Genomic DNA, 56612 nt, shown 5'->3' with positions numbered 1-56612 from the left:
CATTCGCCCAGGTGACAAAGGCACTCCACCACAACGCGAGTACATCGCCCGCGCCAAAGCGCCACCGTTGGACCTGCGTTCACCGGGCCTGCACATGGTGCTGTTTACCGATAACCTCGGCTCCCTGGATGTCGGCAGCCCGGTTCTCTACAAACAGGTCAAGGTCGGCTCGGTGCAGAGCTACCAATTCTCGCGCAAGAACAAACAGTTGGTGATCGGCGTTCACATCGAGAAGGAATACGAAAATCTGGTCAACGGCTCGACGCGCTTCTGGAACGCCAGCGGTGTCACCCTGACCGGTGGGCTCACCGGTGGCATTCAGGTGAAAAGTGAATCCCTGGCCAGCTTGATGGCCGGCGGTATCGCGTTTGAAACCCCGCAACCGAACGTACCGCTGAAAAAACGCATTCCGCGTTTCCGTCTGTTTGCCGACCGAGACGCCGCCAACCAACATGGCACTCTGGTCACTATCAAAGTCGACCGCGCCGATGGCATGCGCCCTGGCACCCCGGTGCGCTTCAAGGGCCTGGACGTGGGCAAGATCGAAAGTGTCGACCTCAGTGCGGATATGCAGTCGGTAGTGCTCAGTGCACGTATCACCCAGGTAGCGGACCGCATTGCGCGCGTCGGCAGCCAGTTCTGGGTAGTCAAGCCTGAGCTGGGCCTGATGAAAACCTCCAACCTCGAAACCCTGGTTACCGGGCAATACATCGAAGTGCAGCCGGCTGCGAAAAACGCTGGCCCGCAAAAGAGCTTTGTCGCGCTGGACCAGCCTCCTGAAGCCGCCCACCAGGAAGCTGGCTTGAGCCTGACACTCAGCGCCGCACGCCGCGGTTCGCTCAAGGAAGGCGTACCGGTCACCTATCGCGAAGTTACCGTCGGCAAAGTAACAGGTTACGAGTTGGGCCAAACGGCGGACCGTGTACTCATCCATGTCCTGATCGAGCCCAAGTACGCACCCTTGGTACGCAGTGGCAGCCGCTTCTGGAACACCAGCGGTTTTGGCCTCGACTTCGGCCTGTTCAAAGGCGCCACCGTACGCACCGAATCGCTGGAAACCCTGGTTGCCGGCGGCATCGCCTTCGCCACCCCAGACGGCGAGCGCATGGGCAACGCCGCTCGGCCGCAGCAAACCTTCCCGCTGTTCGACAAGTTCGAAGATGAATGGCTCACTTGGGCGCCTAAGATTCCACTCGGTAAATAGACCGAGTCGCGGCCATCGCGGGCAAGCCCGGCTCCCACATTTGACTGCGTTCCTACAGGATAAACGCAGTTAGCTGTGGGAACGGCTTGCCCGCGAAGGCGCCGGCACAAACAACACAAAAAAAGGCCCTTGGATTCTCATCCAGGGGCCTTTTGCATTTCAGCGCAAAAACTCAGACCTCATCCAACTCCGGCTCATCCGCCTGCACATTCACCGTCGCCTTCACCGCATCATGACGACGGATATACTTCCAATCCGCCTCATCGATATAAATCCCGTTTGGCCCGCTACCGCCTTCCAGGTCGATCGCCACCTGGGCGGACACCTGCGGCTTCACACTGGCGAGGATCGGCACAAAGCCCAGCTGCAAGCTGGTTTCCAGCAACGCCGCCTGGTTCTTCTCATCGATATCCGCCGCCTCGTCGAGGTAGTACGGCAAGCGCACACGCCCGGCCTGGTCGCGGTCCATCAAGTGCAGCAACAAGTACATGTTGGTCAGCGCCTTGATGGTCATGGTGGTGCCGTTGGACGCCGCGCCATCAATGTCGGTATGGATCACGGGTTGGCCATGCACCTTGGTGATCTCGAAGGCCAGCTCGAACAGGTCCTTGAGGCCCAGCTGGTTATGGTTGGCAGCCACCAGGCGCGCGAGGTATTCCTTGGCTTCTTCGTTCTTGTTGTCCTGCTCGGCGCTCTGGCTGAGGTCGAACACCGACAGGGTCTCGCCCTCTTCGTATTGACCGGCACTGTGGATAATCTGGTCGATATGCTTGAGCGCTTCCTTGTTCGGTGCCAACACGATCCGGAAGCTCTGCAGGTTGGAGACCTGACGCTTGTTGATCTCGCGGTTGAACAACGCCAACTGGTGCTCAAGGCTGTCGTAGTCGCTGCGGATATTGCGCAGGGTACGCGCAATGTCAGTGACCGCCGCGCGACGTGCCTTGCCCAACGTCAACGCTTCATCGGTGCGATGCGCATACGCATTGATCAGCAGTTGCAGGCGACGCTCGACATCATCTTCACTGTCGAACTTGGCCACGCCCTTGAGGCGCACCTGCGCATACAACGCCTCGATCTGGCCATCGGCGCGCAGCAACCCTTGCCAGCTGTCCTGATAGTCGTTGAGCAGCGGCAGCAGGTTGTCCATGGAGTCGTCGACCGGGTCCATGAACGGTGTGCCGAACGGCAAGTCCGCCGGCAACAGCTGGCGACGGCGCAACGCGTCATCCAGCGTACGCTGTTTGGCTTCCATATCGCCGATCTGGCGGCCTACCAGTTGCAGCTTGGCCGACAGTTGCTGGACGCGCTCGGTGAACGCATCGCTGGAGCGTTTCAACTCATCTTGCGCCGCTTCCATCTGCGCCAGGTTTTCCAGCTTCTCGCCTTCTTCCGCGCTTAGGGTTTGTGCGCGGCGGAAGTCTTCGAGAGCCTTCTGTGCGTCAAGTACCTGCTGGTAGAGCGCTTCGGTCTGGGTCTTGCTCGCGGCGCGGTCAGACGCGACAGCCTGCTGGGTTTTCAGCTGCTTGAGTTCTTTCTCCAGTCGCTCTTTCTGGTCGCGCAACGCAGCGCGATCCGCCAAAGCCTGTAAGGCCGGTGGTTCGATGTGCGAGATGTCGATGGACAGCCCCGGCACTTCAAAACGCTCGCCCTTGAAGCCATCCAGGATCTGCTCCAGGGATTTGACCCACTGGCCGTCCTCATCCAGCGTGATGCCATGCTCGCCCAACGGCAGGCTGAACAACGAGCTGTTGAACAGGCGCATCAGACGCTCGACATCCTGCTGTGAGAATTCTTCCCGCAGTTTGGCGTAGCTGTTGTTGTCGGCGTGGTCGAGCTGCTGCTTGACCGACTTCAAGCGCTTTTCCAGGTCGCGCAGACGCTCGTCTAAATCCTCGGCGCTGAACTGCCGCGACTGCGCGAGGGCGCCCGCCAATTCATCGTGAGCATCTTTGGCCGCCAGCAGCTGTTGCTCCAGCACTTTCACGTCATCCACGAGCGCAAAGCGATGCTTGAGCACCGACAGCTCGCCCAACCAACGCTGGATCCCGCTGATTTCCCGCTCCAGGCGCATCAGCTCCTGGGTGCCGCCACGTTGGTCGTTCTGCAGCGCATCCTGCTCATTGCGGTAGTGCTCGGCCTGGATCGTCAGCTCTTCTTTGCGCGCACTGGCGTAGTCCGACCAGGTGCCCAGCAACGAATCCAGCAGTGGCGACAGGCGATGCAATTTGCCGCGCAACACGTCGCGCTGGCGAACGCCATTGGACAGCGCTTCAACCAGCGGGCCGGCCGCTACCAGCGAGTTGTAATCCTGCTCCATGCGTCGCACATCGCGGAAGGCTTCTTCGCACGCCGCGATGTAATCCACGCTGCCAGAACGCAGGCTGTGTTCAAACGCATCCAGAAACAGTTGCTTGAGCTTGGCCGCCGTGATTTCGCGCATGTGCAGCAGGTTGATAAACAGCGCGCGGAAGGTCTTCAGGCTCTGCTCGCTGGTGGATCGCAGCGGGATCAGCGTCAGGTCCAGCGGGATCGACGTATGACCACCCACCAACAACCGGCGCAGTTCATCCGGCTTGAGTTCGTAGGCTTTCAGGCCTTCGCGTTCCAGGTTGGTGAACAGCTCTTTCTGACGCAGGCAGGTGTCGTTCTTCTGGTAGTGAGCCAGGTCCAGCTTACCGGCGTAGGCAAAGAACTGGTGCCCGAAACCGCCGCCAGGGCCGCGCCCGACCACGCCGATCACGTGCGGGCCGTGGGGCAGGGAGACTTCCACGAGGATGTAGCTGGTGTCGGTCGCGAAGTAGAAGCGCCGCGATTGCTCCAGGGTGTACTTGCCGAAACTCATGTCCGACATGCGCGCCAGGATCGGGAACTGCAAGGCGTTGATCGACGCGGATTTACCCAGGTTGTTCGCGCCATACACCGACAGCGGTTCTTCCAGCGGGAACAAGCCCAGGCTGTAGCCGGCGGTGTTCAATAGGGCGAAGCGGCGGATGCCGTAGCGTTCCTTGCTCATGCGTCGGTCTCCTGTTCTTCGGCAATGGCACGTGCCAGGGCGTCTTCTTCGCTTTCATCCGCGAAGTCGCTCAAGTCGAGTGGGTCATCGGTTTTCAGCAATTTCTCATCGCTGTCTTCGTCGATGATCACCGGTGCCGGCAGCGGCAACACGCTGTGCACGCTGGCTGCGAGGTCGCGGTCTTGTTGCACCGACAGGCACACATCGAGGAAGCGGTGCATGGGCGGCAGGAAGCGATAAATGCCGTTGTCTTCGCTGGCAAAACCCAGCTGGGTCATACGGCGCATGATTTTCTCTTCGAGTTCTTCCTGGGTCTGCACCTCGGCCTGGATAAACAGGTCGCGGTACTTCTCCAGCAGCGACGGCAACTCATCACGGCCCAGGCTGCCACCATCCAGCACGGCAATCGGGTCGCGGCCCTGGTCGGCCAGATGCTCGACGATGATGAAGGTGAACAACGCCAGGCGCTGGGCGGTCTTGTTCACCTGCGCACTGGCGATGGCCGAGTCCGGCACGAAGTAGTAGAAACCACGGGTATCGCACACCAGCTCAAAGCCCAGGGCCTTGAACAGCGTGCGGTACTGGTCCTGGAAGTTCGACAGTTGTGCGTACAGCTCCGGGTCGCGGCGGCTGACGTGGTAACCCTTGAACAGCTCGCGAAAGATCGGTGCCAGCTGGGACAGTTCGGATAGATCAAGATGCATAAGGCGTGCTCGCAGAATTCTCGGCGGAGTCGGTGCTGGCCGGGAGCAGGGCGAATGAGCGCAGGCTGACCTGGTGCTCGTGTGTGTGGTAATCGCGGCGTTCCAGGCGTTCGCGCTTGAAGCGTTTTTCACGCGAGAGGCGCGAGAACCAGTACAGCAATTCGTCGGTGGCGCCGTCCGGTTCCTGCTCCAGCAGCCAGGTCATCAGGTCCGGCATCGGCAGTGCGTCTTCGCAGCGCTCGAGCATTTCCTTGACCGTGCGCGGAGCACGCTGGGCGTCGCCCTTGTGGGATTTGTGCGCCTTGGGGAAACGCGCCGGCTTCGGCTCGAAGTTCGCGAGGGCATACACATAGGCCTCGACCTGGCTGGCACTGCCGAGGAAGGTGCTTTGCGGCCGGGTAAACATCGGCATCGCCGCCTGCGGCACCGCGTCCAGGCCTTTACGTCGGATGGCCGACAAGGCCAACGCCGCGCCACGGGTCACAGCATTATGCCGGCGCGCTTCTTCGCGCAGCGGCAGTAGCAGCTCGCGGGCATGACGCAGGGTCAGCTGGGCGCTGGTCTGCATCTCGAGGATGCGCGCGTGGGTGCGCAGCAGCATGTCGTCGTCCACCAGGTGGCCGAGGCGCTGCTGCTCGGTGAGCATGCGCAGCAGCACGTTCTCCACCTTGCGCACGCCTTGCTCGAAGGCGCCGTCGGCGTTCACCAGTTGGATCATCGGTTCGACGTATTCGTCCCAGGTCGCCAGGACTTCGGCGTAACGCTGGCGCAACGGAATCTGCCGGTCGCTGGTCTTGGCGCGGTCGGCCACGGCGGCGAGGGCCTGTTCGTCGTTGGCGAGTTTTTTCAACACGTCGCGCACGCGCATGTCGAGCAGGCGCAGCTGGCGGGCCAGGTCGTGGCCATCACGGATGTCGAAGGCGTCCTGGATATAACCGGCCAGGCGCTCGAGGTGGCGCAGGTAGGCTTCGATTTCCAGGCACAGGCCAAGCCGGTGCTCCTTGCGAAGATACGCCAGGAAGTCGTGGATCTGCGCGTTGAGCTCGAAACGGTTCGGGCTCTTGGCGACAGGCACCAGGATATCCAGGCGAATCCACACGTCCAGCAGGCTGGTGATGTCCTGGGGCGTGCTGTCCAGTTGTTGGGCCGCCAATTGCGCGCGCAGTTCGCTCAGGCTCAGGGTGCCTTGGTCGAAGTGTTCGCACAGTGGCTCAAGCAGGGCCCAGTGTTCGGCGAGGGCGCGCAAGACGCGCTTGGGTTCGATCATCGGAATGGCCGGCTGGTTGGCGATTAAAAGTCGCGATTGTACTGCATCGGGCGCGGGATTTATCCACAGCCGGTCAGTGTGCAGTGGGCGATTGTTGCCGAACAGCGGTAGAATCCCCGCTCTTTAGTTATCCACAAGTGGCCGAGCTGTGCTTATCGAGTCCCGACGTCGCGCTTACTTGACCGCCATGCAGGTGGTCAACTGGCTGCCCCGCACCGAACTGCCGTTTGCCGCGCCGTCGCGGCCCGAGCTGTTGCAGGCGCCTGAGCCCTATGAGGCGTTCGAGTCGTCGGGGGAGGAGGCGGCTGCACCGGTGGCGGTGGTCAAACCCACTCCGGAATCGCGCCCGGCCGTCGAACGGGCGAAGATCGAAGTGCCGCGCCCTTCGCCGGTGGTCAAGGCGGCCAAGGTGGTCGAGGAGGCCGCCCCGGTGGTCAAGGCCCCGGTGGTGCCGCCGCCGCGTTTCGCCCTGCAATTGCTGCGGGCCGGGCGCTGCCTGCTGCTGGTGGAGTTGCCGACCGGCGAACGCTTCCAGACCCGCGACCCCGCCTACATGCTGCTTAAGGACATGCTGCGCGCCGCCGGCCTGCCCGACAGCCCGCAAATCGTCGGCGACCCCGTACGTTGGCCGCTGCTGGTGCGTGGCACCATGGACCAGGGCCCGGAAGCCGCGCGGGACTTTGTGCAAGGCTTCGTCTCGGCACGCCTGGAAGACGAACCCTGTGTGTGCCTGTGGCTGATCGGCCTGCCCGCCGTGCGCTTTGCCGGTGAAGCCAATGCCGAAGCCTGGTACCGCGAGCTGCAGGTCGACAGCCTGGGCACCGTGTGGGCCCTGCCGGGCCTGGAATTATTAATGGAAGAGCCACAGCGTAAGGCTGATGTCTGGCAAGCCATGCGCCGGCTGATGGCGCGCTGGAAAACAACCGATGAGTGAGGCTTTATCCTTCCGCCCGATGACCGAGGCTGACCTCGACGCCGTGCTGAAAATCGAATACGCGGCGTTCAGCCACCCCTGGACCCGTGGGATCTTTCTCGACGGGCTGGGCAAGTACCAGATCTGGCTGATGTTCGAAGGTGAGCAGCAGGTGGGCCACGGCGTGGTGCAGATCATCCTGGATGAAGCGCATTTGCTGAACATCACCGTGAAGCCGGAAAACCAAGGCCGTGGCCTCGGCCTAGCGCTGTTGGAGCACCTGATGTCCCGCGCGTATGCCGCCAATGCGCGGGAATGCTTCCTGGAAGTGCGCGACAGCAATACCGGCGCGTTTCGCCTGTATGAGCGCTATGGCTTCAATGAAATCGGCCGTCGGCGCGACTACTACCCCGCCGTGGGTGGCCGCGAAGATGCGGTCGTGATGGCCTGCACCTTGGTCGACTAAGTCACCAAAACCACTGTGGGAGCGGGCTTGCTCCCGATGGCAGGCTGTCAGTCAATGCAGGTGTCGACTGATCCACCGCTATCGGGAGCAAGCCCCTCCCACATTTGGATCTACGGTATGTCAGCGGTTGCCGTCGACGGGGTCGATATCCGCCAGCTCCGCCTCATCCAGCCCATTCCCGCCGCCAATCTCATCCTCATCCACGATGCTCAAATCCCAGTCGGCCGGTTCACTTTCGCCGGCTTCCTGGGCATCCCGCGCACCGTCTTCATGGATCAGCGTTTCGGGGCTCATGTCATCGTCGGTCGATTCATGATCATCCGTCGAAGCGCCGGTCATCCCGGCCTCTCGCACCCGTTCGTCGGGCATCAAGTGCTCGCGCTCGCGGCGCGGGATCTCATCGCCGATCTCTGCGGTCGGTTGCTTATCGTCAAAATCCAGCTCGCGCATCGAACCCATGCGATCTTCGTTGTCATCAATGGGTTCGGGCTGGGTAGCGCCGTAGGGACGTCGTGATTCAGTCATGGCCAATCCTCATACTGTGGGGCTTATAGTGTGTGGACAGGCTCGGCTCCCCAAAGATTCAAGCTAATTTGCGTGCGGCGTGACCTGGACGAGGGGTTGTCAGTCACAAAACTGCGCATCATTCCTGAGGCTTTCCCTGATGAACGAACTACAAGACCTGCTTGATAACAACGAACGCTGGGCGGATGCGATCAAACAGGAAGATCCCGAATTCTTCGCCAAGCTCGCCCGCCAGCAAACCCCGGAATACCTGTGGATCGGCTGTTCCGATGCCCGCGTACCAGCCAACGAAATCGTCGGCATGCTGCCGGGTGATCTGTTCGTGCACCGTAACGTTGCGAACGTGGTGCTGCACACCGACCTCAACTGCCTGTCGGTGATCCAGTACGCGGTGGACGTGCTCAAGGTCAAACACATCCTCGTCACCGGCCACTACGGCTGCGGCGGCGTACGCGCCTCGATGCAAGACCGCCAGTTTGGCCTGATCGACGGCTGGCTGCGCACCATTCGTGACCTTTACTACGAAAACCGCGACGTGTTGGCCCAATTGCCTACCGAAGAAGAGCGCGTAGACCGCATGTGCGAGCTGAATGTGATCCAGCAAGTGGCTAACGTCGGCCACACCAGCATTGTGCAAAACGCCTGGCATCGCGGGCAGAGCCTGTCGATTCATGGCTGCATCTACGGCATCAAGGATGGCCGTTGGAAGAGCTTGAACACCACCATCAGTGGTTTCGAGCAGTTGCCGCCGCAGTATCGCCTGCGTCCGCTGGGCGAAGCCTAAGGGCGTTTGCGCTCGCGCCACCGGGTCATGAACGCTTGTCCCTCGGCGTTCAATGGCTCATCGCGACCGGTGACCCAGCCTCGGCAGTTCAGCTCGCGGCATTGGCAAGCGAACTGCCGGAACAGCACGTCTTCGGTGCTGGCGTAATCCATGGTCAGGAGGTCGCCGGCGAGGATCTCATGCAGGGTCCAGACCTCCAGGTAATGCAGGTCGAGAAACACGTTCGGTTCGCAGGAATGAGAGAGCAGGCCAGTGAACCAACAGTCATAGAGGTGCAGGCGGGATGACAACTGCAAAGTATGCAGGCGTCGTTCACTGAGGGCATAGCCGGAGATCTTGGCGATGCAGACGCGACTATCGAAGGCGACTTGCGCTTTGATACCGGCGCCCATGCCATCGACTGCGTGCACCACTTCGAAGTGTTTCGTCGAAGGGTAGCCCTTTCCCAGTGTGGAGTTGAAGGGGTAAAGGCACTCGCTTGCAGTGGTTTTAGCCTTTTCCATGGCTTGAGTTTTCATAACTCTCCTGGTTCAGGCTGCATCGACCTGCGGGTGGTGGCTGACTACCAGTCTTGCAGCGGATGGGTGCGGCTCAAGACTCGCTCAACATGGATCCGATTTCTACTGTCAATGTTGACAGTAGAAATCGGTTATTTGTGTACCGGCTACAGTGCCGGGGCTGCGATGGCTGGAGCAGGGGCGGCGCTTTTCAGCTGCTTCAACTGGGCTTTTATGGCCGGGGTGGCACATTTCGCGTTGGCTTCTTCCGGGGACAGGTTGCGCACCGAGGTATAAAACAACTCACAGGTTTGCTCCTTGCGCGTGACTTGCCAGGTATTTATGCACGCCTTGAGCAGCACGTTCGCATCACTCGCCGGTTTTTGGCCCATCCCGGCCTGCCAGCACGCGGCGCTCAGATCCTGGCCCATCACCTTCAAACCGGCTTCGTCGGCCTTCTGCTCGTTGCCGTCGTAGGTGTCGGGGCTGGCGGCATACCAGATGTAACTCGGGTGGTTGGCGCCCAACACCGAGACGGTTTTGCCGGCGGCCGGGCTGATCTGCGCCAGGCCCAGCACTGCCACGCTCTGCCCGTATTGTTGTTTGATCCAGCTGCGCACCGGCGCGCCGAACGCCACCATCGGCAAAGCGCCTTTGGCGGGCAGGCTCAGTTCTTGAACCATGCGCGTCTGGTAATCGGTGAAGTAGCTGTAGACGTTTTCCAAGTCCTTGCCCGCATTGGAAGGCGCGGCGATGGGCGCGATATCGATGATGGTCTGGTACGCCGGGGTTTCGGTCGCCGGGATGCCATTATCCGTGAGCAGGGTGGCCCAGCGGTCGGTGGTGGCCGATTCGAGGTAATCCTGGGCTTGAGTCAGCGAGTAGTCCGGCGGGAAATGCAGCAGCTCGATGCTTTTACGGTTTTCCAAGGCCATGCCCAGTGGCAGGAACAAGTACCAGTTGTAGGCCCACTTGCCGTCGCTGTTGAGGTTGCTGGCACCTTGATAGGCCAGGTCTGCGGTATTGAGCAACGTGGTCAGGGGCTGGCCATAACTGTCAGGCACACCGCTGAAGGTCGCCGATACCTGCCCGTCATGGGTCTTGACGCTGACTTTCGCCCGGCTGTAGCCATCCCGTTGCAGGCTCTGGTTCAGATAGTGCTCGGCAGTCTGCTCCAGCGTCCATGGCCGAAAGCAGATCACATTGCAGTTGTTGGGGAAGGCAAACAGTTGGGTTACGCGCTGAGTGCTGCCCAGCGGTACCTCGATATCGGCCTGTACGACCGCACTCGCCATCAGTGCGGCCAGGGTGAAGGACAACCTGGTCGGTTTAAACATTGTTGTTTCCTTGTCAGCGAAAGCCCGTCTGCGCGGGGTGAAAGCCCACCTCCACACAGTAGCGGCTGACCAGGGAAACCGCGTGCTAAATCAGCCGCTGTGTCGCTATTGGATAAGAAAACCTACAGGTTGAACTGTAAGGCGTTGCTTAAGTCCCCCATCGGTTTCTGGCCGCGGGCGATCATTGCGTCATCACGTTGCTTAAGGCCGTCCAGGGTCTCCAGCTGAAACACCCGGGTGATCAGCCGCAGAATCGACGCCGTGTCGTACACCGTATGGTCCACCGTGCCTTTGCGCGCGAACGGTGACACCACGATCGCTGGCACCCGCGTACCCGGCCCCCAGCGGTCGCCCTTGGGCGGCGCGACGTGGTCCCACCAGCCACCGTTTTCATCGACGGTCACCACCACCACCATGTTTTTCCACTGCGGGCTCTCTTGCAGCACTTTCAAGGCGCGCGCGATATGACGGTCGCCCGAGGCTACGTCGGCATAGCCCGCGTGCATGTTCAAGTTGCCCTGGGGTTTGTAGAAGGTCACGGCGGGCAGTTTGCCGGCCTCGGCATCGGCAAAGAACCGGTTGGTGTTCGATTCATCCCCCAAACCGCCATCGCGCAGGCGTTTGTCACGCTCGGCGCGGTTTTCCGGGCCCTGCTGCTTGAAGTAGTTGAACGGCTGATGGTGGTACTGGAAGTTCGGAATCTTCGGGATGCCGCCCGAATCCTTGAATTGGTCCAGGGTCGCTTGCCACGCACCGGCGTACCAGGCCCAATCGACATTCTTTTTCGACAGCTTGTCACCGATGTGTTCGTGGGTTTGCGGCACCAGCACGTTAGGCAGATCGGCCTTTGCGTAATCCGGGTTTTCCGGGTCGCGGATCCAGGTCGGCCAATAGGGCGGGGCCAGGGTATTCACACCGTAACCATCCGGGGTCAGGGCGCTCGGACCGAACTGCGGCGGACCGGTCATAGCGCTGGCCGGGGATTTGTCCAGCGGCTTGAGACGCGGGTCGGTGGGGTCATCGCTCTGCAGCGTGGCGATCTGCGCCTTGGCTACCGATTGCGCGGCATTCGGGTAAAACGGCGCGGTGGCGCTGATCAGGTATTGATGGTTGAGGAACGAGCCACCAAACGCGCCCTGGAAGAAGTTATCGCAGAGTACAAACTCCTTGGCCACGTCCCACAGGCGCAGGGAATAACGGCTCTGGGCGTAATGGCCCATCACCAGGCCGCCTGAGTCTGCCCAGGCGACAAAACCGTCGTTCTTGCCGCCGTTGATCTGCATCTGGTTCTGATAGAACACGTGCCACAGGTCACGCGTGACCAGGCTCAAAGGCAGGTCTTCGGCATTCGGGCCCTTGAGGGCAAATGGCGCGTTGGGCAGGTTTTCCTGGAATTGCACTTCGCTGGGGTAGGTCACCCCGTCCACCGTTTGCGGGCCGACCTGCAACACGCCGCCCCAGGCCGGAGGCAGGGTGGTCAGCACACTGCCGTCGCGGTCGCGTTGCTGTGTATCGGCAGCGGAAAGCGCCGACAGTGGTTTCTCCACACCAGGGAAATCTGCAAACAGGTTGTTGAAACTGCGGTTCTCGGCATAGATCACCACCACGGTTTTCACCTGGTCGTGCAACGCCTTGTCCAGCTCTTGTGGCGTGAGCGGTCGCGCCACCGGTTTACCCGGTGCCTCGCTGGTATTGCCGCAGGCACTCAAGGTCGCGCCGACCCCCAACACCGCCGCGCTCCCGAGGAAACGCCGACGGCTGGTGTCCACCGACGGTTGCGTTACGGAATCGGGGGAAAGGCGGTCTTCGTGATCGTCACTCATTGCGCGGGAGTCCTGGCGAGATGTTGCAAGATATTTCGCAGGACGGTAGCAACGCAATGTGACGGAACGAAGACAGTGATTTGAACCAGAGGGTCACAGCAGGCGCAGTGCCAGCTGGCTGCCCGCCCGCAAGTACTCCACCTGGGCCGTCACCGCATCTTTGACAATGGCCTCACCCGTATCGGTCAGCCTGGCCTTTTTTGCATCGATCACACTGGTCTGCAACAGCTGCATGGCCACGTCGATGGATTTCTGGAAGGCGGTCACGTTGTTATGCAGGCCGAACTCTTCGATAACCGAGGCCATGCGGCGATCGGCGTCGTCTCGCAGGGTCCTGTATTCAGTGAATGAAACGTTGTCGTCCTGATAAATATCAGTGATCAACGTTTCCAGTGATTTGGAAAGGGGCGTCATCGGATCTCCTGGGTGTTAAGTGAGTAGGTGTCCGAGTCAGGTTAATCAAAGGTTTGGGTGGAGGGAGTCAGGGGTTGTCGTCGTCTGGAGTAGGACAACCCCACGCATTACATCAGAAGGAGCTTTTAGGGCATCACAGGCGGCAAATACTTCAACGTCGTCCCCAACGCCCACAGCAGGAACAACACCAGCGGCGTGTGCACCAGCAACTGCACGAAGGAAAACCCGATCAAATCCCGCGCCTTCAACCCCAGCACCCCCAGCAACGGCAGCATATAGAACGGGTTGATCAGGTTCGGCAGCGCCTCGGCGGCGTTGTAGATCTGCACTGCCCAGCCCAGGTGGTATTGCAGGTCATTGGCCACTTGCATCACGTAAGGCGCTTCGATAATCCACTTGCCGCCGCCCGACGGGATAAAGAAGCCCAGTACCGCCGAGTACACGCCCATCAGCAGTGCATAAGTGTCGTGGGAGGCGATGGAGGTGAAAAAGGTCGAGATATGGTGCGCCAGGGTCTGGCCGTCGCCACCCTTGACCACGGTCATCAGCGCCGCGATGGAGCCGTACAGCGGAAACTGGATCAGCACGCCGGTGGTGGTCGGCACCGCGCGTGCCACCGCGTCGAGGAAACTGCGCGGACGCCAGTGCAGCAGGGCGCCGGTCATGATGAACAGGAAGTTATAGGTGTTCAGCCCCGAGATCGCACTGATCGCTGGCTTGGTCGAGAACTCCTGGAACAGCCAGCCCGCCGCCAGCACCGCCAGCAGGATGGTCAGCAGCGGGCTGTGTTCCAGCCATTCACCTGGACGTGTGGGGGCTTGCAGCTTGGGCAGGTTGAACGCCGGGTCGACGCCGCAGGCCTTGGCATCGCGGGCGCTGTTCGGGCCGGGTGCGGTGGCGTAGGCGATGATCAGCGACACCACGATCAACGCCAGCAACAGCACGCCGGATTGCCACAGGAAGATAGTGTCCGTGAACGGGATCACCCCGGTGATCGACAGAATCGATGGCGGCAGGCTGGCCGGGTTGGCCTGCAACTGTGCGGCCGACGACGACAGCCCCAACGCCCACACCGCGCCAAGCCCCAGGTAAGCCGCAGCCCCGGCCGCGCGATAATCCATGCGCAAATCCGTACGACGCGCCAGCGCCCGCACCAACAAACCGCCAAACACCAGGGACAGGCCCCAGTTGAGCAAGGACGCGACCATCGAGATCAACGCCACCCAGGCCACGGCGGAGCGGCCGTTCTTCGGGATACGCGCCAGGCGGTCTATCAGTTTTACCGCCGGCGGCGAACTGGCCACGACATAACCACCAATCACCACAAAGGCCATCTGCATGGTAAACGGGATAAGGCTCCAGAACCCATCGCCAAAAGCCTTGGCGGCTTCGGTCGGTGCGGCGCCCATGCCCAGGGTCGCCACGGCGACGATGATCACGGCGAGCGCGGCAAATACCCAGGAGTCGGGAAACCAGCGTTCGGCGAAGTTGGAACAGCGCAGGGCAAATCGGGCATAGCGGCTTTCTTCGATAGCATCGGCCACGAGTCTTTCCTCTTGTCTTTATTATGGTGTTGGCAGTTTTACGGCATGTTCCGCTACGGCCATTGATATGGGAATGCAGTTATCTTCATCGATCCATGAGGAAAACAAATATATCTGCCGTGATTGCCATCATCCTGCTCACCTCATAACCTGCACGCCATTTTGTTTGTCTGCCGAGCCTTCATATGACTGCCACCTTTCCCCTACAGGCGCAGCGTTTTTCCCGCTCCGACTACAAAACCCTGGGCCTGGCCGCCCTGGGCGGTGCCCTGGAAATCTACGATTTCATCATCTTCGTGTTTTTCGCGCTGACCTTGAGCCAACTGTTCTTCCCGCCGGAAATGCCCGAGTGGCTGCGCCTGCTGCAAAGTTTTGGCATCTTCGTCACCGGCTACCTGGCCCGCCCGCTGGGCGGCATCCTGATGGCGCACTTTGCCGATCACCTGGGGCGCAAGCGCGTGTTCAGCCTGAGCATCCTGATGATGGCCTTGCCCTGCCTGCTGATCGGGATCATGCCCACCTATGCACACATCGGTTATTTCGCACCGCTGATCCTGCTGGCGCTGCGCGTGCTGCAAGGCGCAGCAGTGGGGGGTGAAGTGCCCAGCGCCTGGACCTTCGTTGCCGAACACGCTCCCGCCCCTCATCGCGGCTACGCCCTGGGCTTCCTGCAAGCCGGCCTGACCTTCGGCTACCTGCTCGGCGCGCTCACCGCGACCTTGCTGGCGCAAGTCTTCACCCCGGCCGAAATCCTCGACTACGCCTGGCGCTTCCCCTTCCTGCTCGGCGGGGTATTCGGCGTGATCGGCGTGTGGCTGCGCCGCTGGCTCAATGAGACCCCGGTGTTCCTCGAAATGCAGGCCCGCCGCCAGGCGGCCGCAGAGCTGCCTTTGCGCACCGTGCTTCGCGACCACCGCGCCGTCCTGCTACCCGCGATGATCCTCACCTGCGTGCTCACCTCGGCGGTGGTCGTCCTCGTGGTCATCACCCCCACCATGATGCAAAAAACCTTCGGCATGAGCCCCAGCCACACCTTCGCCTTGAGCGCCTTGGGCATCGTGTTCCTGAATATCGGCTGCGTACTGGCCGGCCTGCTGGTAGACCGCATCGGCGCCTGGCGCGCGGTGCTGGTCTACAGCCTGCTATTGCCGTTAGGGATTGGCATTCTGTACGCCAGCTTGATCAACGGCGGCGTCTGGCTGGGCGCGGCGTATGCCGTCGCAGGCTTGAGTTGCGGCGTGGTGGGCGCGGTGCCGTCGGTGATGGTCGGCCTGTTTCCGGCGCAGGTGCGGGTGTCGGGAATTTCCTTTACCTACAACATTGCCTACGCGCTGTGGGCAAGTACGACGCCGTTGATGTTGATTGCACTGATGCCGACCAGCCCCTGGATTTGCGTGATTTACTGCGTGGTGATGGGGGCGGTGGGCGTGGTGAGTGTGGGGCTGTTTGGTAAGCGCCACACCTTGGCAGCCTAGTTTTAAGTCAAGAAGTGCCACATCAGCAACGTACCGATCAAGCCCACGACGGACACAATCGTCTGCAATACCGACCACACCCAGATCGTCTGCTTCAACTGCAAGCCAAAGTACTCACGCACCATCCAGAACCCGGCATCGTTGACGTGGCAGAAGAACACCGAGCCGGCGCCAATCGCCAGGGCCACCAACGAGCTTTGCGTCGCCGCTAACCCCGCCATCATCGGCGCGAGGATGCCTGCGGTCGTGGTGGTGGCGACGGTGGCCGAGCCGGTGGCCTGGCGCAGCGCTACGGCGATCAACCAGGCCAGCAGCAGATATGGCATGTGCGCGCCTTCGGCGACCTTGCTGATGGTCTGGCTGACGCCGGCGTCCAGCAGGGTTTGCTTGAGGCCGCCGCCGGCGCCGATGGTCAACAGCAACACGGCGATGGGGGCGAGGGCTTTGCGCAGGGTGTTGCCGACCTCGGCACGCGGCATGCCGGCGGCCCAGCCCAGGCAGATCACGGCGGCGATCACGGCCAGGCCGAGGGCGATCAGCGGTTCGCCGAGGAACTTCAAGGTCAGGCCGACCGTGCTTTCGGCCGGCAGCGCGACCTTGGCCAAGGTGCTGCCCAGCATCAGAATCACCGGCAACAGAATGATCAGCAACGACACACCAAAGCTCGGCTGGCGCGGCGCTTTGGGCGGTGCGCTGAACAGCGCGCCGATGTCGGCCGGCTCATCCACATGCAGGCGCTTGGACAGCCAGTTGCCGTAGAGCGGGCCAGCGAGGATCACCGCCGGCACCGCCAGGCAGAAGCCCAGCAACATGGTCAGGCCCAGGTCGGCGTGCAACGCGCCAACCGCAATCAGCGGCCCCGGATGCGGTGGCATCAGGGCGTGCAGGGTGGTCATGCCGGCCAGCGCCGGAATGGCGATTTTCAGCAGCGGCTGGTTCGAACGTTTGGCCATCACAAAGATGATTGGCACCATCATCACCAGGCCCACTTCAAAAAACAGCGGCAAGCCGATCACCATGGCCACCAGCGCCATCACCCACGGCAGTGACTTACCCTTGCCCAGTCCTAGCAGGGTGGTGGCTATGCGGTCGGCCGCGCCGGATTCCGCCATCAACGCGCCGAGCATGGAACCCAGGGCAATGATGATCCCCGCTTCACCGAGGATCGCCCCGGCGCCTTTGCTGAACGCCTTGGCCACTTCTTCCGGCGGCAAGCCGGCGCCGACACCGGCGATGAAGGTGCCGATCAGGATCGACAGGAAGGGCGGCAGTTTGGTCGCGCTGATCAGCACAATGATGCTGGCGATGGCCAGCAGTACGCAGAGCATAAGGCGGGTGTCGTGAACCATCCACGCGGCAGTCGATAACTCCAAAACGGGACTCCTTATCGAACAGGTTGGGAAAATTGTTTCTTTTTGTTTCCTGTTCGAAAAGCATACCTGATACAACTGTGCCAGAGCGTTCAAGCGCACTTTTGGTGCATTTAAAGGTAACAATGGCTTGGCGTGCAGATGACAATTTTGCAACCCATGCCGATGGATCCGGCCTATCGCTCTATGATCCTCGTGCCCCTGCGTAAGAGCCCGCTCGCCGGCAAGGCCCACGAGAACATTTACCACCACGAGGATTTTCCATGAGCGCAGGACACAACCACGCCAAGGTACGCGCCGGTCACGAGCGTCTGTTATGGCTCGCCCTGGGCCTGACCGGCAGTTTCATGGTTGCCGAGGTCATCGGTGCATTTATCACCGGCAGCCTGGCGCTGTTGTCCGATGCCGCGCACATGATGACCGACGCCCTGGCCCTGGGCATTTCCCTGGTGGCAATCCAGGTGGCCAAGCGTGCCGCAGACCGCAAGCGCACCTTCGGCTATGCGCGTTTCGAAATCCTTGCCGCGGCGTTCAATGCGCTGCTGTTGTTCGTCGTTGCGTTCTACATTCTCTACGAGGCGTATCAGCGGCTGCAGGCGCCCGCCGAGATACAGTCCACCGGCATGCTGGTGATTGCCGTACTGGGGCTGATCGTCAACCTGATTTCCATGCGCCTGCTGAGCGCCGCCAGTGGTGAAAGCCTGAATGTGAAGGGCGCATACCTGGAGGTCTGGAGCGATATGCTCGGTTCCATCGGCGTGATCATCGCGGCGCTGGTGATCCTGTACACAGGCTGGGGCTGGGTCGACTCGCTGGTCGCCGCGGCCATTGGTTTCTGGGTGTTGCCACGCACGTGGACGTTGCTCAAGGAAAGCATGAACGTGCTGCTGCAAGGCGTGCCGGACGGCATTGACATCGAACAGGTGGAGCAGGCTATTCGCGGTGTGCGTGGGGTCAAGGATGTACACGACCTGCATATCTGGGCGCTCACCAGTGGCAAGAATGTGCTGAGCACCCATCTGGTGGCGGATTCGGCGCTCGGCACGGAACAACAAATCCTCGTCCAAGTGACGGAACTGCTGCATGAGAAATTCGATATTTCCCATGCGACCATCCAGGTCGAAGGTGCCGGCTTTGCGCATGACGAACATGACGAGGTGCATGCCTGATCCTGGCTAACGGATTTGTAATGTTCTGCACACCGCTCTGATAAGTACCGAAAGCTACAGTGCCCCGGCTTGGATTTATCCGCCATTTCATGGGCCTGGAACTCTCGTTATGCCAATTCGCGCAAGAACATTTCTGTGGTCGATCGTCGTGTTTCTGGCGACGGCACAAGGGGTCGGTGCACAAACCCTGACCCTCGATGCGGCCCTGCAAACCGCCTTTGCCAACAACCCTGACCTGGCGGCCGCGCAATGGGAAATCGACATTGCACAGGGCGGCCGCCAGCAGGCGGGGTTGATCCCGAATCCGGTGGCCTCCTGGGATGCCGAAGACACCCGTCGTAACTCCCGCACCACCACCGTTAAGCTCAGCCAGACCCTGGAACTGGGCGGCAAGCGCGGTGCGCGCATCGACGTTGCCACCCTAGCCCAGAACGCCGCCGCGCTGACGTTGGAACAGCGCCGCAACACCCTGCGCGCCGAAGTCATCGACAACTACTACGGCGCGCTTCGCGCCCAGGAACGCCTCGACCTGGCGCAGCGGTCCATGGCCGTGGCCGAACGCGGACTGGCCGTCGCCAACGGTCGTGTCACCGCTGGCAAAACCTCGCCGGTGGAAGCGACCCGCGCGCAGGTGCAGTTGTCGGAAATGCGCCTGGAATTGAACCGCGCTCAGATAGGCCTCACCGATGCTTATCGCCGCCTTGCCGCGAGTACCGGCAACGCCGTGCCGGACTTCCAAGTCGTTGCCACACACACCCAATCCACGCCTGCCTTGCCGCCCGCTACCCAATTGTTGGCGCACCTCGAACAAACCGCTGAACTGCGCCTGGCCGAACTGAACATCCTGCAAAACGAAGCCAGCGTCGGCCTGGAAAAAGCCCAGCGTATTCCCGACCTCGACGTGTCCATCGGCAGCCAATACGACGCCAGCGTGCGTGAGCGCGTGAACCTGGTGGGGGTGTCGATGCCGATCCCGCTGTTCAACCGCAATCAGGGCAATGTGCTGGCGGCCACGCGCCGCGCCGATCAGGCCCGCGACCTGCGCAACGCCGCCGAACTGCGCCTGCGCACCGAAACCCGTCAGGCCCTCGACCTGTGGCAAACCGCGAATACCGAAGTGCGCGCCTTCAACCAGCAGATCCTGCCCGCCGCGCAAGAGGCGGTGGACAGCGCCACCCGTGGCTTTGAGATGGGCAAGTTCAGTTTCCTCGACGTGCTCGACGCCCAGCGCACCCTGATCGCGGCCCGCACCCAGTACCTCACGGCCACCGCCCAGGCCACCGACGCCTGGGTGCGTATCGAACGAATTTACGGCGACCTCGCCCGGTTTTGATTTTTCCTGGAGTCCCCTATGAACAACACCCACGGCGTGGCGCTTGCCGTCGCCTTGAGCCTGATGCTGTGCAGCTTTGCTAAGGCCGAGGAAGAAGAAGGCGAACTGGAACTCACCGAGCAGCAGATTCAGGCCGCCGGCATTCAGGTCGCCCAGGCTCAACCGCGGTCTATCAGCACGTTGCTGGTGCTGCCGGGAGAAGTGCGTTTCGACGAAGACCGTACCTCCCACATCGTGCCGCGTGCGGCGGGCGTGGTGGAGTCGGTCAAGGTCAACCTCGGCCAGTCGGTGAAGAAAGGGGAGCTGTTGGCGGTGATCGCCAGCCAGCAGATTTCCGATCAACGCAGTGAGTTGGCCGCCAGTGAGCGGCGCGTCGAACTGGCCCGCACCACCTTCCAGCGAGAGCGGCAGTTGTGGCAGGACAAGATTTCTGCCGAGCAAGATTACCTGCTGGCGCGCCAAGCGCTGCAAGAAGCCGAAATCGCCCTGAACAACGCCCGCCAAAAGATGACCGCATTAAGCGGCAGCGCCGTACTGGTCGGCGGCAATCGCTACGAACTGCGTGCGCCCTTCGCCGGCGTCGTGGTGGAAAAACACCTGGGCGTCGGCGAAGTGGTGAGCGAGACCAGTAATGCCTTCACCCTCTCGGACCTGTCCCAGGTGTGGGTGACCTTTGGTGTATTTCCCAAGGACTTGAACAAGGTACGCGTCGGCAAGCCGGTCAACGTCAGCTCCACCGAAATGGGCACCGAGGTGCTCGGCACCGTGGCCTATGTCGGCAACCTGCTCGGCGAGCAGACACGCACCGCCACTGTGCGCGTGAGTGTACCCAACCCCGATGACGCCTGGCGGCCTGGCCTATTTGTCAGCGTGCAACTGGCCACCGACACGTTCCAGGCCAAGGTTACCGTGCCCCAGGAGGCGATCCAGACCGTCGAGGACAAACCCTCGGTATTCGTGCGCACCGAGCACGGTTTTGTCACCCGTCACCTGGAACTCGGCGCGAGCGAAAACGGCTACGTCGAAGTGCGCCAGGGCCTCGATGCCGGGGCGCAGGTGGCCACGGTTGGCAGCTTCATCCTCAAGTCCGAACTGGGCAAAGGCTCGGCCGAGCACGCCCATTGATCCTGCGAGTGATTCCCCATGTTTGAGCGCCTTATCCAATTTGCCATCGAGCAGCGCATCATCGTGCTGCTGGTGGTGCTGTTGATGGCCGGTGTCGGCATCGCCAGCTATCAGAAGTTGCCCATCGACGCGGTGCCCGACATCACCAACGTGCAGGTGCAGATCAACTCGGCGGCGGCCGGGTTTTCACCGTTGGAAACCGAGCAGCGCATCACCTTTCCCATCGAAACCGCCATGGCCGGTTTGCCCGGCATGCAGCAGACCCGCTCGCTGTCGCGCTCCGGGTTGTCCCAGGTGACGGTAATTTTCAAGGACGGCACCGACCTTTTTTTCGCCCGGCAATTGGTCAACGAGCGTCTTCAGGTGGCGCGCGAGCAATTGCCCGCCGGCATTGAAACCGCCATGGGGCCTATTTCCACCGGCCTCGGGGAAATTTTCCTATGGACCGTGGAAGCCAAGGACGGCGCGCTCAAGGACGATGGCACGCCCTACACCCCGACCGATCTGCGGGTCATCCAGGACTGGATCATCAAGCCGCAACTGCGCAACGTGCCGGGTGTGGCCGAGATCAACACCATCGGCGGCTTTGCCAAGGAATACCAGATTGCGCCCGACCCCAAGCGCCTGGCCGCCTACAACCTGACTTTGAATGACTTGGTCACGGCGCTGGAGCGTAACAACGCCAACGTGGGCGCGGGCTACATCGAGCGCAGCGGTGAGCAATTACTGATCCGTGCGCCCGGGCAGTTGGCGTCCATCGATGACATCGCCAACATCGTCATCACCAGCTCGGACGGCACGCCGATCCGCGTGCGCAATGTGGCGCAGGTCGACATCGGCCGTGAGATGCGTACCGGCGCTGCCACGGAAAATGGCCGCGAAGTGGTGCTGGGCACGGTGTTCATGTTGATCGGCGAAAACAGCCGCAGCGTGTCCCAGGCCGTGGCGAAAAAACTTGAAGAGATCAACCGCTCGCTGCCCGAAGGCGTCGTCGCGGTCACCGTCTACGACCGCACCAACTTGGTCGAAAAAGCCATCGCCACCGTGAAGAAAAACCTCTTCGAAGGTGCGCTGCTGGTGGTGGCGGTGCTGTTCCTGTTCCTTGGTAATATCCGCGCTGCGCTGATCACCGCGATGGTGATTCCGCTGGCGATGTTGTTCACCTTTACCGGTATGTTCACCAACAAGGTCAGCGCCAACCTGATGAGCCTCGGCGCGCTGGACTTCGGCATTATCGTCGACGGCGCGGTGGTGATCGTCGAGAACGCGATTCGTCGCCTGGCGCATGCGCAACAGCGTCATGGCCGCCTGCTGACCCGCAGCGAGCGCCTGCATGAAGTCTTCGCCGCCGCCAAGGAAGCGCGGCGAGCGCTGATCTTCGGGCAACTGATCATCATGGTGGTGTACCTGCCGATCTTCGCCCTCACCGGGGTGGCCGGGAAGATGTTCCACCCGATGGCGTTTACCGTGGTGATTGCCTTGTTGGGCGCAATGATTCTGTCGGTGACCTTCGTGCCGGCGGCGATTGCGCTGTTTGTGACCGGCAAGGTCAAAGAAGACGAAAACTTCGTCATGCGCAGCGCACGCCGGGTCTATGCGCCGGTGCTCGATTGGGTGATGGCGCGCCGGCCGCTGGTGTTCGGCTTGGCCGTGTTGACCATCGTCGCCTCGGGCGTTGTCGCCAGCCGCATGGGCAGCGAATTTATTCCCAGCCTCAGCGAAGGTGATTTTGCCCAGCAAGCCTTGCGTGTGCCAGGCACCAGCCTGACGCAGTCGGTGCAGATGCAGCAGCAACTGGAAAAAACCTTAATGGCCCAGGTGCCGGAAATCGAGCGGGTATTCGCGCGTACCGGCACCGCGGAAATTGCCTCCGACCCGATGCCGCCGAACATTTCCGACAGCTACGTGATGCTCAAGCCCAAGGACCAATGGCCCGATCCGGACAAGTCCCGCGAGACCCTCATCGCCGACATCCAGCGCGCCAGTGCGATTGTGCCGGGCAGTGCGTACGAGTTGTCGCAACCGATCCAATTACGTTTCAACGAGCTGATCTCCGGGGTGCGCAGCGATGTGGCGGTGAAGGTGTTCGGCGACGATATGGACGTGCTCAACAAGACCGCCGGTGAAATCGCCGAGACCCTGCAAAAGCTCAGCGGCGCCTCGGAGGTCAAGGTTGAACAAACCTCCGGCCTGCCGGTGCTGACCATCAATATCGACCGCGACAAGGCCGCGCGTTTTGGCCTGAATGTGGGCGATGTGCAGGACACCATTGCCGTCGCTGTCGGCGGGCGCCAGGCCGGTACGTTGTACGAAGGTGATCGACGTTTTGACATGGTTGTGCGTTTGTCCGACGCGCTGCGCACTGATATCGATGGGCTGTCACGGCTGTTGGTTCCGGTGCCGGGTAACGCGTCTGGCCAGCTGGGTTTTATCGCCTTGTCCCAGGTCGCCAGCCTGGACCTGGTGCTCGGCCCGAACCAGATCAGCCGCGAGAACGGCAAGCGCCTGGTGATCGTCAGTGCCAACGTGCGTGGGCGGGATATCGGCTCATTTGTGGAGGAAGCCGAGGCGGCGTTGATTGCCCAGGTGAAGGTGCCGGCGGGTTACTGGACCACCTGGGGCGGCCAATTCGAACAATTGAAAGAAGCGTCCGAACGCTTGCGCATCGTGGTGCCGGTGGCGTTGCTGCTGGTGTTCGGGCTGCTGTTCATGATGTTCAACAACCTCAAGGACGGCTTGTTGGTGTTTACCGGGATTCCGTTCGCCTTGACCGGTGGGATCATGGCGCTGTGGCTGCGGGATATTCCGCTGTCGATCTCGGCGGGGGTCGGCTTTATTGCCTTGTCCGGCGTGGCGGTGCTGAACGGCCTGGTGATGATCGCCTTCATCCGCAACCTGCGCGAGGAGGGGCGTTCGTTGTCGATGGCGATCAACGAAGGCGCGTTGACCCGGCTGCGTCCGGTGCTGATGACGGCGTTGGTGGCGTCCCTCGGGTTTATCCCCATGGCACTCGCCACCGGCACCGGCGCCGAAGTGCAGCGGCCGCTGGCGACGGTGGTGATCGGCGGGATTATTTCGTCTACGTTGCTGACCTTGCTGGTGTTGCCGGCGTTGTATCAGTGGGCCCATCGCAAGGAAGAGGAAACACCAGGCGGAACCGCGTAAAACGGCCCGGCTGGCTGCTGACGTCGGCGTGCCCCTGATGCAGGTGCATGATCGACTGCACAATCGCCAGCCCCAGGCCGGTGCCGCCTTCGGCCCGGGTGCGGCTGCTGTCGGCGCGATAAAAGCGCTCGAACAGGTGCGGCAGATGATGGGCTTCGATACCGCGCCCCGGATTGCCCACCGACAGCGACACACTCTGGTCGTAGCGTTCCACCAGCAGCAATACGCTGGAGGCACTCGGGGTATGGCGAATGGCATTGGACAGCAGGTTGGAAATGGCGCGCTGGATCATCAGGCGGTCCCCCGTTACCCAGGCATCGCCGCGCAGGCTCAGGGTGACGTGCTTGTCCTCGGCGCTGAGGGCGAACAGCGCCATCACCCGCTGCGCTTCCTGTGCCAACGACACCGGGGCAAACTCGGCCCGCGCCGCCGGGTGGCTGACCTGAGCCAGGAACAACATGTCGGAGACCATCCTCGACAGGCGCTCCATTTCCTCGGTACAGGATTCCAGGCTGGCCTTGTATTCCTCCGAGGGCCGTTCACGGGACAGGGTCACCTGCGCCTTGCCCATCAGGTTGGTCAACGGTGCGCGCAGCTCGTGGGCGAGGTCGTCGGAGAACTGCGACAGTTGCTGCACGCCGGCATCGAGCCGGTGCAGCATGAAGTTGATACCCTGGGCCAATTCGCCCAGCTCCTTGGGCAAGTTGTCCAGCTCCAGGCGATGGGTCAGGTCCTGGGTGCTGACCTTGGCCGCCACGCGGCTGAACTGCTGCAGCGGCGCGAGCCCGCGTTGCACCAGCCACCACGCGCCCATGCCGATCAGGATCAGCAGCATCGGCAGAACGATCACCGTGGAGCGCAGGTAGGCACTGAGTAACGCTTCATCGTCGGAGCGGTCCAGCGACAGCAACACACGCACGTTTTCGCCACTGCTCAGCGGCATCAGGCGGGTGGCGCTGAGGATGCGATTGCCTTGGCCGTCGACCCAGTTCAAGTACGCCAGGGTGTTGCTGGCGGGCACGTCCAACAACAGCGGCTGCTGCGGTTTGGCACCGACGCTCAGCAGCACCGGCGCATCCGGTCGTGCGCCGATGATGGTCAGGTAGATGTTGTCGTGGCCCATCACCAGGTCCAGCAGCGAATGGGGGCGGTCGCTGATGTCGTGGGCGTCGAGGCCCTGGCCGAGGCTGTGCTCCAACTGCTCCATTTTGTTTTCCAGGCCTTTGCGCGCGAGCTTGTCCAGCTCGTGGGTCAGGGCCAGGTACGCCAGGGTCGCCAACAGCACGACGAGGCCGGCGCCCATCAGGCTGACCGTCAACCCCAGGCGCATCGACAGGCTGCTGGTCCTCATGGGCGCGCCTCCAGCACGTAACCCACGCCGCGAATGGTGTGGATCAACTTCACCTCGCTCTGGTCATCGACCTTGCCCCGCAGGCGGCTGATCGAGACTTCCACGACGTTGGTGTCGCAGTCGAAGTTCATGTCCCACACCAGCGAAATAATCTGCGTGCGGGTCATCACTTCACCGGCCTGGCGCATCAGCACGTGCAGCAGCGCGAATTCCTTGGTGGTCAGGTCGATCCGGCGGTCGCCGCGATAGGCGCGATGCCGGCGCGGGTCCAGTTCCAGGTCCGAGACGCGCAGTACGTCCGGCACTGGGATGTGTTCGCTGCGTCGCAACAGGGTGCGCACTCGGGCCAGCAGCTCGGGAAACTCGAAGGGCTTGACCAGGTAATCATCGGCGCCCATGTCCAGGCCCTTGATCTTGTCGGCCAGCCGGCCGCGCGCGGTCAGCATCATCACCCGCTGGTTGCCGTCGCGGCGCAGTTGTTCCAGCACTTCCCAGCCGTCGGTGTTGGGCAAGTTGACATCCAGGATCACCAATTCGTAGCGGTGTTGCCGGGCCAGGTGCAGGCCATCAATGCCGCTGGCCGCGCAATCGACGACATAACCGCTTTCGGTCAAGCCTTGCTGCAGGTAGTCGGCGGTTTTCTGCTCGTCCTCAACCACAAGGATACGCATGGGGGGTTACCTTCAAAGAAAACGGAAAGGGGGCATGGCCTCATAGCGAGGCTGGGTAGGCTGTAGGAAAATTCTGAACCGTGAAGTAGCTTTAGGGTCAAGCCACGTCAGGCGGGTGCGACGATTCGTCACTGAGTCGGCGCACAAAAAAAACGCCCCGTCCGGGGCGCAAAAATTCATCTCTGTTCCAAAGGAGCTACACAACAGCCGCAGAGATGAGATGTGTTCGGTGTGCAGTGTAAAAAGTGCAACTTAACGAGAAGGTGAGGCCGATATTACAGTTCTGACAGACTTCAACCTGTGAACAGATGTAGGCCATCGGCAAGTGAATGTAAGCGCTGTGCCTTAGAGCACCGCCATTGGATACTCGACAATCAACCGAACTTCTTCCAGGTCCGACTCAAATGCACTGGAGCGCACTGTGGCCTGGCGAAGTCGCAGCGATAAGTCCTTTAAGTTGCCAGCCTGTACGACATATTTGGCCTCGATATCCCGCTCCCAGCGGCGCTGATCGGTGAGTGGATCACCTGCCGCATCGCGACGCATGTACACCGCGTTGGCGTTGCTGTAGTCGGCGCCAGTGCCTTTGCCATAGCGGGTCATGAACGACAGGCCGGGGATGCCGAACGCCTGCATGTCCAGGTCGTAGCGCACCATCCACGAACGTTCCTTGGGCGAGTTGAAGTCGCTGTACTGGATCGAGTTGTTCAGGAAGATCGAGTCCGACTGGCGCAGGTAATCGAAGTCGTCATCGCCGTTGTTGCGCTGGTGTGATACGGCCAGGCTGTGGGCGCCGACCTTCACCCCAAGCCTTGCGCTCCAGATGTTGTTGTCGAATTCACCCAGGCGTTTCTTACCTTCGTCCACGGCTTTGTAGTAGTTGAAGTCGCCGAACAGCGAGACGTCTTCATTCAGCGGATAACTGGCGGCGCTGCCGAAGTAGTACTGGTCCCAGGCATCCTTCAGGCGGCTGCTGTAGAGGCTGACACTGAGGTGTTTGTTGACGCTGTAATCACCGCCGAAATAGCCGACCCAGGGCGAGTCGACCTGCCCCGCGTAAAAGGTCGCAAAGCCTTTGTTCATGCCGCTTTCGGTCGGTTGGCTCATGCCGCTCAAGCGTCCACCCTGCAGGGTCAGGCCCTCAAGGCTGGTGTTTTGTGCGGTCACGCCACGAAAGCTTTCCGGCAAGACGCGCGAATCGCCGTAAGCCACCACCGGGGTCAGCGGGAATACGTCGCCGGCCTTGATCACGGTATCCAGCACACGCAATTTCGCGGCGCCGCCGAATTTGCTGTAGTTGTCCTCGGGGTGGTTTTCGCTGTCCACCGGTAGAACGCCGAACGAACCCTTGCCGCCGCTGCGACCGGTGCCCGAGTCGAGTTTTACCCCGACCATGGCGAACGCATCCAGGCCGAATCCTACGGTGCCTTGGGTAAAGCCGGATTCGAACTTGCCGATCAATCCCTGGGCCCAGGCTTCGGAATAGCCATTGCCGGTGGGACTGGACTGGCCCTTGCGGTCATCGCGGTTGAAGTAAAAATTACGCGCCAGCACGTTGAAGCTGCTGCCTTCGATAAAACCTTCGGGTTTGTCTTCCACGGCCACGGCGGCCAGGGGCAAGGCGGCGCACAGTGAAAGGGGAAGGCTGAAGTGACAGATACGCATGGTTTGCTCCTCGGTAATGGCAGTTATCAGCTTCTTATGAGCGGGCGTTCTTATTGATCTGGCCCGGGCTGATAGTTGCAAACCGTGGATAACGATGAAGTGGCAAGAACATTACAATTCTGGAAGCTCACGCGTATCTAACAAATAAGTAATGTTCTGGTGAAGGTGGCGTCAGGGTCCGCTGGTTAGTCTCGGCACTTAACGATCAGTCGAGGAACTAACCATGAACTTTTATACCGTTGGCCTGGGTGTGTTAACTGCAATCTTGTCGTTCGGCGCATTGGCCGAAGGTGGGGGCGACCGTACGTTTGCGCTGATGATGGAGCGCAATCAAAAAGCCATGGCCGACTACGCGGCCAAGAAAGGCAAGCCGGCACCTGAGGTACAGGCCTATCGCTATGGCATGGCGCTGGACATCGCCAAGGTGGTCAATGTCACGCCGCCGATCCGCTCGTGCAACCCGGTGCCGTCGCGCATGACCTATGAAGACTCCAGCGGCAAGCTCAATACCCTTGAGTATCAAGTGATGGGTGTGTGCCGAAATAACGGCAGTTGATGGATCCAAAAATATAGTTGGGGCCGGGGCTCAAGCCCTCTTAAGAAAATCCTGGAAGCGCCGATGCAGGTCAGATTCATCTCCCCCCATTTGGTCATCGGTGCCCCATGTTTAACACCCGTTTGAAGCAGGAGCTGTCGGCTCTTCGCGAAGAATTGTCCAGCTTGGATCAGGTCAAGGAGAGCCTGGAAAGTGAAATGCTGTGCCTGACGCTGGACGCCGAAGGCCGGGTGGAGTGGGCGAATGCCAACTTCCTGCAGGAATTGGCCTACCAGAGTGGCCAACTGTTGGGGCGCGCGATTGAAGACCTGGTGCCGACGCATGTGCGCCAGGATGAATACCAGCTGCGCTTCAAGAACGCCCTGCTGCGCGGTGAGCATTTCGCCGGCACCGTGCGCCTGATGCGTGGCAATGGCCAGGAAGCCTGGCTGCGCTCGATTGTGCAACCGGTGCGCAGTTCCGATGGGCGCATCAAGCATTTTTCGATGTATTCCAGCGACCTCACCCGCACCATCGAGGCCTCCCGCGAGCATGAAAACCTCATGAACGCATTGGTGCGCTCTACGGCCGTGATCGAGTTCGACCTGAACGGCCACGTGCTGACCGCCAATGACCGTTTTCTCGGCGGCATGGGTTACAGCCTGGCGCAGATCCAGGGCAAACATCACCGGATATTCTGCGAGCCGGAGGAATACAACAGCACCGAGTACCAGGACTTCTGGAAACGCCTGAACGCCGGTGAGTTCGTCGCGGCGCGCTTCAAGCGGGTCGACAGCCATGGCCGTGTGGTGTGGCTGGAAGCGACCTACAACCCGGTGCTGGACGCCAATGACCGGCTGTACAAAGTGGTCAAGTTCGCCACGGTGATCACCGACCAGGTCAACCAGGAACAGGCGGTCGCCGAAGCGGCGAGCATTGCCTACAGCACCTCGCTGCAAACCGACAATAGCGCCCAGCGTGGTACCACTGTGGTGACCCAGGCCGTGGATGTGATGCGCGACCTGGCCAGGCACATGCAACAGGCCGGTGACGGCATCGAGGCGCTGAACGCTCAGTCTCAAGTGATCGGCAGCATCGTCAAGACCATCAGCGGTATTGCCGAGCAGACCAACCTGCTGGCGCTCAACGCTGCCATCGAAGCGGCGCGCGCCGGTGAGCAGGGCCGTGGTTTTGCGGTGGTGGCCGATGAAGTGCGGCAGCTGGCATCGCGGACCAGCAAGGCGACCGAAGAGATCGTCGGCGTGGTACGTCAGAACCAGGACATGGCCCGTGAGGCGGTGGCCCTGATGACCGACGGCCGCCTGCAAGCCGAGCAAGGCCTGGCCCTGGCCGCCGAAGCGGGCACGGTGATCGTGGAAATCCAGGACGGCGCCCAAAAGGTGGTCAGCGCAGTCGGGCAGTTTGCCAACCAACTGTCCACCTGACCCGTGGGGCGCTTGTTTGAGGTTGCGTAGGTTTTTTCCGCGCCGAAAGCCGCCTGCGCTGTTGTGCTCCTGATGCCCTGCGCAGCCCGCACTGAGCGCATTTCACGTCGGGATTTCAGCGCCCGAGCATCTTCACCCAACGCGACGGTGGCATGCCGTAGGTGCTGCGAAATTGCCGGGTCATGTGGCTTTGGTCGGTGAAGCCGGCGGTCAACGCCGCGTCCACCAGCGATTGGCCCTGGGCGAGCAGGCTGCGCACCAGGTCCAAGCGGCGCATGGTCAGGTAGCGGTAGGGGCTGGTGCCGAACAGCAAGCGAAAATCCCGTGACAAGGCCCAGCGGTCGCGGCCGGCGTGGTCGGCCATTTCATCCAGGGTGATGCTGCGGCCCAAGGCGCTGTGGATAAATTCCCTGGCGCGTTCGGCGGCGACGTAATCGAAGGCCTTGCGGCTGACGATCCCACCCGAGACGTTGCTGAGCGCGTGGGCCAGGTCGAACAGGGCGTCCTGCTCCTGCAACGGGTCGAGAGGGTTATCCAGGTTCTGCAGCAGCACTTCGCTGGCACGAAACAGCCTGGGGTCCGTGGAGAGGCCACTGGGGATAAACGGCAACGGCTTGCCGCCGAGGATCTGCTGGATCAGCGACGGCTCTACGTAAATCATCCGGTACTTGAAGCCCTCGTCACTGCCGGCGTGACCATCATGGGTTTCATCGGGGTGCAGCACCATGGTCATGCCGGGCAGGCTGTGGATCATGTCGCCGCGATAGTGAAAGCTTTGCACGCCAGTCAAGGTCCGCCCGATGGCGTAGGTGTCATGGCGATGCGGGTCGAAGGCGAAACCGGCAAAGTACGCCTCGATACGGTCCAGGCCACTGGCATGCGGGGCGCGGTGCAGCCAGTCGAGGGTGGCGGTGGGTTTGCCCATGGTGACTTGTCACAAAAAAGAGGTGGGAACACGTTAACTGAGTCTGCACCCCTTGTCTGCCGGGGTCTTGTACGATTGTGCAGGGCGGGGGCGGGGCCCATGATCGCCGTTCCTGCCTTGTGCTGATGGACCTGCCGCCCATGGAATTCCTCAACACCGCGCAATTGGCTCGACCGCTTTGCTGGGGGTTGCTACGTGCTGTTCGGTGCACATTTGGTAGCGAATCGCTGACGGCCCGTGGTAAGAAGCCTTACTTTCAACAGTGAGGCCGATCATGAGCAAGGTGCGGGTAGGTATTATTTTTGGTGGCCGTTCGGCGGAGCATGAAGTCTCGTTGCAATCGGCGCGCAATATTGTCGATGCGCTCGACCGTACGCGCTTCGAGCCGGTGCTGATCGGTATCGACAAGGCCGGCCACTGGCACCTCAACGACACCTCGAACTTCCTGCTCAACCAGGAAAATCCGGCCCTGATTGCGCTCAACCAGTCCAATCGCGAACTGGCTGTCGTGCCCGGCAAGGCCAGCCAGCAACTGGTGGAAACCTCAGGCACGGGCCTGTTGGAACATGTCGATGTGATCTTCCCCATCGTCCACGGCACCCTCGGCGAAGACGGCTGCCTGCAAGGACTGTTGCGCATGGCTGACCTGCCTTTCGTCGGCTCCGACGTACTTGGCTCGGCGGTGTGCATGGACAAGGACATCAGCAAGCGCTTGCTGCGCGATGCCGGCATCGCCGTTACCCCGTTTATCACGCTGACCCGCAGCAATGCCGCGCGCACGTCCTTCGATACGGCGGTGAACACGCTCGGCCTGCCGATGTTCGTTAAACCGGCCAACCAAGGTTCGTCTGTAGGCGTGAGTAAAGTCGGCACCGAAGCCGAGTACCACGCTGCCGTTGAACTGGCGCTGGGCTTTGATGAAAAGGTGTTGGTTGAGTCCGCCGTAAAGGGCCGTGAAATCGAATGCGCCGTGTTGGGCAATGAGCACCCCATCGCCAGCGGGTGTGGTGAGATCGTGGTGAGCAGCGGTTTCTATTCCTACGACAGCAAATATATCGACGACCAGGCCGCCCAAGTGGTGGTGCCGGCCGCTATCAGCCATGACGCCAGCGAGCGCATTCGTGGACTGGCCATTGAGGCGTTCGAGGTGCTGGGCTGTTCCGGTTTGGCGCGGGTCGACGTGTTTCTCACCGACGACGGCAACGTGCTGATCAACGAAATCAACTCACTGCCCGGCTTCACCCGTATCAGCATGTACCCCAAACTGTGGCAGGCAGCGGGCATGAGCTACAGCGAACTGGTGAGCCGCTTGATCGAGCTGGCGCTGGAACGGCACGCGGGGCGCAAGGGGTTGAAGATCAGTCGCTGACCCACCCCGGGGGCCATGTAGTGAGCGGGCTTGCCCCGCGCTGGGCTGCGAAGCAGCCCTAAAACCAGGCACCTCAAATTTTCCTGACCCACCTCAGCGGTCCTCCTAGGGCTGCTTCGCACCCCAGCGCGGGGCAAGCCCGCTCACTACATGCTCAGTCGCCGACTGCTTCGCCTTCACGTCGAGGGTCGGCGCCGCCGCTCAGCGACACCTTGCCTTGGGCATCCCGCGTGCGGACGATGGCCTGTATGCCACTGGTCATATCGATCTCGCTGAGCATATGGCCCTTGTCCTTGAGTGCCTGCTTCAACGCTGGGCTGAACATACCGGTTTCCAGCTCGGTCGCACCGTTGCGACTGCCGAAATTGGGCAGGCTGATCGCGGCCTGGGGGTCGAGTTTCCAGTCGAGCATTGCCACCAGGGACTTACTCACGTACTCGATGATTTGTGAGCCGCCGGGCGAGCCTACCGTGGCCAGTAATTCGCCGCTTTTGCGGTCGAACACCAGGGTCGGTGCCATGGCCGAACGCGGGCGCTTACCGGGCTCCACACGGTTGGCAACACGTTGGCCGTCCTCTTCGGGGATGAACGAAAAGTCAGTCATCTGGTTGTTGAGCAAAAAGCCCTGGACCATGACGTGGGAGCCAAACGCTGCTTCCACCGTCGTGGTCATCGAGACGGCCCCGCCTTGGTCGTCCACCGCCACCACTTGCGACGTGGAGATGCGCAGCGGCGAACGGTCCGGCGCGTACGCCACCTGGATGCCTTCAGGCGTGCCCGGCTTGGCGATGCCCATGCTGCGCTCGCTGATCAAGGCGGCCCGTTTGGCCAGGTAGTCCGGGGCGACCAGGCCAGCGACGGGCACGGGGATAAAGTCCGAGTCGGCCATATAAAGCGCGCGATCAGCGAAGGCCAGGCGACCGGCTTCTGCGAGCAGGTGCACGGCTTCGGGTGTGGGTTCCAGGCCTGCGGGTGATGGGCTTTTCACGGGTTGCATCGCGGCGATGGCCAGGCTTGGATCCTGGGCTTGCAGTGCTTGCAAGGTACCCAGGATTTGCGCGATGGCGACCCCGCCCGAGGACGGTGGTGGCATGCCACAGACTTTCCATTGCTGGTAGTCAGTACACAGCGGCGTGCGTTCCTTGGCGGTGTAGCCCTTCAGATCCGCCACGGACAGGCTGCCCGCATTGCGATGACGCTGCACCTTGCTGGCGATCTCCTCAGCGATCGAACCGTGGTACAGCGCGTCCGGTCCTTCCTTGGCGATGCGTTTGAACACCTCGGCCAACGCCGGGTTTTTCAACAGCGTACCGGTGGCTTTCGGCATGCCGTCGGCATTCAAAAAGTACGCCGCCATTTCTGGCGATTGCGCGATGTAGCGGTCGGCCGCGATCAAACTGTGCAGGCGTGCAGAGATGGCGAAGCCGTTTTCCGACAGCCGGATTGCCGGTTCGAACAGCTTGGCCCATTGCAACTGGCCCGTCTTCTTGTGTGCCATCTCGAGTGCACGTAGTACCCCAGGCGTACCGACTGAGCGCCCGCCCACCTGTGCGTCGGGAAACGCCATCGGCTTGCCGTCGGCCTTCAGGAACAACCGCTCGGTCGCCCCGGCCGGTGCGGTTTCACGGCCGTCATACGCATGCACGCTTTCGCCGTCCCACAGCATGATGAACGCGCCGCCGCCGATGCCGGATGATTGCGGCTCTACCAGCGTCAGCACCGCCTGCATCGCAATCGCCGCATCAATCGCCGAACCGCCCTGGCGCAACATCTCGCGCCCCGCCTCGGCGGCCAGGGGGTTGGCCGCTGCTGCCATATGGCGCTCGGCGTGTTGGGCCGTCAGGTCGGTGCGATAGCCGGAACCCAGCTCGGGTGCCGGCGGCTGTTCGTTGACGGGGGAATGGCAGGCAGTGAGCGCGAGGGCTGCGGCAATCACTGACAGTTGACGGCGGGAAATTGAAAACACGCGCTGAACTCCGTTCATTTTGAGAATGATCTGTTGTCCTTGGGGACTGCGTTTTACCGGTAAATCGTGCCGTGCGGGTTGGCTCTGTGTGGCGGGAAATCACCCGCGTACAGGTGAACGGTCTGTTCGAGTGCATGAAGCTGCCGTCGTGATTAGTCACACGTGGAACCAAATAAAGCCGGGGCCCACTAGACAGCTGTGATTGATTTCGTTCGGGAGCACTACCATGCACATAGAACTCGACCCTCTTAAGAAATTACAGCACGACCTTAGCAAGGTTTTGCCGAGGTGGAGCCAGGAGTCCCACCCGCGCAGCCCCCCGCCATTGTTGCCGAACATGTCGCTGAACCACTATCGAACGCTGCAACCGACCTCGATGCAGTTCGATGTCGGTCTCAAAGACGGGAAGGTACAGGCTGATACGACCCTGGCAGGGCGTGATATCGCCCATCACCTCAACCAACCGAATAAACAGTATGTGACCGACGGTCCTTCTGCCGCTGGCAGCCGGACCTTGCGGATGAAGGATGAGCGCCAGTATCTGTTCCATATTCAGTCCACGCCGGCGGTTGCTGCGGTGTTCAAAAGCAGTCTTCCTGATGCTTCCGGCGGTGCCGTTGATAGCCCAGGCCGTGCTCATATCGGGAGTGTCAGCGCTGTTCAAACGACTGTAGAGGGCCAGCAGTTCCGTCTGGAGGGCGGGCGACTGTTTCGCTTTGAACCCCTCACGTTGTCCTGGACGCCCGACACGGATGCCCGTGCATTCAGCCGTATTGGCCTGACGAAAGAAGGGCAGTTGCTGAAGACCCCCGAGGGGTTTGCAGACAGCAGCGCGCAAGGGCGCATGACGGCGCTGCTGAGTCAGTCCCAGCAGGGTTCGTGCGTGCATCTTCAGGGCGTTGGCGCGCAGGTCCTGCACCCCGTCGATGAGACAGGATTGCCTGTGCAGCTCACGCGTATTGGGGTGTCGGGAAGCACGTTGTACGGCGCTACCTCGGACGGTGAGTGCGTCTTTGCAGACCTGCGCACGGCGCAGGGTCACGCGCTGCCGATGGTCCCGCAACCGGTCGACTCGCTGGAGCGGGCGTTGAAGGGGGCCGTCAGTGTGGAAGGTTTCTTTCATGATGACGCGGGGCAACTCAATGCCCAGGTTCGCGACGCACGCCAGCAATTGCACAGCGTCCCCTTGAGTGAGGGCAACGCACTCAGCCCGCAATGGAACCTCAGCGATGTGTTGGTCAAGGGGATCGAGAAAGGTCTGCCGCTGCCCGGCCTGCAGGCGCTGGCGGCGGCGGTTGATCTCGGGCAACGGGGCAAGGTTGCGCTGGATGCCGGCAGTCTGCTGACGTGGGATGACGCGGCCCAGCGCTGGGAAAACGCGGCCCAACCGGATCTCGAGCATCTGGAGCGGGGGCTGGATGGTCGCGCCTATGTACTGCAAGACGGGCAGTTGAAAGCGGTGGCCATCAGTAAAGTGCGCGACCCGTTGATTGAAGGGGCCAGCCATGATCTGGCGGCTCTTCCTGCGCCGCGCCCGCACGTCTCCCTGGACGAGGTACTCGCGGGGGATAGCCACCGGCGCGTGACGGGATTCGCCGTGGCGGATGGCCGTAATTTTGTCACCGTGGACCAGGATAACCAGCTTCAGGTCCATCAAGACGGGGTCTCCAGGCCGTTGCCCCTGTCCCCGCCGATTGACATAAAGACACTGGCGTTGGATCACGAGGGCAATCTTTATGCGCACACCCGGGGTGGCGAGTTGTTCAAGGCGGATCATCAAGCCTGGCAAGGCAATACCGCGGTTGCGCAAAGTTGGCGCAAGGTTGAACTCCCGGATCGACAACCTTTGGAGTCGCTGCGGATGGGCGCCGATAAGCACTTGGTGGGCGGTTGGAATAAGCAGTTCCACCGACTGGATACGGCCACCGCCAGTGCGATGGAGTGGGGCCCGGTGTTATCGACCACCCCGGCACCGTCACTGGCCGACAAGTTGGCGGGCATGCAGGTGCGTGCACCGTTTTCCGGCGGTGCGCTGACGGTAAGCAGCAACGTCATGGGGCAAACGCGGGAGGGCATGCCGCTCAAGCGCGATTTTTTCCAAGGGGTCAAGGCGCACTTCCACCCTTTGCAATCGCTCAGCCAAATGGGTAGGGATATACAGCAACACTTCAAAGGCCGGCGGGGGCTGGAGCCGGTCTATGCGGACGGTAAACGCTTGCACGACCAGCTCCAGCCCCTGGCACAGAGCAAGCCGGTGGCAACTGATCTGGAAGCGCGGCTCACGGCCCTGAGCGGGCCGGGGCCGCGGCAGGCACTGGCCGGGCAGATCCGCGACGCACTGACCACGGTCGAAAAAAGCAGCCAGTCCAGCGCTCGCCGCCTGGGGGATACACACGGGGTCGCGTTTGACCCTCGGCCCACATTGAGCAGGGCGACGATTAACCCTGGTTCAACGCTGCATCAGCTGTATGAGGCGTTCAAGCGGGTCTCTCCGTCGGCGGAAAAGTCGACCGCTGTGATGTTGGCCAACTTTGAGGGACAGAACCTTGCGCTTCCCGCTTGGCAGCCAGGACGCAAGCGCGACCTGGACCATCCCTCGGCACTTATCGAGGGCGACCTGATTCATCATGCGAACACGCTCAAGCAATTGGCGGACCTGGCTCAAGCGCTTGACGGTATGTCAGGTCATAGCCCAACTGCCCTGGCGCGTATTGAAACGTCGCTGAACGACATCATGCAGGCGTTTAAAGACAGCCCTGTACACACAATGGCCAGCCAGGGTATCGCCAGTTACGGTCAGGCGGAGTCGCTGTACGGTAACTTCAAATTGTTGGCCAAGGACCTTGGAACACCAGGATCGGCTCTTCACTGGCATCTCTCGGGCCTGTTGGGGATGCCCTCCGATGCGTCCATCAAGGAGGCAATGACCCAGCAGGTACAGCAACTGGGCAGTGGCCAGGCACTTGCGCCTAGCCGCACCCAAGGTAAAAGCCTGGGGTTGATGGTGACGGGGATAAAGCCCATGGCATCCGTGGAGTTTTTTTTGGGAGCCTCCAAGTCTCACACCCACGGCGTGAGTATCAGCCGTACCGACAAAGGTGCTCGGGTTGAGATCAGTGCGGACGATATGCGGCGACTCGCCGGTTCGGTGGGCTGGGGGCAGACACTAGGCACCCGGCCGGGGCCGGTGGGTCCTGGTTTCAGGGTCGCTGGGGAACTGACCGCGGCGGTGGCCAAGACCACCGGGGCGAGCATCGAATTTGACGTCAAGGAGGCAGATTTTGGCAAGATGATGTCGATCCTGACCGGCGAGAAGGGCACGGTCTACGACTTGCTGGCGCTGGGTGACGAGCACGCTGCCGGCACGAGTTCGAAGCTCAGTGGTGATGTAAGCCTGGACGCGCTCGCGCAATTGCGCTTGATATACAGCCCGCAGGAAAACATCGCCGAGCTGGACTCAGTGATTCGCGCCGGCATCGGTTGGGTGGGCAACCTCAATCTCGCGCATGCGGACAAGAGTCAGTCCACCACGCACACCGCAACGGGCGCCAGCCAATCGACGTCAACCAGTGCGCAACTGCTCAGGCAGGGCGGCATGGGGGCCAATTTCGCGCCGGTCAATGTATTGACGTTAGGCAATCTCGAAAGCGGTGGGCCGAGCGTGGTTGGGTTTGCGTTGCCGGAGCTCTCGGTCATGGTGAAGTTTGATCGGGGGGAATCGCAGGCCTTCAGCTTTACTTTCAAGCATCCGGAGCCGGTCACTCAGTCGCAGATTGATGACCTCAAACGCAGCGTCTCGGCCTATTCGTCGACCTTCAAGCATGATTTGGCGGGCATTGATCAGTCGGGCACTACAGCGGATCAACAGTTGGCTACAGTGCAGCGATTTCTCGCGGCCCATCCGCCCATGGCGACCAAGCCGGACGCTTACCATGCCATCAGCCAGTCGCTGGATAAGTTGATGACCCAGCAAGACCTGGTGAAAAACGGGCTGCGCCAACTGGCGTCGGTCGAGTCCTCCGTCACACGCGTGGGGCTACGCGACGATGGGCGTCATGCCTGGCTGGATGATGTGGCGCCGGCCAATAAAGCGGCCATTGAACAGTGGTTAAAGGACGACCCTCAACTTGCCCGGGTGATCAATCAGTTGCAGCACGGTGAGGGCACCTCGGTGAAGCTCGGCATGGAGCTCAAGCCGCAGGTCCTGCGCACGATAGAGCGTCGCCATCTTGCCGGTGACAATACCGAGCCGCTGATCCGGCAGGCCCTGAGTGATCGTCGCAACCTGCGGGTTAAAAGCATGAGCCTGAGCTACACCGCCACCCAGTCCCATGGCATGTCCATACCCGCCGGGGCGAATCTCAGCTTTTCCAGCAGTGCCGGCTTGAGTTACACCCAGAAGCGTGTGAATGCTGACCTTGAATACGGAGTGGACCCCGATAAACCGTTGCGAATGAACCTGAACGATACGTTGGACAGCTTGCCCAGGCATGACCTGACCATTGACTTGGCAGACCAGCGCGTGAGGACACAAAAACCAGCAGTGATCTGAATCGCCTCCTCTCTACGGCGGCACCGGCACTTTTCGCTAGGCATAAAAAAACGGCTTACCTTTCGGTAAGCCGTTTTTAGTACTTGGTGGCTACACAGGGACTTGAACCCCGGACCCCAGCATTATGAATGCTATGCTCTAACCAACTGAGCTATGTAGCCAAGTGGCGCGCATTATTCGCGTAGAACGGGAATGCGTCAAGTATTTATTTTGAGTTTTTATCTGCGCTTTCAACTGTTTAAGCGAAATCACGGGTTCGGACGACGAGTGGTTCGCGATTCACCCTGTCGCGTACCAGAAAAGCCTGATCGCGTTGGGCAGATATCCCTGCCGCCCAACGCGTGGCCTGACGTTAAGGAAACTTCGGGTTTTGAGTGGCGCGTTTGAGCTGTTCGCGCGCCCTTGATAGGCGCGAGCGGACGGTGCCGATAGGAATGTCCAGTGCGTCAGCGGTGTCCTGGTAGCTGCCGTCGGTTTCCAGTGAGGCGTAGAGCGTCTTGCGCATTTCGATTGGCAGGTGGTCGATGGCACTCAGGGTTTTTTCCAGGCGCCGGTTGATTTCAAACTCCCAATCCAGGTTGTGGTTATCCTCTTGGCCATGCCAGAGCGACTCGTCAAATTCGCAATGCACCGGCTTGGCGTACAGGCGCCTGAAGTGGTTGCGTATGAGGTTTTGCGCGATGCCGCACATCCACGTGCTGAGCGTGGCATTCCCGCTGAAGCGCTCGCGGTTGCGCCAGGCTTCCAGGTAGGTCAATTGCAGAAGATCGTCTGCATCTTCGGGGTTGAGTACGCGTTTGTGAATGAAACGCCGAAGTTTTTTTTGTTGGTCGTCTGTCAGGTGATGCATGAATTGAGGCGAGCTGCCAACGAGGTGCGCTAAGGCTTCAATAGGGATATTCATGGTTTTTTCCTTGGTGTAGACGCAGTCGAAAGGGTGTCGACGGGAACCCCTTTTGCACTGGCTGTGCCAAAGAAAATTTTTTATTAACGTATTGATTTATATAAATAAATATCTTGTATTGATGCGATTTTGTGCAGCGCCTTGCATAGACCATTGAAGGCTTGTGCAAGTCTTTTCAAAATGGCCGTGCAATCGTCTATTGATGGAACCGCATGGTCGGGTCTTGCCACACAGGGAAACACTCTTCCTGTTCGGGCCTGTCCATGAAAGTTGAATTTTCCCCCGATGTGCAACCGGTCCAACAGCTGGATCAGCCTGCTGTCATCCAGTCCTCCGTTCCTGCGCCCGTCAAGGGCATGGATGAACTCGCTTTGCTGTTCAACCAGGAAGTGGACACTAACAGTCGCACGTTGGGTGAGAGGAAGATTGGCGTGCGCGTGCTCCCATCCGAGCAGCTTGCGCATATCTATGATCAGTTGGGCCATCCAGCCCAGGCGACCCTGGCAAGTTTTTCACGTCGCATCCGCTGGCAATTGCTGCAGCAACCGAATGTCGACAAATTGCTGGAACTCGCGGGCGGGGACCCGGCCCGCGCGTTTGTGGTGCTCAAGTATGTGGCGGCCCAGGCGGACACCGAGGTGCGCCCGTCGGAAGCGGCCTTGGCGCGTGATGCGATTGCCAAGTTGGAGGTCCGTTACAAAGGGGAAATCCAGGCGGGCCTGAACATTGCCGTGGCGTTGCAGGCGGCCTCTGTCGACCCTCAGGAGCGCCAGGCGCTACGCACGCTCTACTATGCCAGTGTGGTCACACGTCAATCGTTGGCGACGATGATGCATGCGCTGCTGGGCGTGTACGGCGGCGACCGGTTTGCCGACGGGCTGAAGGTGATGCGAAAGGCCTTGGCGGACGATATCGCGGCCAAGGTGTCGTCAATGCCGACACCTCTGTTGCGTACTTTGCTACTGGGCCTGCAAAGCTGTGGGCAGTTGAGCGGGGTGCTGGCGGGGTGTCACGCGCTGCTTCAGCGCCTGGGCATCGATCATGACGCTGTGGGTCTGCTGCAGCGCCTGTTGGGTTTCGCCGGCAGCGGCATTTCGACTGCCGAAATCCTAAGGTTTGGGGATGATTTTGGTGGGGCGTCGGAACGCCAGAAATTGTTGTCTCTGAATGCGCTTTACCCCTTGGTCCAGCAATTGCCATTGGCGTTGTGGCTCGATAGCCGAGTACGTGAAGAAACCCTGCGTGGCTTCCTGGCAGTGATGGGAGAAATGGAGCGGATTGCGCGTGGTCCTGCACGTTTTCCCGATGAGCTGGGGCCCCTGGCGTGACTGCGCTTTCGGCCATCAACCGGTTTTTGCTCAAGGTAGCGCAGCGCGCCGAAGTGCTGGGCGCCGTGGTGGTGATGGCCATCGTATTCATCTTCATCGTGCCGCTGCCTACCTGGCTGGTGGACATTCTGATTGCGCTCAATATCTGCATCTCGTGTCTGTTGATCGTATTGGCGCTGTACCTGCCGGGCCCCCTGGCATTCTCGTCGTTCCCCTCGATTCTGCTGTTGACCACCATGTTTCGCCTGGCGCTGTCGATTGCGACAACGCGCCTGATCCTGTTGGAACAGGATGCCGGTGACATCGTCGAGGCCTTTGGCAATTTCGTGGTCGGCGGCAACCTGGCTGTGGGGATGGTGATCTTTCTGATCCTGACCCTGGTCAACTTCCTGGTGATCACCAAAGGCTCGGAGCGGGTGGCCGAAGTGGCGGCGCGTTTCAGCCTGGATGCGATGCCCGGCAAGCAGATGTCCATCGACAGTGACTTGCGCGCCGGTTTGATTGACGGCATGCAAGCCAGGGACAAGCGGGAGCAGTTGTCCCGTGAGAGCCAGTTGTTCGGTGCCATGGACGGGGCGATGAAGTTCGTCAAGGGCGACGCTATCGCCGGCTTGATCATCGTCGTGGTCAACCTGTTGGGCGGTTTCTCCACGGGCATGTTCCAGCACGGTTTGAGCGCCGCCGACTCGATGGCGCTGTACTCGGTGCTGACCATTGGTGACGGCCTGATTGCGCAGATCCCGGCGCTGCTGATCTCCCTCACTGCTGGCATGATCATCACCCGTGTGGCGCCGGATGGGCGCAAGGGCGTCAGCAATATAGGGGCCGAAATTGCCCGGCAGATGACCAGCGAACCCAAGAGCTGGATGATCGCTTCGGTAGGGATGCTTGCCTTTGCCGCGGTACCCGGCATGCCTACCGGGGTGTTTATCCTGATAGCGCTGATCACCGGCAGCTTGGGGTATTACCTGGCGCGTCAGCGCCAGCGGCAAGAGCAGCCGGAAGCTGAAGTCGCCGACGTGGTGCGTCCCGAAGAGAACGGTCGTGAGGACTTGCGTGGGTTTGATCCATCGAGGCCCTACCTGTTGCAGTTCTCCCCGGCGCTGCGGGGGACGCCTGAAGTGGCTGATCTTGTGCACTCGATTCGCCAGGCGCGAAATGCGCTGGTCGCGAACATTGGCCTGACACTGCCACCGTTCGAGGTGGAACTTGATGACTCGCTGGCCGACGAGGAAATGCGCTTCTGTGTGCATGAGGTACCGATGGTCAAGGCGTCGGTGGTCAACCTCGTGGCGGTTGAGCGTAAGGCGCTGACGGTTGAGCCTGAACACGGCATACCGGGGCTGGCAGAGCGCGATGAACAGCATTGGGTCTGGTTACCGCTGGGCGATCCGCTGCTCGATGATCCGCAGTTGGAGCGCTTCACCGCCGCGAGCCTGATTGTTGAGCGCATGAAGCAGGCCATGATGCTCAGCGGGCCGCAGTTCCTGGGAATCCAGGAGAGCAAGTCAATCCTCAGTTGGCTGGAGCACAACCAGCCGGAATTGGTCCAGGAGCTGCAGCGGATCATGCCGCTGTCACGTTTTTCGGCGGTGTTGCAACGCCTGGCCAGCGAGGGTGTGCCGTTGCGCGCGGTGCGGCTGATTGTCGAGTCGCTGATCGAGTACGGTCAGCATGAGCGTGAACCGGACGCGTTGGCCGACTATGCGCGCATTGCGCTCAAGGCGCAGATCTACCATCAGTACAGCGAAGCTGACGGCCTGCATGCCTGGTTACTGTCGCCGCAGGCGGAAAACATCCTGCGTGAAGCTCTACGCCAGACCCAGACCGGGGTGTTCTTTGCACTCGACGACGAACACAGCGCGGCGCTGGTCAACTTGCTCAATCAAGCCTTTTCGGTGCGCCCCAAACTCAAGAGCGTGATGCTCGTCGCGCAGGACTTGCGCAGCCCTTTGCGTACGTTGTTGCTGGAAGAATTCAACCACGTACCGGTGCTGTCTTTCGCCGAGCTGGGCAGTACCTCCAAGGTCAAAGTACTGGGGCGCTTCGACCTTGGCCAGGACGAGTTGATGCGCGGGGCGGTGGCATGAGCGCTGGACGATGTCCCGCAGGGAGGGCGCGATGATGTTTGAGTTGCGAGTGCTCGATGGGCTGCATCAGGGCGCTGCGTTGCCCTTGTTTGGGGAGCAGTGGAGCATCGGTGCCCACGTCGATGCTGACTTGGTGCTGAACGATCCGGGTATCGCCGAGCACCATGCGTGGCTGAGATTCATCGACTCGAACTGGTCAGTGCAGGCCGAGGCAGGACTGTTGCATGGGGCTGATGGTCAGTTACTGGCACAGATCGCACGCTTGGCGCCGAACGTCACGTTTTCGGTGGGAGGCGTGCGGCTGTGTGTCACCTCGGCCGATCAACCCTGGCCCCAGGCGCCGGCCCCTGCACCGGTAGCGTCGCCCCAGGTCAATGATCCGGCGCGGGTACTTAAGTTATCGACCATCACGCACTCGCAGCAAAAACGCCTGATTACCTTGGTATTGGTGGTGACGGTCATCTTCATCGTGGTGGGCATGGCCTCCACGGGTGAGCCTGAGGCCCAGGCTTCCTTGATGCCGCCGGTTGTTCAGAAACAGGAACTGGCCTCGCCGTTCGAAGTGCGCCAACAGTTGTTGAAGATGCTCGGCGAGCGTGAATTGAGCCAGCGCGTGAATTTGCAGGTCATCAATGGGCAGGTCGCGCTCAGTGGGGATGTCTCACAGGATGATGTCGAACTGGTCGCACGCATGCTCAACCGTTTTGGCGAGCAATTTGACAGTGCGGTGCCGGTGATCAGCCGTGTGCGCGTACGGGATGGGGCGTTGCCGTTCAAGATTGTGCAGATCGTGGGTGGGCCCAATGGCCATGTGGTCCTGGAGGAGGGCAGTCGGCTGTTTGTCGGGGATGAAGTGGATGGCCTGCGCCTGGTGCTGATCGACAACAGCAAAGTGGTTTTTGACGGCGTACAGCGTTATGAGGTGCGCTGGTGAACGCGCAACTGCAAGCGCGTCTCGATGCCTGGCAGCAGCGCCAGGCCGAGTCGCTGGCGACCTTCGCGCCCGTGACGATGCGGGGCCGCATCCAGCGCGTAAATGGCATGTTGTTGCAGTGTCGACTCCCCCAGGCGCGTATCGGTGATTTATGCCGTGTGGAGAAAAAGCCGGGCGACTATATGCTCGCAGAGATCATTGGTTTCGATCAGCAGGATGCTGTGCTCAGTGCGCTGGGCAACCTGGAAGGGGTCCAGGTGGGCGCCGGCGTCGAGCGCCTCGGGGTCGCGCATCGGGTGCAGGTCAGCGAGGCACTGCTGGGCCAGGTGCTGGATGGTTTCGGGCGGCCGATCTCGGGCGAAGGTCCCGGTGCGTTTGTCGAGGCCGACTTGCCGGACACCAGCGCAGTGTTGTGTGAGGCACCGTTGCCCACCGAGCGGCCACGGATCCACCGCGCGCTGGCCACTGGGGTGCGTTCCATCGATGGCCTGTTGACGCTGGGAGAAGGCCAGCGCGTGGGCCTGTTCGCCGGGGCCGGTTGCGGCAAGACCACCCTGTTGGCCGAGATCGCCCGTAACGTGGAGTGTGACGTCATCGTGTTCGGCCTGATCGGCGAGCGGGGGCGCGAGCTGCGTGAGTTTCTCGACCACGAGCTGGATGAGCAACTGCGTTCCAAAGCGGTGCTGGTGTGTGCCACCTCCGATCGTTCCAGCATGGAACGAGCGCGTGCCGCGTTCACGGCGACGGCGTTGGCTGAGGGTTATCGGCGCAAGGGCCTGCGCGTGTTGCTGCTGATCGACTCCCTGACCCGTTTCGCCAGGGCCCAGCGAGAAATCGGCCTGGCCGCCGGCGAGCCCCTGGGCCGTGGGGGGCTGCCACCGTCGGTGTACAGCCTGTTGCCGCGGTTGGTTGAACGCGCCGGGTTGACCCGTGACGGCGTGATCACGGCGATCTACACCGTGCTGATCGAGCAGGACTCGATGAACGACCCGGTGGCCGATGAAGTGCGCTCGCTGCTCGACGGCCATATCGTGCTGTCCCGTAAGTTAGCCGAGCGTGGGCACTATCCCGCGGTGGATGTGCTGGCGAGCCTGTCGCGGATTTTGAGCAACGTCGCCCAGCCCGAGGATATTCAGGCGGGTACGGCGTTGCGACGCTTGTTGTCGGCCTATCAGCAGATCGAGCTGATGCTCAAGCTGGGGGAATACCAGCCAGGGAGTGATGCCTTGACCGACCTGGCTGTGGACAGTCGCCAGGCTGTCGATGGTTTCTTGCGCCAGGACTTGCGTGAGCCTGCACCGATGGCGGCGACGCTTGCGCAACTCAAGGAGCTGACCACCTATGTCCCATTCTGATGTGCTGCTCAGTGAAGTGGAGACGCTAAGGCGCCTGCGCCGGCACCGTGCGGATCGGGCCGAGCGCGCCCTGCGTGAGGCTAAGCGTGCCCAGCAGGCCCTGCTTGCGAATATCCAGCAGGCCCAGGATGCGCTTGAGCACACTCGGCAAGAGGAGGCCCTGCAAAGTGCTCGGTTGCTCAGCCAGCACCAGGGGCAGGTACTGACCTTGAAAGCCCTGAAGTCCTGGGGCGGCCAGGAGCGTTCCTTGTCTGCCAATACCCGTCGGGACATGGGGCAGTTGGAGGCCTTGCAGGGGCAGCGCGAAGAGAAGCAAACCCGCGTCGGCACAGCCCAGAAACAGGTCACTGAATGCCTGCGGCAGGTGGAAAAACTTCAGGAGCTATCCCTTTTATTGGCGCAGGAGCCGACATGACCCAGGTTTCAGATAAACCCGCTGAACGTCCACGCCGACGTGACCCGCGAGAGGAGCGAGAACCCGGGGGCGCAGGTGGGGTGCCTGCGGAGCTGACGCGGTTGTTTGCCCAGTGTTGGGCCGCTGACGATGAGGGCTCAGGGGCGCAGGCGTCCCTGTTCGGAACCCGGGCGTCGGGCGATGTTGTCATGATCGGGGCGCTTGCCGAGCAACTGGCGCCGCGTCTGCAGGCCGCGCCCCAGTGGCCGCTCAAGGCCGTCTTGTACTTGCCCCGCCTGGGGCGGATCAACGCCAGTGTGCGCCGCGAACAAGGTGCCTGGAGTATCGACCTGGAAGCGGAGGACGCTGCGACGGCGCGTTGGTTAAGCGGCGTGCGGCAACAGTGTGAGGATCGGTTTGCGGCCACGCTGGGTCAGCCGGTCAGCCTGCATCTGCCCACTGTCGGCTGCGCATGATAGTGCCGCTGCTGACAGTGCCTTTGGTTAAGAGCAGCACGGTTGCCGCGCGACGTCGACTGGGCCGTGGCCTGAGCCTGGCGTTTCAGGTGGCCGGGCAGGGTGGCCAGTTGCGGCTCGAGCCTGGGCGTGCCCCCGCAAGAGGCGAAGCGGTGTGCTTCGAAACGGTGTGTGGCGTGCTGGCGCTCGCCGAAGCCGGTCCGTTGCTCAGCCTGCTGGGCGAGTGCCCTGTGACGTTGGCCCCCTCCGGCAACGATCCGGATTCCTGGTTCTGGGAGCTGTTCCAGCTTCACCTGAGTCCTCAGGTGCGAGCCTTGTTGGGCTATGTGCGATTGCTGGAGACCGACCGACCCAAGGCGTTTGGCTGCCGACTCAGTGTGACCCTGGGGCAAACCCGGGTCGAGGGGTATGTGTGGCTGAGCCCGGAGAGTTTCCTGGCGTTGTGCGATGCCGGCCCGTGGCGTGGCCGCGCCGGGCCGATGCCCGCGTCGTTTCGACTGGCTATCGCGGTGACCCTTGGGCGTTTGCAGTTACCGATCGCGCAAGCACGCAGCCTGCGGGTCGGTGATGTGCTGGTGCTTGAGCAGAGCTTTTTTCTAGCCCAGGGCAATGGCTACGTACAGGTTGGCACACACCGATTGCATGGGTGCATTGACGATGACAGTGGGCCGTTGTGCCTGACCCTTACTTCAATCGAGGAGACGTCTGTGGACGAAGAATTCATAGCCCCCCACTACGCCGGGGAAGAAGACGATGAACCCGTGACGGACGTATTCGGTCACGAGCCATTTGATGAACTGAGCATGGCGCTGAACGTACGCTGCGGCACGTTGAACCTCACCCTGGGCGAGTTGCGCAACCTCGCGCCGGGTGCGGTGCTGGGCATTGCCGGTTACGCACCGGGCATGGCGGGCCTCTATTACGGTGATCGGCCTATTGGCCAGGGACAGTTGGTGGAAGTCGACGGGCGCCTGGGTTTGCAGTTGTCGCGCGTGATGTTCGGTCGATGACATTTCAGGGGGTAGACCCCCTCATCCTCGCGCTATTCATTGGCGCGTTGTCGTTGATGCCTATGCTGTTGATCATCTGCACATCCTTCTTGAAGATTGTCATTGTGCTGATGATCACCCGCAACGCTATCGGTGTGCAGCAGGTGCCGCCGAGCATGGCCATCAATGGCATCGCGTTGGCTGCCACGCTGTTTATCATGGCGCCGGTCGGTTACGAGATTGCCGAGAGCGTCAAGGTTGCGCCCCTGGACACGAGCAGCGTGAAGATGTTCCTGCAGACGGGGCGTGAGGCGATCCAACCATTGTGTGCCTTCATGCTGCGCAACGTGGACCCGGATGTGCTGACGCATCTGTTGGAAAATACCGCGCGCCTGTGGCCCGCGAAAATGGCCCAGGAGGTACAGCGCGAAGACCTGATCCTGCTGATCCCAGCGTTTGTTCTGTCGCAACTGCAGGCGGGCTTCGAGATCGGCTTCTTGATCTACATCCCCTTCATCGTCATCGATCTTATTGTCTCCAACCTGCTGCTGGCGTTGGGCATGCAAATGGTCTCGCCGATGACCATTTCCCTCCCGCTCAAACTGCTGTTGTTCGTGATGGTGTCCGGCTGGTCGCGTCTGCTCGACAGCCTGTTCCTTTCCTATCTTTGAGGGGCTTATGGAACCGATTGTGCTGTTCAAGCAGGGCATGTTGCTGGTGGTGGTGCTGTCGGCGCCACCGTTGATTGTGGCAGTGGTGGTGGGGGTGATGACGTCGCTGGTGCAGGCGCTGATGCAGATACAGGACCAGACGCTGCCCTTTGGTATCAAGTTGGTGGCGGTGGGTATCACGTTGGTCATGACCGGGCGCTGGATTGGCGTGGAGTTGATCCAGCTGATCAATCTGACCTTCGACATGATCGGCCGCTCGGCCCTGAATTGAGGTATCGCCAGTGCTGCTATACCTCGAGTTTCTACCCAGCCTGCTCATCGGCATGGCGCGTATCTACCCCTGCGCCCTGCTGGTGGCCGCGTTCTGTTTTCAACATATACGCGGCAGGCTCCGGGGCACCATTGTGATGGTCATGGCGCTGCTGCCTGCACCGGGTATTCATGCGGCCTTGGAGGGGCAGGACTACTCGGCGCTGATACTGGCCGCGCTGGTGCTTAAGGAGATGGCGCTGGGGTTGCTGCTGGGGGTACTGCTGTCGATGCCGTTCTGGATGTTCGAGTCAGTGGGGGCGCTGCTGGATAACCAACGCGGCGCTCTGGCTGGCGGCCAGCTCAACCCCTCGTTGGGGCCGGATGCGACGCCGATTGGACATTTGTTCAAGCAACTGGCGATTTTCCTGCTGATGGTGAGCCTGGGGTTGGGCACGTTGACCCAGGTGATCTGGGACAGCTACCTGATCTGGCCTCCCACCGCATGGTTCCCGCTGCCGACGGCGAATGGCATGAGCGTGTTCATCGACCTGTTGGGTGACACCTTCACGCACATGTTGCTCTACGCCGCGCCCTTTATCGCGGTGTTGCTGTTGCTCGAATTCGGTATCGCGCTGCTGGGCGTCTACAGTCAGCAATTGCAGGTCAGCACGCTGGCGCCACCGGTCAAAAGCCTGGCGGGTATCGGCATCCTTCTTCTCTACTTTGCGCTGCTGCAGGACCTGATCGTCGGGCGCATGAGCCTGCTGGGCGACCTGAGACACTCACTCGGGCTATTGATCAAGGTTGCAATCCCATGAGTGACTCGGGCGAAAAAAAGCACCCCGCGTCAGCCAAGAAACTGCGTGACCAGCGCAAAAAAGGCCAGGTCGCCCAAAGCCAGGACGTTGCAAAGCTGCTGGCATTGACGGCCATCAGCGAGATCGCCTTGTTCACCGCCGAGACCAGCCTGCAACGTTTCCAGCAACTGATGCTACTGCCGTTGTCACGCCTGACCCAGCCCTTTGCGCGAGCGCTGGAAGAAGTGCTGTTTGAGGGGATGACAGTGTTTTTTTCGTTCGCCCTGTTGATGGTCGGGGTGGCGATTACCACGAAGCTGATCAGCAGTTGGATGCAGTTCGGGTTGCTGTTCGCTCCCGAGACGCTGAAGCTGGATTTCAATCGCCTCAATCCTATCAGCCAAGTCAAGCAGATGTTCTCTGCCCAGCAGTTGATGAACCTGCTGATGAGCATTGCGAAGGCCTGCCTGATTGCTTCGATTCTGTATGTAGTGATCTGGCCCTCATTGGGTACGCTGATCAACCTGGCCACCAGCGATCTGCAAAGTTACATCCTGGCGTTGATTGCGCTGTTTCGTCACTTGCTGCATGTCTGCCTCGGTATGCTGCTGGTGCTGGCGCTTATCGACCTGATCATGGTGAGGCACTTTTTCGCCAAGCGCATGCGCATGACCCAGGTGGAGGTGGTCAAGGAGTACAAAGACATGGAGGGTGACCCCCACGTCAAAGGGCAGCGGCGTTCGCTGGCGTATCAATTGGCCCAGGAAGAACCCAAGGTCAAGCTGCCCAAGCTGGAGGAGTCCGACATGCTGGTGGTCAACCCGACGCACTTTGCTGTTGCCCTGTATTACCGTCCCGGTAAAACGCCGCTGCCGATGCTGGTGAGCAAAGGTACCGACGATGAAGCGCGCACATTGATCCGCCGCGCCAAGGCGGCCGATGTGCCGGTGATCCAATGTGTATGGCTGGCGCGCACGCTCCACACGAACAAGCTGGGCGCAAGCATCCCTCGCGAGACCTTGCAGGCGGTGGCGCTGATCTACCGCACCTTGCGCGAGCTTGATGATGAGGCCAAACGCGAAACCCTGGAGTTGCCGGAGCTTGAACGGCGCTGATCAGCGGATCGAACCAGTATCCAAGGCTTGCAGGCCGGCCAGTGACAGCATCCGGCTGAGGATCCTGTCGAGCGCGCTGTTGGAGGCAGGCAGTGCATGCCAGATCACCAGGGCGTACTGGGCGTCGAGGTAAACAAAACACCCATCGAACGCCAGTGCGTGCTCACAGCGAAGCTCCAATACCCGCTGCAATTGCCCGGTCTGCAGCGCTTCGCGAGCAACTTGCAGGGCGAGTCCCGGGCGATCTCCAGCGTGCAGTGCGCTTACCTTGATACCGGGCGCGAGCGGCAGGTGAGCAGCAGTGCCGCTCACTAGGTTGTCCAGAAATACCTTGCGTTGATCGTCGGGCATTTACGAGGACCTCACCGTTCCAGCGATACCGTCTGGTAATCCGCACGTTCGCCGGCGGGGCCCGGCTCAACGCGCATTTGCGGCGGCCACCAGATCACCATCTTGTCCTTGGTCGATTGTGGGCGTGAGCACGAGTCTCCCTTGCAGGTGGGGGTGCAGCCGGCGACGAGCAGTGCCGCGCTGATCAGCATGACGCACAGTACAGGGTGTTTCATGGCGTGGCCTTCTGAGTGGGAGTGATCAAGGAGGGGCGGGGCACACTTAGGTGTTCATCCTTCACCACGGGGCGCATGGCAATAAACACCTCGGCTTCTTCACCCGGCTTTAACCAGGCACGCGGCCACACGGTGACCGCCAGGGTCTGCGAGTTGCTGCATTCCTTTTCATCGATACGCACATTGCGTTTGAACTGGTTGCGCAGTACCACGACCGCCACGTTGTATTCAGGGCCGGCGTACCACTGGCTGCGTTCGGTATTCAGCGCCAGCAAGTCACGGGTGTTGCACAAGGTGTTCAGCCCCAGCGGCATCGGCGCGGCGTTGAACGCTTTGGGCACTTCCCCACTGACCAGGCGGGCCAGCGTAGTGATGATGTCACTGCGTTTGATCACCGGCTGATGCGGCGAATAGCGCCTGGCCAGTGGTGTGAGGGCCGCTTGTAACTCAGCCTGGTCGTCCTGTGGCAAGTAGCGCGATGGGTCGTCCTGGTCGCCGATGACGCGGGGTGTCAGGATAAACAAGCGTTCACGGCGATTGTTGTGGCGTTCTGTCGAAGAGAACAGCGCCTTGCCCAGCAACGGAATATCCCCCAGCAGCGGAATCTTCTTTTGCTGGTCGGAACTGTCTGTGACATGGAAGCCACCCACTACCAGCGAACGCTTCTCCTGCATCACGGCCTGGGTGCTGACCTTGCCCCGGCGAACGTCGGGGTGATTGGGGTCTCGCTCGGGATTGGTTTCGTCGAAATTACCGTCTTCGATATCGACGACCAAATGGATCTGGTGAACGCCGCGGCCCGTCGTTACCCGGGGAACCACTTGGAGGCTGGTGCCCACCGTGACAGGCAAAATGGTTGCGTAATCTCTACCGGGGGTGATGTATTGGGTGCGGTTGAAGTCGATCACCGCCGGCTGGTTTTCCAGGGTGAGCACCGAAGGGTTGGAGACCATGGTTGCCAGGCCCTTGGCCTCCAGTGCGCGGATGTCGGCGTAAAAACGATCACGGTTTTCAATCGAAACTTGCGACGAGGTGCCAGGTGCCATGTTGACGCCTCCGCGGAAGCGACTGTTCTGGAAACCCCAGTTCACCCCGAATTCACGCAATTGCGTACGTTCGATATCGAGAATGATTGCGTCGATTTCGATCAACTTGCGCGCGACGTCGAGTTGAGTGATCAGGTCGCGGTACATGGCCTGGCGTTCCGGCAGGTCATAGATCAGCACAGCGTTATTGCGCACATCGGCTTCGACGCGGATCCGGCTCTTGGAGACCGGGGCGCGTGGCGTGACTGTCGGACCCGTGTCCAATTGTCCTGCGTTGCCATTTGCACCGAGCATTTGGCCCAGTAACGGATTGCCCAGCCGAGGTACATTGGGGGTTAGAGGGGACGGCTGGGATGAATCGGGTTGGCTCATCCCCGTTAGCGTCGAGGCTGAGCGGGGCTCCAAGAGTCCCCGCAAAATGTTCGCGACGCCGGGGACAATGAGCTTTTCACCGCGGTAGTCCACTTTGCGGTCTGCGGCATTGGCGAACTTGAGTGGGAAGCTGAGCACGCTCTGTTTTTCATCCGCCGAGCGGCGTTTGCTGCTGAACTGTTTGATCTGTTCGATGTAGGTTTTGGGGCCGGAGACCAGTACGACACCGTCTTCAGGCAATTCGCCCCAGCCGAAACGGCTATCAAGCAGGCCGATATCGGTCAGCGCCTGCTTGAGGTCGCTGATGGTCTCCGAAGAAACCTCCAGGCGCGCGGACTCTTGCTGGTCCAGCGTGCTGATGAACAGGGTGTTGTTGTAGAGATACCACTGAAAACGGTGCTCAACGCCGAGTCTATCCAGCATGGATTGCGGGGTGTTCGCGCGGATCTTGCCGTTGACGTCGCCCTCCAGCAGCCCCTCGATTTGCAGTTGCGTGCCGAAGGTCCGGGCAAAGTCTTCGAGCACTTCGCGTAGCGGTTTGTGCTCGGCCTCATACGCGTAGGCGGTGTTTTTCCATTCGGCGGGGATGGCGGCGACGGACGGATGCACCGGGGTCAGCAAACAGGCAAATGCAATCAGGCATCGCCAATCGGCACGGCGGGATGACGTTTCAGGCCGTTTCATGCGCAAGCTGCTGCGCTTGTTGATCTTGTTATGCATAGGGGCTTCCCTGATTAGTGCAACAACGAACGTAGCGAGGTCGGTTTGAGTTGATGGGCCGGCTTATTCAGGCGCGCAACGGTGGCGCGCCAGGTATCGCGTTGGTTGAGCAGGGACTCCATACAGCGCTGCAGATGCTGCTCGTCCTGTGGGTTATGCACGCAATGAGTCAGCCAGAGTTCACCACTGGCTGGGGCTTGAGCGAGAGCACCTTGAAAGTGAGCGAGGCTGATTGCCCCCAGGCGCATCCAAGTCATCAGCATTGATTTGTCCGGGGGGTGTTGAGTCAGTTGAACACTTAGCACCAGGGTGTCCGAGCAGTGACGTAGGACAATTTCGTCATTGTTCTCGAATAATCTGAATTCCCCGGCGCCACTCATCAAGTACGCCGCAAACCATTCTTTCAATTTACGGCACGCTATCCAGGCCGGATTTGAGTAGCATGTGCTTCACTCGATTTTGCTCTTGCACGATATATTCTGAGGTGCGGTGTTGCTTTAGCAGGGTAAAAAATAATTCGACATCTTCCTCTGATCCAGAGTTGTTTTCTGCCGCGTAGTTGTAGTCTCTTTTAACGAGCCTTGCATCGCTTAGAACTCTATCTTTGAAACCTTCTAAATATTTCATGGAAATTTCCTCTGACGGTATATTCCTTCTTGGTTTGTATTTCCAAATGGTTCCATTGAGAGCCATTTATATTTCATTAAATGTGCTTCAGCTCCGTTCATCCGAAGGGCTGCCATCGGTTTTCATCAGCGCATTAACCATGGAGATCCAGTCAATACGAAAATCGCTCTCTTCTGTGTTCAATAGGAGCGTTTGAGGGGCGAGGGTGTTTTCCGTGCGCAGCGTCCAATGATGACTATCGACACTGTCAAGGCATCGCCTCACCGTCTCAAGTTCATGTGGGTTACAAACCAGCGTTGCCTTGATTGCAGGAACGTGGCATGCGAGTAGTTGCTTGATCAGTGCGTTAATACGTTGCGGGGCAGGTGTTTCTTCAAGCAAGAGGTAAATAGTCTGGTTGGCAATTGAAGTGGCATATTCCTCGAGGTTGTCACACAAGGACTGGCGGTCGACTTCCCAGCGTTTGAGTTGGGCATTGGCACGTTGCCATATTTCAAGCCCCGCTTTTTCAAGCATGCCTTCCTGTTGTTCTTTCGCCGCCCTCAGTAATTGCCTGGCCTCCGCCTTCGCCCGCTCTACTACGTCACCGGCTTGGGTGTAACTTGCCAGGGTTTCGCAGGAGATAAGGCTTCCCGGCACGGTCGGCGTTCCACCGGGTGAGGTGATTGTGCGTCGACATAACATTGTTAATCTCCCGGCGCCCATGAATCAGGAACGCTACTGTTGTCGTTTATTGCGCCTATACGCCACACCACGGCATGCCAGAGCGTATCGAGACGGCTCTGCGAGCCATTGAGCGTCAGTGGCTTTTCTTCCAAATCAAGTACGCGTCGTCGAGGAAAGCGCAGCCTGATCCTCTGCCAGGTCGCAGGGGGGATCCAGGCGCGTAGCAATTGCAACGGATCGTTATCAGGCTGCACGATATCAAGGGGTAGCGCCTTGGACAGTCTGTTACACCACAGGTGATGATGTTCCTCTAAAGGGGTTGCATAGGCAGGTCGGCAGATGCCGTCGATCAGCGCAAGTCCCAGGTCAAGCTGGTCTGCTGAAGCAGTTGCCAGTTGAAGCAATGCGGGGTCGGGCATTGAAGGCAGGCAGGGAGTGACGCCGTAATGTGTCGCCGTTACTACTTGCCCGCTGCGATGAAGTTCTACAAGCGCTGCATAGTTATTTGTACTTTTCCAGTCTTCATGCGCATATAACCAGGGGGCCGCCCACCATTGGGCCCATGAAAGATTACTCATTGCTTGAATGAGCAGGCACGTCCAGGGAGGGCCCCTGTGTTTGAGCCGGTAAGACAGACTCCTGCATACCCCGTTGCTTTCGCTTTTGCCAGAACATGCCTGCCGTAATCATCAGCACTAAGGCAAGCAGCGAGACAGTCAGACCGGTTCGCCAAAAGCCGAGGTCATCTCCCGGAACCAGAAACGGCCCGAAGTAAGCCAGACGTTGTTGTTCCAGATAAGCTGTCGCCGGCACGAATACGACAGTCAGTTTTTGTGGGTTATCGACCGCCGTGGCCATCCCCGGAATACTACTTGCAACCATCCGGCGAACACGTGCCCTGATGTTGTCGGGATCAAGCCGCGGATCATGTTTGATAAACACCGACGCAGAAGCGGGTTGTACCGGCTCACCCGGAGCAACACGCTCGGGCAGTACCACATGCACGCGGGCCACGATAACGCCGTCAATGTTCGATAACGTTGTTTCCAGTTCCTGGGACAATGCATAGATATAGCGCGCTCTTTCTTCAAGCGGCGTGGAAATAACGCCTTCTTTACGAAAGGTGCCGCCCAACGTCGCGCGTGCCGCTCTAGGGAGCCCTACAGCCTCCAGCGTTCGTACGGCGCGCGCAATATCGGTTGCATTGACGACCACGATAACGCCATCTTTTGCGGGAACTTTAGTGGCGCGGATATGTTTGTCAGCCAGCTCCGCTACAACTTCGTTGGCTTCCTGTTCGGTTAGCTGGCGATGTAGTTCGACCCGTTCACTGCAGGCCTGCAGCGTGAACGAGAAGCCTATAATTAATAAGATAAGTCGCAGGCGATTCATTTTAACCTACTGAAGGCTGCTGATTTTATCAATGCATTGAGCCGTTTTACCGACACTTTTTGACAGCATTTGCTGGAGCAACAGTGCGTCAGAAAGCTGGCCCGGATATTTCCGAGCTTCCTCAAGCTTATTCGGACTGCTCAATGCACGCAGGCTTTTGGTCATCCGGTCTGTCACGGTGCTTAGTTTACCTACGGCCTCGGAAAGTAAGCTCGGTGTGCTTGGGAGACTTACTCTCAGGTTCGGGCGTGACGGTGGGGCCATGGCTGAGTTGAAAAAGTTCACATCCGTACTTGAGGAGAGGCTCTCAGGTAGAGTGGAAGTTTCAGTAAAGTAGTTGACTTCAGAAGATTTTATAATGGCTATCATTATATGGCCCTGTTACGCACAGTTAAACATCGCATTGTTCATTGTTGCTGGTGGTAAGGTTTGCTCCTTTTGTTAAAGTAACCTTCTCGCACAGGATGTCGGGAAGGTTACTAGGGGTTTAACCGGTCATACTTGAAGCTTATCGGATGCTGCCTTTATGCCAGCGGTGTTTTGGTTCTCCGCACTCTTAAATGCGTTTTTTACGCCGTCCGCACGCTTTTTCGCCTCTGCGGCCTCAAAGCCAGCATCAGCGTCTTGAGCGGACATACCGCCACTGCCGTAACCGCCCGAATAAGGTGAATAGGATGATCCGCTAGGAATAGTCATAGTGTTTCTCCGTGTATAACGTTAATTTTGCTGGGCTTAGCAAAACTTCAAGTCTTGTACAAAAAGTAGAGCCGTCCCGTGATTTATGTGGTTCAAGAAATTTATACGTTCCATGTATTTCTGGATGCTCTGTTTGGAGAAATGTAACCACTTATGCTGGGCGCTGGTTGATGGGGGCACTCTCAGTTCAGTGATACCCCCAGGTGCTTAATCCGGTGATAGAGCGTTCTCTTGGCAACACCCAGTTCTATTGCCGCCGTGTCAACACAGTGGCTGTTTTGACGAAGAGACGCTTCAATCAGCGACTTCTCCACCTGATGCAAACGGGCCTTCAGGTTCATTACTATTTCTTGGTGGGTTATCACGGTCGCGCAGAGCGGCGGCAGCCCCAATACGAAGCGCTTCGCCGTGGAGCGTAATTCGCGGACATTGCCCTTCCAGGTGTGGCACAGCAACTGTTGTAACAACTGCTTGCTGGGAGGCAGGGGGATGGGGAGTTTGAAGTGATCAGCCTCCTGCTCAATCATGTCCAGGAACATCGGTATGATGCGCTCTCGCCGATCTCGCAACGCTGGCAGCTGAATGCTGACGACATTCAAGCGAAAGTACAGGTCG

50 protein-coding genes, 1 tRNA gene and 2 pseudogenes (2 of these 53 cut by a window edge) are annotated in these 56612 nt (G+C 60.4%); 26 read left to right on the top strand and 27 right to left on the bottom strand.

Going from position 1 to position 56612, the window contains the following annotated elements:
* Positions 1-1204 carry the 3' portion of a PqiB family protein gene (locus AC3ZU9_RS16040; protein WP_012722057.1) on the top strand. The gene continues 1100 nt to the left of window position 1, outside the view, so the window shows 1204 of its 2304 coding nt (coding positions 1101-2304); the start codon falls outside the window, past its left edge; the stop codon is at positions 1202-1204.
* 172 nt (positions 1205-1376) lie between these two features.
* On the opposite strand, the gene mksF is transcribed toward AC3ZU9_RS16040, so the two are convergent.
* Genes mksF through mksB form a run of 3 tightly spaced genes read right to left on the bottom strand, consistent with a single transcriptional unit; the run spans position 1377 to position 6188 of the window.
* Positions 1377-4217 (bottom strand): Mks condensin complex protein MksF, encoded by a 2841-nt coding sequence (gene mksF / locus AC3ZU9_RS16035; RefSeq protein ID WP_012722058.1) that lies wholly within the window; start codon positions 4215-4217, stop codon positions 1377-1379.
* On the bottom strand, positions 4214-4921 hold the full coding sequence (gene mksE / locus AC3ZU9_RS16030; RefSeq protein ID WP_012722059.1) for an Mks condensin complex protein MksE: 708 nt from the start codon (positions 4919-4921) through the stop codon (positions 4214-4216). Before mksE ends, mksF begins: the two co-directional genes overlap by 4 nt.
* Positions 4911-6188, bottom strand: coding sequence for an Mks condensin complex protein MksB (gene mksB / locus AC3ZU9_RS16025; RefSeq protein WP_012722060.1), 1278 nt, complete (start codon positions 6186-6188; stop codon positions 4911-4913). Before mksB ends, mksE begins: the two co-directional genes overlap by 11 nt.
* A gap of 187 nt (positions 6189-6375) precedes the next feature.
* Here mksB and AC3ZU9_RS16020 point away from each other — a divergent pair, with 187 nt between their 5' ends.
* Both AC3ZU9_RS16020 and rimI read left to right on the top strand, forming a co-directional pair.
* Positions 6376-7122 carry a hypothetical protein gene (locus tag AC3ZU9_RS16020; protein ID WP_052308614.1) on the top strand — a complete coding sequence of 249 codons (747 nt, stop codon included), beginning with the start codon at positions 6376-6378 and terminating at the stop codon, positions 7120-7122.
* On the top strand, positions 7115-7567 hold the full coding sequence (rimI, locus tag AC3ZU9_RS16015; RefSeq protein WP_003188286.1) for a ribosomal protein S18-alanine N-acetyltransferase: 453 nt from the start codon (positions 7115-7117) through the stop codon (positions 7565-7567). Before AC3ZU9_RS16020 ends, rimI begins: the two co-directional genes overlap by 8 nt.
* 120 nt (positions 7568-7687) lie before the next feature.
* Here rimI and AC3ZU9_RS16010 read toward each other — a convergent pair whose 3' ends face one another.
* Positions 7688-8092: a serine kinase/phosphatase gene (locus AC3ZU9_RS16010; RefSeq protein WP_093542352.1), complete on the bottom strand. Its 405-nt coding sequence runs from the start codon at positions 8090-8092 to the stop codon at positions 7688-7690.
* Positions 8093-8231: 139 nt separating this feature from the next.
* Here AC3ZU9_RS16010 and can point away from each other — a divergent pair, with 139 nt between their 5' ends.
* The gene (can, locus tag AC3ZU9_RS16005; RefSeq protein WP_003188288.1) at positions 8232-8876 is read left to right on the top strand and encodes a carbonate dehydratase; all 645 of its coding nucleotides are present in this window, start codon (positions 8232-8234) and stop codon (positions 8874-8876) included.
* Here can and AC3ZU9_RS16000 read toward each other — a convergent pair.
* The 5 genes from AC3ZU9_RS16000 to AC3ZU9_RS15980 form a co-directional block, all read right to left on the bottom strand.
* On the bottom strand, positions 8873-9394 hold the full coding sequence (locus AC3ZU9_RS16000; protein WP_064054670.1) for an SET domain-containing protein: 522 nt from the start codon (positions 9392-9394) through the stop codon (positions 8873-8875). The two genes, can and AC3ZU9_RS16000, sit on opposite strands and share 4 nt — an antisense overlap.
* Positions 9395-9540: 146 nt before the next feature.
* The gene (locus AC3ZU9_RS15995) at positions 9541-10710 is read right to left on the bottom strand and encodes a hypothetical protein (RefSeq protein WP_046034148.1); all 1170 of its coding nucleotides are present in this window, start codon (positions 10708-10710) and stop codon (positions 9541-9543) included.
* A gap of 122 nt (positions 10711-10832) precedes the next feature.
* Positions 10833-12533, bottom strand: coding sequence for an acid phosphatase (locus tag AC3ZU9_RS15990; RefSeq protein WP_490090976.1), 1701 nt, complete (start codon positions 12531-12533; stop codon positions 10833-10835).
* 93 nt (positions 12534-12626) lie between these two features.
* Positions 12627-12947: a hypothetical protein gene (locus tag AC3ZU9_RS15985; protein ID WP_012722066.1), complete on the bottom strand. Its 321-nt coding sequence runs from the start codon at positions 12945-12947 to the stop codon at positions 12627-12629.
* A gap of 125 nt (positions 12948-13072) precedes the next feature.
* Entirely contained in the window at positions 13073-14491 is a 1419-nt protein-coding gene (locus AC3ZU9_RS15980) for a short-chain fatty acid transporter (RefSeq protein ID WP_490090975.1), read from the bottom strand.
* Positions 14492-14676: 185 nt separating this feature from the next.
* Between AC3ZU9_RS15980 and AC3ZU9_RS15975 the strand changes: the two genes are divergently transcribed.
* Positions 14677-15966, top strand: a complete 1290-nt coding sequence (locus AC3ZU9_RS15975) for an MFS transporter (protein WP_102061527.1) — start codon at positions 14677-14679, stop codon at positions 15964-15966.
* Between the two features lie 2 nt (positions 15967-15968).
* On the opposite strand, the gene AC3ZU9_RS15970 is transcribed toward AC3ZU9_RS15975, so the two are convergent.
* Positions 15969-17339: a GntT/GntP/DsdX family permease gene (locus AC3ZU9_RS15970; protein ID WP_043204738.1), complete on the bottom strand. Its 1371-nt coding sequence runs from the start codon at positions 17337-17339 to the stop codon at positions 15969-15971.
* 260 nt (positions 17340-17599) lie between these two features.
* On the opposite strand from AC3ZU9_RS15970, the gene AC3ZU9_RS15965 reads away from it, so the two are divergent.
* The 4 genes from AC3ZU9_RS15965 (at position 17600) to AC3ZU9_RS15950 (ending at position 24128) form a co-directional block, all read left to right on the top strand.
* Positions 17600-18505, top strand: coding sequence for a cation diffusion facilitator family transporter (locus AC3ZU9_RS15965; protein WP_012722072.1), 906 nt, complete (start codon positions 17600-17602; stop codon positions 18503-18505).
* 109 nt (positions 18506-18614) lie between these two features.
* Positions 18615-19838: a TolC family protein gene (locus AC3ZU9_RS15960; protein WP_145994237.1), complete on the top strand. Its 1224-nt coding sequence runs from the start codon at positions 18615-18617 to the stop codon at positions 19836-19838.
* 18 nt (positions 19839-19856) lie between these two features.
* Positions 19857-20963 (top strand): efflux RND transporter periplasmic adaptor subunit, encoded by a 1107-nt coding sequence (locus tag AC3ZU9_RS15955; RefSeq protein ID WP_102061529.1) that lies wholly within the window; start codon positions 19857-19859, stop codon positions 20961-20963.
* Positions 20964-20981: 18 nt separating this feature from the next.
* On the top strand, positions 20982-24128 hold the full coding sequence (locus AC3ZU9_RS15950; protein ID WP_490090974.1) for a CusA/CzcA family heavy metal efflux RND transporter: 3147 nt from the start codon (positions 20982-20984) through the stop codon (positions 24126-24128).
* Here AC3ZU9_RS15950 and AC3ZU9_RS15945 read toward each other — a convergent pair.
* From AC3ZU9_RS15945 to AC3ZU9_RS15935, 3 genes are all read right to left on the bottom strand, one after another.
* Positions 24043-25479 carry a heavy metal sensor histidine kinase gene (locus AC3ZU9_RS15945; RefSeq protein WP_102061530.1) on the bottom strand — a complete coding sequence of 479 codons (1437 nt, stop codon included), beginning with the start codon at positions 25477-25479 and terminating at the stop codon, positions 24043-24045. The two genes, AC3ZU9_RS15950 and AC3ZU9_RS15945, sit on opposite strands and share 86 nt — an antisense overlap.
* Complete coding sequence (locus AC3ZU9_RS15940) at positions 25476-26150, bottom strand: heavy metal response regulator transcription factor (RefSeq protein ID WP_012722077.1); 675 nt, start codon at positions 26148-26150, stop codon at positions 25476-25478. The genes AC3ZU9_RS15945 and AC3ZU9_RS15940 overlap by 4 nt, the downstream gene beginning before the upstream one ends.
* 345 nt (positions 26151-26495) lie before the next feature.
* Positions 26496-27815: an OprD family porin gene (locus AC3ZU9_RS15935; RefSeq protein ID WP_102061531.1), complete on the bottom strand. Its 1320-nt coding sequence runs from the start codon at positions 27813-27815 to the stop codon at positions 26496-26498.
* Positions 27816-28038: 223 nt separating this feature from the next.
* On the opposite strand from AC3ZU9_RS15935, the gene AC3ZU9_RS15930 reads away from it, so the two are divergent.
* The 3 genes and pseudogenes from AC3ZU9_RS15930 to AC3ZU9_RS15920 all read left to right on the top strand — a co-directional run bounded on the left by AC3ZU9_RS15930 (position 28039) and on the right by AC3ZU9_RS15920 (position 29795).
* The gene (locus tag AC3ZU9_RS15930) at positions 28039-28371 is read left to right on the top strand and encodes a DUF2790 domain-containing protein (RefSeq protein ID WP_046034137.1); all 333 of its coding nucleotides are present in this window, start codon (positions 28039-28041) and stop codon (positions 28369-28371) included.
* 107 nt (positions 28372-28478) lie between these two features.
* Positions 28479-29255: pseudogene (locus AC3ZU9_RS15925) on the top strand (PAS domain-containing protein); the annotation flags it as partial.
* A gap of 108 nt (positions 29256-29363) precedes the next feature.
* Positions 29364-29795 carry a methyl-accepting chemotaxis protein gene (locus AC3ZU9_RS15920; protein ID WP_370636111.1) on the top strand — a complete coding sequence of 144 codons (432 nt, stop codon included), beginning with the start codon at positions 29364-29366 and terminating at the stop codon, positions 29793-29795.
* Between the two features lie 115 nt (positions 29796-29910).
* Here AC3ZU9_RS15920 and AC3ZU9_RS15915 read toward each other — a convergent pair whose 3' ends face one another.
* Positions 29911-30720: an AraC family transcriptional regulator gene (locus AC3ZU9_RS15915; protein ID WP_012722081.1), complete on the bottom strand. Its 810-nt coding sequence runs from the start codon at positions 30718-30720 to the stop codon at positions 29911-29913.
* A 150-nt stretch (positions 30721-30870) separates the two neighbouring features.
* On the opposite strand from AC3ZU9_RS15915, the pseudogene AC3ZU9_RS15910 reads away from it, so the two are divergent.
* Both AC3ZU9_RS15910 and ddlA read left to right on the top strand, forming a co-directional pair.
* Positions 30871-30951, top strand: a pseudogene (locus tag AC3ZU9_RS15910) (lysine transporter LysE); the annotation flags it as partial.
* A gap of 43 nt (positions 30952-30994) precedes the next feature.
* On the top strand, positions 30995-32089 hold the full coding sequence (ddlA, locus tag AC3ZU9_RS15905) for a D-alanine--D-alanine ligase (protein ID WP_046034134.1): 1095 nt from the start codon (positions 30995-30997) through the stop codon (positions 32087-32089).
* A gap of 154 nt (positions 32090-32243) precedes the next feature.
* On the opposite strand, the gene ggt is transcribed toward ddlA, so the two are convergent.
* Positions 32244-34073 carry a gamma-glutamyltransferase gene (ggt, locus tag AC3ZU9_RS15900; RefSeq protein WP_490090973.1) on the bottom strand — a complete coding sequence of 610 codons (1830 nt, stop codon included), beginning with the start codon at positions 34071-34073 and terminating at the stop codon, positions 32244-32246.
* Positions 34074-34281: 208 nt separating this feature from the next.
* Between ggt and AC3ZU9_RS15895 the strand changes: the two genes are divergently transcribed.
* Positions 34282-38607, top strand: coding sequence for an AvrE-family type 3 secretion system effector (locus tag AC3ZU9_RS15895; RefSeq protein ID WP_490090972.1), 4326 nt, complete (start codon positions 34282-34284; stop codon positions 38605-38607).
* A gap of 84 nt (positions 38608-38691) precedes the next feature.
* Here the strand turns inward: AC3ZU9_RS15895 and AC3ZU9_RS15890 are convergent.
* A tRNA-Met gene (locus tag AC3ZU9_RS15890) sits at positions 38692-38768 on the bottom strand.
* Positions 38769-38959: 191 nt separating this feature from the next.
* On the bottom strand, positions 38960-39511 hold the full coding sequence (locus AC3ZU9_RS15885) for an RNA polymerase sigma factor (protein ID WP_102061535.1): 552 nt from the start codon (positions 39509-39511) through the stop codon (positions 38960-38962).
* A gap of 263 nt (positions 39512-39774) precedes the next feature.
* Here AC3ZU9_RS15885 and AC3ZU9_RS15880 point away from each other — a divergent pair, with 263 nt between their 5' ends.
* The 11 genes from AC3ZU9_RS15880 to sctU are packed head-to-tail and all read left to right on the top strand — an operon-like array spanning position 39775 to position 49912.
* Positions 39775-40839 (top strand): TyeA family type III secretion system gatekeeper subunit, encoded by a 1065-nt coding sequence (locus AC3ZU9_RS15880; protein WP_102061536.1) that lies wholly within the window; start codon positions 39775-39777, stop codon positions 40837-40839.
* The gene (gene sctV, locus AC3ZU9_RS15875) at positions 40836-42929 is read left to right on the top strand and encodes a type III secretion system export apparatus subunit SctV (protein ID WP_046034129.1); all 2094 of its coding nucleotides are present in this window, start codon (positions 40836-40838) and stop codon (positions 42927-42929) included. The genes AC3ZU9_RS15880 and sctV overlap by 4 nt, the downstream gene beginning before the upstream one ends.
* Before the next feature lie 34 nt (positions 42930-42963).
* The gene (locus tag AC3ZU9_RS15870; protein ID WP_064054941.1) at positions 42964-43863 is read left to right on the top strand and encodes an FHA domain-containing protein; all 900 of its coding nucleotides are present in this window, start codon (positions 42964-42966) and stop codon (positions 43861-43863) included.
* Positions 43860-45218, top strand: a complete 1359-nt coding sequence (locus tag AC3ZU9_RS15865) for a FliI/YscN family ATPase (protein ID WP_329615967.1) — start codon at positions 43860-43862, stop codon at positions 45216-45218. The genes AC3ZU9_RS15870 and AC3ZU9_RS15865 overlap by 4 nt, the downstream gene beginning before the upstream one ends.
* Positions 45205-45633: a type III secretion system stalk subunit SctO gene (sctO, locus tag AC3ZU9_RS15860; protein WP_012722086.1), complete on the top strand. Its 429-nt coding sequence runs from the start codon at positions 45205-45207 to the stop codon at positions 45631-45633. Before AC3ZU9_RS15865 ends, sctO begins: the two co-directional genes overlap by 14 nt.
* Positions 45630-46088, top strand: a complete 459-nt coding sequence (locus AC3ZU9_RS15855; protein WP_043204742.1) for a type III secretion system HrpP C-terminal domain-containing protein — start codon at positions 45630-45632, stop codon at positions 46086-46088. Before sctO ends, AC3ZU9_RS15855 begins: the two co-directional genes overlap by 4 nt.
* Complete coding sequence (locus AC3ZU9_RS15850; protein ID WP_046034125.1) at positions 46085-47098, top strand: FliM/FliN family flagellar motor switch protein; 1014 nt, start codon at positions 46085-46087, stop codon at positions 47096-47098. Before AC3ZU9_RS15855 ends, AC3ZU9_RS15850 begins: the two co-directional genes overlap by 4 nt.
* Positions 47095-47748, top strand: a complete 654-nt coding sequence (sctR, locus tag AC3ZU9_RS15845; RefSeq protein WP_102061539.1) for a type III secretion system export apparatus subunit SctR — start codon at positions 47095-47097, stop codon at positions 47746-47748. Before AC3ZU9_RS15850 ends, sctR begins: the two co-directional genes overlap by 4 nt.
* Before the next feature lie 7 nt (positions 47749-47755).
* Entirely contained in the window at positions 47756-48019 is a 264-nt protein-coding gene (gene sctS, locus AC3ZU9_RS15840; RefSeq protein WP_102061540.1) for a type III secretion system export apparatus subunit SctS, read from the top strand.
* A 10-nt stretch (positions 48020-48029) separates the two neighbouring features.
* Positions 48030-48818, top strand: a complete 789-nt coding sequence (gene sctT, locus AC3ZU9_RS15835) for a type III secretion system export apparatus subunit SctT (protein WP_122810050.1) — start codon at positions 48030-48032, stop codon at positions 48816-48818.
* Positions 48815-49912 (top strand): type III secretion system export apparatus subunit SctU, encoded by a 1098-nt coding sequence (gene sctU, locus AC3ZU9_RS15830; protein ID WP_122810049.1) that lies wholly within the window; start codon positions 48815-48817, stop codon positions 49910-49912. Before sctT ends, sctU begins: the two co-directional genes overlap by 4 nt.
* Here the strand turns inward: sctU and AC3ZU9_RS15825 are convergent, their stop codons facing one another.
* From AC3ZU9_RS15825 to AC3ZU9_RS15780, 10 genes are all read right to left on the bottom strand, one after another.
* Positions 49913-50263: a transcriptional regulator gene (locus AC3ZU9_RS15825; RefSeq protein WP_490090971.1), complete on the bottom strand. Its 351-nt coding sequence runs from the start codon at positions 50261-50263 to the stop codon at positions 49913-49915.
* An 11-nt stretch (positions 50264-50274) separates the two neighbouring features.
* A complete protein-coding gene (hrpT, locus tag AC3ZU9_RS15820) occupies positions 50275-50478 on the bottom strand; it encodes an HrpT family type III secretion system protein (RefSeq protein ID WP_490090970.1) in 204 nt (67 codons plus the stop codon).
* Positions 50475-52616 carry a type III secretion system outer membrane ring subunit SctC gene (gene sctC, locus AC3ZU9_RS15815; protein ID WP_102061544.1) on the bottom strand — a complete coding sequence of 714 codons (2142 nt, stop codon included), beginning with the start codon at positions 52614-52616 and terminating at the stop codon, positions 50475-50477. The genes hrpT and sctC overlap by 4 nt, the downstream gene beginning before the upstream one ends.
* Before the next feature lie 14 nt (positions 52617-52630).
* Entirely contained in the window at positions 52631-52996 is a 366-nt protein-coding gene (locus AC3ZU9_RS15810; protein ID WP_102061822.1) for a CesT family type III secretion system chaperone, read from the bottom strand.
* A 28-nt stretch (positions 52997-53024) separates the two neighbouring features.
* Positions 53025-53243 (bottom strand): hypothetical protein, encoded by a 219-nt coding sequence (locus tag AC3ZU9_RS15805; protein WP_102061545.1) that lies wholly within the window; start codon positions 53241-53243, stop codon positions 53025-53027.
* Positions 53244-53330: 87 nt separating this feature from the next.
* Positions 53331-53927, bottom strand: coding sequence for a type III secretion system stator protein SctL (gene sctL, locus AC3ZU9_RS15800; protein ID WP_490090969.1), 597 nt, complete (start codon positions 53925-53927; stop codon positions 53331-53333).
* 2 nt (positions 53928-53929) lie between these two features.
* Positions 53930-54487, bottom strand: coding sequence for a type III secretion protein (locus AC3ZU9_RS15795; protein ID WP_102061547.1), 558 nt, complete (start codon positions 54485-54487; stop codon positions 53930-53932).
* Positions 54480-55301 carry a type III secretion system inner membrane ring lipoprotein SctJ gene (gene sctJ, locus AC3ZU9_RS15790; RefSeq protein ID WP_490090968.1) on the bottom strand — a complete coding sequence of 274 codons (822 nt, stop codon included), beginning with the start codon at positions 55299-55301 and terminating at the stop codon, positions 54480-54482. The genes AC3ZU9_RS15795 and sctJ overlap by 8 nt, the downstream gene beginning before the upstream one ends.
* A 495-nt stretch (positions 55302-55796) precedes the next feature.
* Positions 55797-55997, bottom strand: a complete 201-nt coding sequence (locus AC3ZU9_RS15785; RefSeq protein WP_145994238.1) for a hypothetical protein — start codon at positions 55995-55997, stop codon at positions 55797-55799.
* 182 nt (positions 55998-56179) lie between these two features.
* Positions 56180-56612: the end of a sigma 54-interacting transcriptional regulator gene (locus AC3ZU9_RS15780; protein WP_490090967.1), read on the bottom strand. The gene runs 494 nt beyond the window's last position; the window shows 433 of its 927 coding nt (coding positions 495-927); the start codon falls outside the window, past its right edge; its stop codon occupies positions 56180-56182.

The organism is Pseudomonas sp. A39 (genome assembly GCF_058145955.1).
This window is presented reverse-complemented; position numbering and strand designations above follow the sequence as displayed.

Excerpts from the sequence above, each read along its gene's own strand:
- AC3ZU9_RS16000 (WP_064054670.1), bottom strand. The coding sequence starts at position 9,394 with ATGAAAACTCAAGCCATGGAAAAGGCTAAAACCACTGCAAGCGAGTGC.
- mksF (WP_012722058.1), bottom strand. The coding sequence starts at position 4,217 with ATGAGCAAGGAACGCTACGGCATCCGCCGCTTCGCCCTATTGAACACC.
- AC3ZU9_RS15940 (WP_012722077.1), bottom strand. The coding sequence starts at position 26,150 with ATGCGTATCCTTGTGGTTGAGGACGAGCAGAAAACCGCCGACTACCTG.
- AC3ZU9_RS15825 (WP_490090971.1), bottom strand. The coding sequence starts at position 50,263 with ATGCCCGACGATCAACGCAAGGTATTTCTGGACAACCTAGTGAGCGGC.
- AC3ZU9_RS15870 (WP_064054941.1), top strand. The coding sequence starts at position 42,964 with ATGTTTGAGTTGCGAGTGCTCGATGGGCTGCATCAGGGCGCTGCGTTG.
- sctJ (WP_490090968.1), bottom strand. The coding sequence starts at position 55,301 with ATGAATCGCCTGCGACTTATCTTATTAATTATAGGCTTCTCGTTCACG.
- sctL (WP_490090969.1), bottom strand. The coding sequence starts at position 53,927 with ATGTTATGTCGACGCACAATCACCTCACCCGGTGGAACGCCGACCGTG.
- sctU (WP_122810049.1), top strand. The coding sequence starts at position 48,815 with ATGAGTGACTCGGGCGAAAAAAAGCACCCCGCGTCAGCCAAGAAACTG.
- AC3ZU9_RS15915 (WP_012722081.1), bottom strand. The coding sequence starts at position 30,720 with ATGGGCAAACCCACCGCCACCCTCGACTGGCTGCACCGCGCCCCGCAT.
- AC3ZU9_RS15795 (WP_102061547.1), bottom strand. The coding sequence starts at position 54,487 with ATGAGTAATCTTTCATGGGCCCAATGGTGGGCGGCCCCCTGGTTATAT.
- AC3ZU9_RS15995 (WP_046034148.1), bottom strand. The coding sequence starts at position 10,710 with ATGTTTAAACCGACCAGGTTGTCCTTCACCCTGGCCGCACTGATGGCG.
- AC3ZU9_RS15975 (WP_102061527.1), top strand. The coding sequence starts at position 14,677 with ATGACTGCCACCTTTCCCCTACAGGCGCAGCGTTTTTCCCGCTCCGAC.
- sctO (WP_012722086.1), top strand. The coding sequence starts at position 45,205 with ATGTCCCATTCTGATGTGCTGCTCAGTGAAGTGGAGACGCTAAGGCGC.
- AC3ZU9_RS15895 (WP_490090972.1), top strand. The coding sequence starts at position 34,282 with ATGCACATAGAACTCGACCCTCTTAAGAAATTACAGCACGACCTTAGC.
- hrpT (WP_490090970.1), bottom strand. The coding sequence starts at position 50,478 with ATGAAACACCCTGTACTGTGCGTCATGCTGATCAGCGCGGCACTGCTC.
- sctC (WP_102061544.1), bottom strand. The coding sequence starts at position 52,616 with ATGCATAACAAGATCAACAAGCGCAGCAGCTTGCGCATGAAACGGCCT.
- ddlA (WP_046034134.1), top strand. The coding sequence starts at position 30,995 with ATGAGCAAGGTGCGGGTAGGTATTATTTTTGGTGGCCGTTCGGCGGAG.
- AC3ZU9_RS15810 (WP_102061822.1), bottom strand. The coding sequence starts at position 52,996 with ATGAGTGGCGCCGGGGAATTCAGATTATTCGAGAACAATGACGAAATT.
- AC3ZU9_RS15930 (WP_046034137.1), top strand. The coding sequence starts at position 28,039 with ATGAACTTTTATACCGTTGGCCTGGGTGTGTTAACTGCAATCTTGTCG.
- AC3ZU9_RS16020 (WP_052308614.1), top strand. The coding sequence starts at position 6,376 with ATGCAGGTGGTCAACTGGCTGCCCCGCACCGAACTGCCGTTTGCCGCG.
- rimI (WP_003188286.1), top strand. The coding sequence starts at position 7,115 with ATGAGTGAGGCTTTATCCTTCCGCCCGATGACCGAGGCTGACCTCGAC.
- AC3ZU9_RS15950 (WP_490090974.1), top strand. The coding sequence starts at position 20,982 with ATGTTTGAGCGCCTTATCCAATTTGCCATCGAGCAGCGCATCATCGTG.
- AC3ZU9_RS15855 (WP_043204742.1), top strand. The coding sequence starts at position 45,630 with ATGACCCAGGTTTCAGATAAACCCGCTGAACGTCCACGCCGACGTGAC.
- sctS (WP_102061540.1), top strand. The coding sequence starts at position 47,756 with ATGGAACCGATTGTGCTGTTCAAGCAGGGCATGTTGCTGGTGGTGGTG.
- AC3ZU9_RS15785 (WP_145994238.1), bottom strand. The coding sequence starts at position 55,997 with ATGACTATTCCTAGCGGATCATCCTATTCACCTTATTCGGGCGGTTAC.
- AC3ZU9_RS15805 (WP_102061545.1), bottom strand. The coding sequence starts at position 53,243 with ATGAAATATTTAGAAGGTTTCAAAGATAGAGTTCTAAGCGATGCAAGG.
- sctR (WP_102061539.1), top strand. The coding sequence starts at position 47,095 with ATGACATTTCAGGGGGTAGACCCCCTCATCCTCGCGCTATTCATTGGC.
- AC3ZU9_RS15935 (WP_102061531.1), bottom strand. The coding sequence starts at position 27,815 with ATGCGTATCTGTCACTTCAGCCTTCCCCTTTCACTGTGCGCCGCCTTG.
- AC3ZU9_RS15965 (WP_012722072.1), top strand. The coding sequence starts at position 17,600 with ATGAGCGCAGGACACAACCACGCCAAGGTACGCGCCGGTCACGAGCGT.
- AC3ZU9_RS16010 (WP_093542352.1), bottom strand. The coding sequence starts at position 8,092 with ATGACTGAATCACGACGTCCCTACGGCGCTACCCAGCCCGAACCCATT.
- AC3ZU9_RS15920 (WP_370636111.1), top strand. The coding sequence starts at position 29,364 with ATGCGCGACCTGGCCAGGCACATGCAACAGGCCGGTGACGGCATCGAG.
- mksE (WP_012722059.1), bottom strand. The coding sequence starts at position 4,921 with ATGCATCTTGATCTATCCGAACTGTCCCAGCTGGCACCGATCTTTCGC.
- AC3ZU9_RS15990 (WP_490090976.1), bottom strand. The coding sequence starts at position 12,533 with ATGAGTGACGATCACGAAGACCGCCTTTCCCCCGATTCCGTAACGCAA.
- AC3ZU9_RS15880 (WP_102061536.1), top strand. The coding sequence starts at position 39,775 with ATGAAAGTTGAATTTTCCCCCGATGTGCAACCGGTCCAACAGCTGGAT.
- AC3ZU9_RS15885 (WP_102061535.1), bottom strand. The coding sequence starts at position 39,511 with ATGAATATCCCTATTGAAGCCTTAGCGCACCTCGTTGGCAGCTCGCCT.
- mksB (WP_012722060.1), bottom strand. The coding sequence starts at position 6,188 with ATGATCGAACCCAAGCGCGTCTTGCGCGCCCTCGCCGAACACTGGGCC.
- AC3ZU9_RS15945 (WP_102061530.1), bottom strand. The coding sequence starts at position 25,479 with ATGAGGACCAGCAGCCTGTCGATGCGCCTGGGGTTGACGGTCAGCCTG.
- AC3ZU9_RS15960 (WP_145994237.1), top strand. The coding sequence starts at position 18,615 with ATGCCAATTCGCGCAAGAACATTTCTGTGGTCGATCGTCGTGTTTCTG.
- AC3ZU9_RS15955 (WP_102061529.1), top strand. The coding sequence starts at position 19,857 with ATGAACAACACCCACGGCGTGGCGCTTGCCGTCGCCTTGAGCCTGATG.
- AC3ZU9_RS15850 (WP_046034125.1), top strand. The coding sequence starts at position 46,085 with ATGATAGTGCCGCTGCTGACAGTGCCTTTGGTTAAGAGCAGCACGGTT.
- ggt (WP_490090973.1), bottom strand. The coding sequence starts at position 34,073 with ATGAACGGAGTTCAGCGCGTGTTTTCAATTTCCCGCCGTCAACTGTCA.
- AC3ZU9_RS15985 (WP_012722066.1), bottom strand. The coding sequence starts at position 12,947 with ATGACGCCCCTTTCCAAATCACTGGAAACGTTGATCACTGATATTTAT.
- can (WP_003188288.1), top strand. The coding sequence starts at position 8,232 with ATGAACGAACTACAAGACCTGCTTGATAACAACGAACGCTGGGCGGAT.